The sequence below is a fragment of the uncultured Sunxiuqinia sp. genome (assembly GCF_947495665.1).
Lineage (GTDB): Bacteria > Bacteroidota > Bacteroidia > Bacteroidales > Prolixibacteraceae > Sunxiuqinia > Sunxiuqinia rutila.
This window is the reverse complement of record NZ_CANLZV010000019.1, coordinates 1-57,671: the sequence shown is the minus strand read 5'-3', so window position 1 is coordinate 57,671 and position 57,671 is coordinate 1. Positions and strand designations below refer to the sequence as shown.

Annotated in this window: 40 protein-coding genes and 1 tRNA gene (1 of these 41 running past the window's edge); 35 read left to right on the top strand and 6 right to left on the bottom strand. The window is 41.2% G+C overall.

Going from position 1 to position 57,671, the window contains the following annotated elements; all coding sequences use genetic code 11:
- From Q1A18_RS17320 to Q1A18_RS17295, 6 genes are all read left to right on the top strand, one after another.
- Positions 1 to 2,144: the 3' portion of an ABC transporter permease gene (locus Q1A18_RS17320; protein ID WP_299583659.1), read on the top strand. 199 nt of this gene lie to the left of the window's left edge; only the last 2,144 of its 2,343 coding nucleotides appear in the window; its start codon lies off the left edge, out of view; its stop codon occupies positions 2,142 to 2,144.
- A gap of 160 nt (positions 2,145 to 2,304) precedes the next feature.
- A complete protein-coding gene (locus tag Q1A18_RS17315) occupies positions 2,305 to 4,692 on the top strand; it encodes an ABC transporter permease (protein WP_299583656.1) in 2,388 nt (795 codons plus the stop codon).
- A 221-nt stretch (positions 4,693 to 4,913) separates the two neighbouring features.
- Positions 4,914 to 8,351: an isoleucine--tRNA ligase gene (gene ileS, locus Q1A18_RS17310; RefSeq protein WP_299583653.1), complete on the top strand. Its 3,438-nt coding sequence runs from the start codon at positions 4,914 to 4,916 to the stop codon at positions 8,349 to 8,351.
- A gap of 115 nt (positions 8,352 to 8,466) precedes the next feature.
- Positions 8,467 to 8,844 (top strand): TraR/DksA C4-type zinc finger protein, encoded by a 378-nt coding sequence (locus Q1A18_RS17305; RefSeq protein ID WP_299583650.1) that lies wholly within the window; start codon positions 8,467 to 8,469, stop codon positions 8,842 to 8,844.
- 77 nt (positions 8,845 to 8,921) lie between these two features.
- Complete coding sequence (locus tag Q1A18_RS17300) at positions 8,922 to 9,587, top strand: lipoprotein signal peptidase (protein ID WP_299583648.1); 666 nt, start codon at positions 8,922 to 8,924, stop codon at positions 9,585 to 9,587.
- Positions 9,588 to 9,677: 90 nt separating this feature from the next.
- Positions 9,678 to 9,751, top strand: a tRNA-Ile gene (locus tag Q1A18_RS17295).
- Between the two features lie 176 nt (positions 9,752 to 9,927).
- Here the strand turns inward: Q1A18_RS17295 and Q1A18_RS17290 are convergent.
- Complete coding sequence (locus Q1A18_RS17290; protein WP_299583644.1) at positions 9,928 to 11,565, bottom strand: glycosyltransferase family 39 protein; 1,638 nt, start codon at positions 11,563 to 11,565, stop codon at positions 9,928 to 9,930.
- Positions 11,566 to 12,811: 1,246 nt separating this feature from the next.
- Between Q1A18_RS17290 and Q1A18_RS17285 the strand changes: the two genes are divergently transcribed.
- From Q1A18_RS17285 to Q1A18_RS17245, 9 genes are all read left to right on the top strand, one after another.
- Positions 12,812 to 13,753 carry a glycosyltransferase family 2 protein gene (locus tag Q1A18_RS17285; protein WP_299583641.1) on the top strand — a complete coding sequence of 314 codons (942 nt, stop codon included), beginning with the start codon at positions 12,812 to 12,814 and terminating at the stop codon, positions 13,751 to 13,753.
- 61 nt (positions 13,754 to 13,814) lie between these two features.
- A complete protein-coding gene (locus Q1A18_RS17280) occupies positions 13,815 to 15,176 on the top strand; it encodes an oligosaccharide flippase family protein (protein WP_299583638.1) in 1,362 nt (453 codons plus the stop codon).
- 170 nt (positions 15,177 to 15,346) lie between these two features.
- Complete coding sequence (locus Q1A18_RS17275; protein WP_299583634.1) at positions 15,347 to 16,603, top strand: glycosyltransferase family 4 protein; 1,257 nt, start codon at positions 15,347 to 15,349, stop codon at positions 16,601 to 16,603.
- Positions 16,604 to 16,706: 103 nt separating this feature from the next.
- Positions 16,707 to 18,026: a hypothetical protein gene (locus Q1A18_RS17270; protein WP_299583631.1), complete on the top strand. Its 1,320-nt coding sequence runs from the start codon at positions 16,707 to 16,709 to the stop codon at positions 18,024 to 18,026.
- Between the two features lie 4 nt (positions 18,027 to 18,030).
- Positions 18,031 to 18,897 carry a glycosyltransferase family 2 protein gene (locus tag Q1A18_RS17265; RefSeq protein WP_299583628.1) on the top strand — a complete coding sequence of 289 codons (867 nt, stop codon included), beginning with the start codon at positions 18,031 to 18,033 and terminating at the stop codon, positions 18,895 to 18,897.
- Entirely contained in the window at positions 18,884 to 19,999 is a 1,116-nt protein-coding gene (locus Q1A18_RS17260; protein ID WP_299583625.1) for a glycosyltransferase, read from the top strand. Before Q1A18_RS17265 ends, Q1A18_RS17260 begins: the two co-directional genes overlap by 14 nt.
- Positions 20,000 to 20,086: 87 nt before the next feature.
- Positions 20,087 to 21,250, top strand: a complete 1,164-nt coding sequence (locus Q1A18_RS17255; RefSeq protein ID WP_299583622.1) for a polysaccharide pyruvyl transferase family protein — start codon at positions 20,087 to 20,089, stop codon at positions 21,248 to 21,250.
- Positions 21,247 to 22,485, top strand: coding sequence for a glycosyltransferase (locus Q1A18_RS17250; protein WP_299583619.1), 1,239 nt, complete (start codon positions 21,247 to 21,249; stop codon positions 22,483 to 22,485). Before Q1A18_RS17255 ends, Q1A18_RS17250 begins: the two co-directional genes overlap by 4 nt.
- A 67-nt stretch (positions 22,486 to 22,552) precedes the next feature.
- The gene (locus tag Q1A18_RS17245) at positions 22,553 to 23,332 is read left to right on the top strand and encodes a WecB/TagA/CpsF family glycosyltransferase (protein WP_299583616.1); all 780 of its coding nucleotides are present in this window, start codon (positions 22,553 to 22,555) and stop codon (positions 23,330 to 23,332) included.
- Between the two features lie 111 nt (positions 23,333 to 23,443).
- On the opposite strand, the gene Q1A18_RS17240 is transcribed toward Q1A18_RS17245, so the two are convergent.
- Entirely contained in the window at positions 23,444 to 28,744 is a 5,301-nt protein-coding gene (locus tag Q1A18_RS17240; RefSeq protein WP_299583613.1) for a cadherin domain-containing protein, read from the bottom strand.
- 1,501 nt (positions 28,745 to 30,245) lie between these two features.
- Between Q1A18_RS17240 and Q1A18_RS17235 the strand changes: the two genes are divergently transcribed.
- The 12 genes from Q1A18_RS17235 to Q1A18_RS17180 all read left to right on the top strand — a co-directional run bounded on the left by Q1A18_RS17235 (position 30,246) and on the right by Q1A18_RS17180 (position 44,175).
- A complete protein-coding gene (locus Q1A18_RS17235) occupies positions 30,246 to 30,773 on the top strand; it encodes a UpxY family transcription antiterminator (RefSeq protein WP_299583610.1) in 528 nt (175 codons plus the stop codon).
- Between the two features lie 287 nt (positions 30,774 to 31,060).
- Entirely contained in the window at positions 31,061 to 32,137 is a 1,077-nt protein-coding gene (locus tag Q1A18_RS17230) for an SDR family oxidoreductase (protein WP_299583607.1), read from the top strand.
- A gap of 187 nt (positions 32,138 to 32,324) precedes the next feature.
- Positions 32,325 to 33,167 (top strand): sugar phosphate nucleotidyltransferase, encoded by an 843-nt coding sequence (locus Q1A18_RS17225; RefSeq protein ID WP_299583605.1) that lies wholly within the window; start codon positions 32,325 to 32,327, stop codon positions 33,165 to 33,167.
- The gene (locus tag Q1A18_RS17220) at positions 33,154 to 33,795 is read left to right on the top strand and encodes a PIG-L deacetylase family protein (RefSeq protein WP_299583603.1); all 642 of its coding nucleotides are present in this window, start codon (positions 33,154 to 33,156) and stop codon (positions 33,793 to 33,795) included. The genes Q1A18_RS17225 and Q1A18_RS17220 overlap by 14 nt, the downstream gene beginning before the upstream one ends.
- Positions 33,796 to 33,894: 99 nt before the next feature.
- Positions 33,895 to 35,067, top strand: coding sequence for a class I SAM-dependent methyltransferase (locus Q1A18_RS17215; protein ID WP_299583600.1), 1,173 nt, complete (start codon positions 33,895 to 33,897; stop codon positions 35,065 to 35,067).
- A gap of 141 nt (positions 35,068 to 35,208) precedes the next feature.
- Positions 35,209 to 36,366 (top strand): GDP-mannose 4,6-dehydratase, encoded by a 1,158-nt coding sequence (gene gmd / locus Q1A18_RS17210; protein WP_299583597.1) that lies wholly within the window; start codon positions 35,209 to 35,211, stop codon positions 36,364 to 36,366.
- A gap of 166 nt (positions 36,367 to 36,532) precedes the next feature.
- Positions 36,533 to 37,684, top strand: a complete 1,152-nt coding sequence (locus Q1A18_RS17205) for a GDP-L-fucose synthase (protein WP_299583594.1) — start codon at positions 36,533 to 36,535, stop codon at positions 37,682 to 37,684.
- Positions 37,685 to 37,699: 15 nt separating this feature from the next.
- Positions 37,700 to 38,761 carry a mannose-1-phosphate guanylyltransferase gene (locus Q1A18_RS17200; protein WP_299583589.1) on the top strand — a complete coding sequence of 354 codons (1,062 nt, stop codon included), beginning with the start codon at positions 37,700 to 37,702 and terminating at the stop codon, positions 38,759 to 38,761.
- A 215-nt stretch (positions 38,762 to 38,976) separates the two neighbouring features.
- Positions 38,977 to 40,392: a sugar transferase gene (locus Q1A18_RS17195; protein WP_299583586.1), complete on the top strand. Its 1,416-nt coding sequence runs from the start codon at positions 38,977 to 38,979 to the stop codon at positions 40,390 to 40,392.
- A gap of 166 nt (positions 40,393 to 40,558) precedes the next feature.
- The gene (locus Q1A18_RS17190; protein WP_299583582.1) at positions 40,559 to 41,257 is read left to right on the top strand and encodes a polysaccharide biosynthesis/export family protein; all 699 of its coding nucleotides are present in this window, start codon (positions 40,559 to 40,561) and stop codon (positions 41,255 to 41,257) included.
- Positions 41,258 to 41,315: 58 nt separating this feature from the next.
- Positions 41,316 to 43,697, top strand: a complete 2,382-nt coding sequence (locus Q1A18_RS17185; protein ID WP_299583579.1) for a polysaccharide biosynthesis tyrosine autokinase — start codon at positions 41,316 to 41,318, stop codon at positions 43,695 to 43,697.
- A 130-nt stretch (positions 43,698 to 43,827) separates the two neighbouring features.
- Complete coding sequence (locus Q1A18_RS17180; RefSeq protein WP_299583576.1) at positions 43,828 to 44,175, top strand: BT0820 family HAD-type phosphatase; 348 nt, start codon at positions 43,828 to 43,830, stop codon at positions 44,173 to 44,175.
- A 134-nt stretch (positions 44,176 to 44,309) separates the two neighbouring features.
- Here the strand turns inward: Q1A18_RS17180 and Q1A18_RS17175 are convergent, their stop codons facing one another.
- On the bottom strand, positions 44,310 to 45,749 hold the full coding sequence (locus Q1A18_RS17175; RefSeq protein ID WP_299583573.1) for a membrane dipeptidase: 1,440 nt from the start codon (positions 45,747 to 45,749) through the stop codon (positions 44,310 to 44,312).
- A 342-nt stretch (positions 45,750 to 46,091) separates the two neighbouring features.
- Here Q1A18_RS17175 and Q1A18_RS17170 point away from each other — a divergent pair, with 342 nt between their 5' ends.
- Positions 46,092 to 46,865, top strand: coding sequence for a DUF1080 domain-containing protein (locus Q1A18_RS17170; RefSeq protein ID WP_299583570.1), 774 nt, complete (start codon positions 46,092 to 46,094; stop codon positions 46,863 to 46,865).
- 159 nt (positions 46,866 to 47,024) lie between these two features.
- Here Q1A18_RS17170 and Q1A18_RS17165 read toward each other — a convergent pair whose 3' ends face one another.
- Positions 47,025 to 48,506 carry a hypothetical protein gene (locus Q1A18_RS17165; protein WP_299583567.1) on the bottom strand — a complete coding sequence of 494 codons (1,482 nt, stop codon included), beginning with the start codon at positions 48,504 to 48,506 and terminating at the stop codon, positions 47,025 to 47,027.
- 12 nt (positions 48,507 to 48,518) lie between these two features.
- Positions 48,519 to 49,412: a hypothetical protein gene (locus Q1A18_RS17160; RefSeq protein WP_299583564.1), complete on the bottom strand. Its 894-nt coding sequence runs from the start codon at positions 49,410 to 49,412 to the stop codon at positions 48,519 to 48,521.
- Between the two features lie 214 nt (positions 49,413 to 49,626).
- On the opposite strand from Q1A18_RS17160, the gene Q1A18_RS17155 reads away from it, so the two are divergent.
- From Q1A18_RS17155 to Q1A18_RS17130, 6 genes are all read left to right on the top strand, one after another.
- Positions 49,627 to 50,040: a very short patch repair endonuclease gene (locus tag Q1A18_RS17155; RefSeq protein WP_299583561.1), complete on the top strand. Its 414-nt coding sequence runs from the start codon at positions 49,627 to 49,629 to the stop codon at positions 50,038 to 50,040.
- A gap of 148 nt (positions 50,041 to 50,188) precedes the next feature.
- Positions 50,189 to 50,416: a helix-turn-helix transcriptional regulator gene (locus Q1A18_RS17150; protein WP_299583558.1), complete on the top strand. Its 228-nt coding sequence runs from the start codon at positions 50,189 to 50,191 to the stop codon at positions 50,414 to 50,416.
- A complete protein-coding gene (gene dcm / locus Q1A18_RS17145) occupies positions 50,413 to 51,654 on the top strand; it encodes a DNA (cytosine-5-)-methyltransferase (protein WP_299583555.1) in 1,242 nt (413 codons plus the stop codon). The genes Q1A18_RS17150 and dcm overlap by 4 nt, the downstream gene beginning before the upstream one ends.
- Positions 51,638 to 53,761: an ATP-binding protein gene (locus Q1A18_RS17140; protein WP_299583552.1), complete on the top strand. Its 2,124-nt coding sequence runs from the start codon at positions 51,638 to 51,640 to the stop codon at positions 53,759 to 53,761. The genes dcm and Q1A18_RS17140 overlap by 17 nt, the downstream gene beginning before the upstream one ends.
- A 1-nt stretch (position 53,762) precedes the next feature.
- Positions 53,763 to 55,079, top strand: coding sequence for a hypothetical protein (locus Q1A18_RS17135; protein WP_299583549.1), 1,317 nt, complete (start codon positions 53,763 to 53,765; stop codon positions 55,077 to 55,079).
- A 1-nt stretch (position 55,080) separates the two neighbouring features.
- The gene (locus Q1A18_RS17130) at positions 55,081 to 55,848 is read left to right on the top strand and encodes an HNH endonuclease (protein WP_299583546.1); all 768 of its coding nucleotides are present in this window, start codon (positions 55,081 to 55,083) and stop codon (positions 55,846 to 55,848) included.
- Between the two features lie 813 nt (positions 55,849 to 56,661).
- On the opposite strand, the gene Q1A18_RS17125 is transcribed toward Q1A18_RS17130, so the two are convergent.
- A complete protein-coding gene (locus Q1A18_RS17125) occupies positions 56,662 to 57,018 on the bottom strand; it encodes a hypothetical protein (protein WP_299583543.1) in 357 nt (118 codons plus the stop codon).
- Positions 57,019 to 57,490: 472 nt separating this feature from the next.
- Here Q1A18_RS17125 and Q1A18_RS17120 point away from each other — a divergent pair.
- Positions 57,491 to 57,671: hypothetical protein (locus tag Q1A18_RS17120; RefSeq protein WP_299583540.1), on the top strand; the 181-nt coding region annotated here is incomplete at its 3' end.

Genomic DNA, 57,671 nt, shown 5'->3' with positions numbered 1-57,671 from the left:
AAAATGGGCATGAGCCAAATGTAGATATAGACTATGAACTTTATCCGGTTTTGAACACTAAATATCCGGATATTGAGATGGCATGTCCTGTTTATCAGAAAGAAATATGGCCTTTTTTATTTCATACAGAGAATACGTTTCTAAAAACACCACATTTTATCTGTACAACAAACGAATTTTTCGATCTGTTCTCTATTAAAGTACTTCAATGTTTGAGTGATGTTCCAATGCCTGATAAAAATTCGATTGTGCTTCCAGAGTCAACAGCAAAGAGACTATTTCCGGGTATTGATCCTCTTGGGAAGGTGGTAAGTGCTTTTAACAACAATAAATTAACAGTAACAGCAATAATTGAAGATTTGCCAGCTGAAAGTAGTTTTAGGGCCGATTTAATTTTAAATTCAGAGAATCTCAGCTATCGATTTGGTAATAGCCAACGAAATGGCAAGCGAGTTAAGCCAACCAACCATTTTATTTTACTGAAAGGAGATAGTAGCCCTGAAAAATTGGGCCAATCACTTAATAGCACATTGTCTGTCTATAATCCTAATGTAGGTCAAGTATCACTACAGCCTATAAAAAGTATGTACTTTACGACGGGTATATATGGTAACCGTAACAAAGTTGGCAATACAGCCTTAATTTATTTGTTTGCCGCAATCGGAGGGCTTATTCTGATCTTGTCCCTTGTCAACTATATACACTTCCTGTTGGCATCTCAGCTTGCATCAAAAACAAAAACAGGGATTAATCTTATTCACGGTGCCAGATTTAAGCATATCGTATCTTATTGCTTTATAGAATCATCGTTGTCGATAGGTATTGCTTTAATTGTTTCTATCTGTATAGTGTGGTTTGGATTACCAATGGTAAATAGTATCTCACAAACGTCACTGACCTTTACAGATTTGTATTCAAGCAAACTCATAATTTTCCTATTGTGCATGGTGTTGGGAATAATATGTCTGGTATCTTTTATTTCTGGATGGTCTAGTAGTAAAAATGGAATAAGTTATTTGCTGAAACGGAGGAAGATTGGGTACCGCAATAAGCTGAGTTCATTTCTTGCTGTGTTTCAGTTATCAATCTCAATTGTTTTAATTGTCTGTGCTATTGCTATTAATGGGCAATTAAAGATGCTACATGAAAAGTCACTAGGTTTTGATGCCGAACGTGTTGTTAAGTTGGAAGTACCTGGGGCATTTAAGGCACATGACGTATTGAAAAGTCAAGTTGAGGGTCTCTCATTCGTGCAAAACTGTTCTTGGAGTGATGGTGGCCCCGGCTATATAAATCTTGAAGGAACTGAGGAAAGTATTGGAAAAGCATTTAATGTTCTTGGTATTAGTGGAGATGAGGATTTTATATCAACGATGGGCATTTCTTGTGTGGAAGGAAGAAATTTTTTGCCTTCAGATCTGGAGAAAGCATGTCTGGTTAACCGAGCCACTTTGAAAGCCTTCGGATGTGATAATTTAGAGGAGCTTTTAAAGGTAAAGGACAAACTATTTTGGGGAATTACTATTGTTGGGGTGGTAAGTGATTTTAATACTGCTTCGTTACATTCTTCAATTGAACCAACTTGTCTAATCTATTCCAAAGAAAGTCGTTTTTTTCTAAATGTCAGACTTATGGAAGGAAGTGCTCTTGAGCAAATGAAGCAGCTCAAAAAATTATGGGGAACTATTATCCCGAATTATCCATTTGATCCTGTTTTTTACAATCAATATTTCAATTCACTTTATAAAAAGGAAGAGAAACAAGGAAAGGCAATAAGTTTCTTTTCGTTCATCACAATTTTTATCACCTGCTTGGGCTTGCTTGGGCAAATTATACAACATTCGGTAGCTATGACCAAAGAAATCGGCATCCGCAAAGTCAATGGGGCCACGATTATCGAAGTGATGGCGATGCTGAATAAAGACTTTGTCAAATGGGTGGCTATTGCTTTTGTTCTTGCCTGTCCCATTGCCTGGTATGCGATGAGTAAATGGCTTGAAAATTTCGCCTACAAAACCACCTTGAGTTGGTGGATCTTTGCGCTGGCAGGTTTGCTGGCCTTGGGAATTGCGCTGCTAACGGTTAGTTGGCAAAGCTGGCGGGCGGCAACGCGGAATCCGGTAGAAGCGCTGAGGTATGAGTAAGTAAATATCCACTTTGGGTTTTATTTTGAATGAGATCTGAAGTAAATTGACTGGTTGCAAGAAATAATGTTGGGAGTGAGGAATTTAGGAGTGAATTCTGTGAAGAAGGATAAAATGCTGAATGTAGATATAGTGTGAAAATGCTTTAATAATTTTACCTATGATTTGGTACAGCTTCAAATTATTTATCCGTAGGGTTTTGAGCGACAAAACCTTCTCGCTCATCAATGTTGTCGGACTGACAGTTGGGATTACGTCTTTTTTCGTTCTCTTTTTGCATGTGATGAATGAAAAAAGCTTTGATACCCACTTTGAGGGCTACCAGAATATTTATCGGGTTAGCTCCTCGCCTGTAGGGCAGGGATTTAAGGATTGGGCACGAAGCTTAGGCATGGTTCATAAAGCGGCAGCAACCCTACCCGAAATAGAAGTGGCCACTCAATTCTCGCATACGCCGGTTGGGACGATAACCATCGATGGGCAAGCCATTCAGCAAGAAGATGTTTTGTCGGTTGATCAGGCTTTTATGGATCTTTTTATGGTTGAAAGCGTCGTAGGAGATCTGACCGAAATCAATAAGCCCAACACTGCTTTTGTTTCAGAGGCCTTTGCTCAAAAGTATTTTCCTGATGAAAACCCCATTGGAAAGATTCTGGAGGTTGATGCCTTGCAATACATGCGTGATTTGGGGGCTTACGAAATACGGGGAGTAGTCCGGAATACGCATCCTAAAACACACTTCAATTATCATGTTCTGCTTTCGCAAAAAGGTGCACTTAGTGAGCGGTATGCCGCGTTGCCCGAACTAAAAATACACTGGACTTACAATTACATCAAACTGAAGGAGCATGCAGCGCCATCGACGGTGGTTGCAAAGTTGCTGGACTATTTTAATGCCAGTAGTTTGAAGGAGACACGAGGCCCGAAAGATTACCGGTTTGGATTGATCCCGCTTGCTGATATTCATCTGAAATCGGATTACCGGTTTGAGTTAAAGGAAAGTTCAAGCAAGATCAATATCGGTTTGTTTGTGCTTATCGCTAGCGTGATTTTGTTGACTTCGCTGTTGAACTTTATCAACCTGACTTTGGCTAAACTCATAAAACGTTCTAAAGAGCTGGGCTTGAAAAAATCGTTGGGGGCGAACGTCACTCAGCTCATCAGGCAGGTGTTGGTAGAGGTTTTTTTCTTTTGTGGCTTGTCCATGGTACTTGCTTTGATTTTGGCTGAAAGCATTCGTCCAGCCATTAATCGGATCTTCGATATTGATTTCCGAGTCTACTATTCTGAGCCGGTGGTTTATGTTGTCATGGGGCTGGTTGTTGCTCTTTGTTTGGGGTTAACAGCCATTTTCAGCTACTTCTTTTTATTGAAGAAAACATCAACCATTGATATTCTTTGGGAGAGAACGAATTTCTCGGGAAGTGTTGTTTTGAAATCCTTGCTGATTGGGCAGGTGTCTATTGTTATTTTGCTGCTCTGCGGTACGGTTTTAGTGAACAAGCAAATGAATTTTATTGCCAATCAGTCACTTGGTTTTGACCAGGAGAATGTGGTGGTGGTAAAGGTGAGCGATTTTTCAAAAGATCCGGCTGTTTTTGCCAGCGAACTGGAAAAGCTAAGTTCAGTCGCTGCTGTTGGATTTACCAGCCAGCATTTTGGATATCCTACGCAAAGTATAAATCTTGAAGGCCTGGGTATTGACGGCAGCGCTGAGTTTGTATTTGCGAACTACGACTATCTGAAAACCATGAATATTCAGTTGACTGAAAACTGGATCAACCCAGCTGCCGATACAGTACGGGGCATGGTAATTAATGAGCATTTGTACCATCGACTGATTGAAAGACACGGAAGCCTGGATGCGCTGCATGCTTATCAGCAAACCCAACCTTTGGAGGCCGATCAGGAACGGATAAGTTTCATTGGTGTTGCCAAAGATTTTAATTACAATTCAGTTCATCAGCCGATTGGCGATTTTGCTTTTTGGCTGGATGAATCAGCCAGGCGTGCACGGTTTACACATGTTCGGCTAAGCCCCGGAAACCTTCAAACGGCAATGAATGACGTGAAACAGGTTTGGCAGCAACTTTACCCGGAGCAGGAATTCAGTTACTTTTTTATGGATGAACAGATTGCTCAACAGTACAAAGCCGAAGTCATATTGAGTCGTATTCTGCTTAGCTTTTCCATCCTTGGTGTGCTGATTAGTATCATCGGGATCAGTGCACTTTCGCTATTTATTGCACAACAGCGGACCAAAGAAATCGGCATCCGTAAAGTGAACGGCGCCACAATCTTTGAAATCCTTACTTTGCTCAACAAAGACTTTATCAGGTGGGTCGCCATTGCTTTTGTAATTGCCTGCCCGATTGCCTGGTATGCCATGAGTAGGTGGCTGGAGAACTTTGCCTACAAGACCACCTTAAGCTGGTGGATTTTTGCCTTGGCCGGTTTGCTGGCTTTGGGCATTGCGCTGCTAACGGTTAGCTGGCAAAGCTGGCGGGCAGCGACACGGAACCCGGTAGAAGCCTTGCGGTATGAATAATTTGTCTGAATCTGGTTTTATGGGTTGAAAACATTAATCCTGAAAGTCCGGCAATGAAGCGCATCTTGATTCTGGCAATATATTGGCAGGACTGTCGATTAGCTTTCCTGAAAAATACAGCGAACAGGGTAATTCTTTAAAGAACAAGAACTAGGCTCCCTGAACGCAAAAAATTTCTATATTTGTACCTCTTAAAAAAAGAACGACAAAATAGGAATCCAATGAGTGATAAATTTCCTGTATACAAGCAGTTAGACCTTTCTCAGGTGAACAAGGATGTTCTGAAAAAGTGGGAAGAGGATGATACCTTTCATAAAAGTATAAGCACCCGCGAGGGGAACGAAACCTTTGTTTTTTATGAAGGGCCACCTTCTGCGAATGGAATGCCGGGAATTCATCACGTGATGGCACGGGCCATTAAAGACACTTTTTGCCGCTACAAAACCATGAAAGGCTTTCGGGTTCACCGCAAGGCCGGATGGGATACCCATGGCTTACCAGTGGAGCTGAGTGTTGAAAAATCATTGGGAATTACCAAAGAAGATATTGGGGGCAAAATTACGGTTGAAGAGTACAATGCTGCTTGCCGCCGCGAAGTGATGAAATACACCAAAGAGTGGGAAGAACTGACCCGCCAAATGGGGTATTGGGTGAACATGGATGATCCCTACATCACTTACGATAACCGCTACATTGAAACAGTTTGGTGGTTATTGCGCAAGCTTTTCGACAAAGGATTGTTGTACAAAGGATACACCATTCAGCCCTATTCGCCAGCTGCAGGTACTGGGTTGAGCTCGCACGAGCTGAACCAGCCGGGATGCTACCGCGATGTGAAAGACACTACAGCTGTGGCTCAGTTTGAAGTGATTCGAGACGAGAAGTCCGAGTTTTTATTTGAAGGAGTGGATACGCCTGTTTACTTTTTAGCATGGACGACAACTCCCTGGACGCTGCCTTCGAACACGGCACTTTGTGTGGGACCAAAAATTACCTACGTCAAAGTAAAATCGTTCAACCCCTATACCGGAGCTCCGGCCACAATGATTTTGGCGAAAGATTTGCTGAGCGCTCACTTCAACCCCAAGCATGCCGAGCTTGCCTTGGATGAGTACAAGCCGGGAGATAAGAAGATCCCGTTTGAAGTGGTTGCTGAATTTACCGGCGAAGAATTGGCCGGCGTAAACTACGAGCAGCTGATCAACTGGGTTCAGCCTAAAGGAGATGCTTTCCGCGTGATTACAGGTGATTTTGTGACTACGGAAGATGGTACCGGAATCGTGCACATTGCACCTACTTTTGGTGCCGACGATGACCGGGTAGCGAAGCAAAACGGCATTGTTCCCTTGTTTGTGGAAGATAAGGAAGGCAAAAATCAGCCGATGGTTGACCGCAAGGGGCGCTTCTTCCGGATCGAAGATTTGGAGCCGGGCTTTGTAAGCACCCAGGTGAATCAGGAAACCTATCCGGAATTCAGCGGGCGCTATGTCAAAAATGAATACGATGAGGTGCTGGATGAATCTTACTCAACAATTGATGTAGACATTTCAGTGATGTTGAAGAAGGAAAACAAAGCCTTCAAAATAGAAAAACACGAACACAGCTACCCGCACTGCTGGCGTACGGATAAGCCGGTGCTTTACTATCCGCTGGACAGCTGGTTTATTAAAACGACTGCAGTGAAAGATAAGCTGATTGCGTTGAACAATACCATCAACTGGAAACCAAAATCAACAGGTAGTGGTCGTTTTGGAAACTGGCTGGAGAACCTGGTAGACTGGAACCTGAGCCGTTCACGTTTCTGGGGAACACCGCTTCCAATCTGGCGTACGGAGGATGGCACGCAAACCAAATGCATTGGTTCGGTTGAAGAGTTGATGGCGGAAATTGAAAAAGCTGTTGCTGCCGGAATGATGGATAAGAATCCGTATGAAGGATTTGAAGCCGGAAACTTTGACGCAACCAACTACGATAAAATTGATTTGCACCGTCCCTATGTGGACGACATCTTTTTGGTGAGCGACGACGGACAGAAAATGTTCCGTGAGCCTGACCTGATTGATGTTTGGTTTGATTCGGGGGCAATGCCTTACGCACAGCGTCACTTCCCGTTTGAGAACAGTGATATTTTCAAAGATGTATTTCCTGCTGATTTCATTGCAGAAGGAGTGGATCAAACCCGTGGATGGTTCTTTACGCTGCATGCCATTGCAACCATGATTGATGAATCGGTTGCATTCAAAAATATTATTTCCAACGGACTGGTGCTCGACAAGGCCGGCAATAAAATGTCGAAACGTTTGGGCAACGCGGTTGATCCGTTCGAAACGATTGAAAAATATGGATCGGACCCATTGCGCTGGTACATGCTTACCAACGCACAGCCTTGGGATAACCTGAAGTTTGATGTGGGCGGAATTGATGAAGTACGACGCAAATTCTTCGGAACGCTCTACAATACTTATGGTTTCTTTGCTTTGTATGCCAACGTGGATGGATTCCGGTTTAAAGAGGCCGAAGTACCGGTGAGTGAACGTCCGGAGATTGATCGCTGGATTATTTCGTTGCTGAATTCGCTGGTGAAAGAAGTGGGCGAGAGCCTGGAAGCGTATGAGCCAACCCGTGCCGGACGCGCCATCTCCGAATTTGTTACCGAGAACTTAAGTAACTGGTTTGTACGCTTAAGCCGGAAACGTTACTGGGGGGGTGAATATGATCAGGATAAAATTTCAGCCTACCAAACCTTATACTCGTGTTTGGTGACTGTAGCAAAACTGGCGGCTCCAATTGCTCCGTTTTATGCTGACCAGCTTTATGCCGACCTGAATAAAATGACTGGGCTGGAACCAGATCAAAGTGTGCACTTGGCAGAGTTTCCAACAGCAAACGAAAGCCTGATTGACCGTGAGTTGGAGGAGAGAATGGCCATTGCACAAAAAGCTTCTTCCATGATTTTGGGTTTGCGCCGAAAGGAAAAACTAAAAGTGCGTCAGCCATTGGCTAAAATCATGGTTCCGGTGTTGAATGAGCATTTCAAGACGCAGTTTGAAGCGGTTGAAAGCATCATTCTTTCAGAAGTGAATGTGAAAGAGGTGGAGTACTTAACGGATACTTCCGGCATCATCAAAAAGAAAATTAAGCCCAACTTTAAAACACTGGGACCGAAATATGGCAAGATGATGAAACAAATTGCCGGTGCCGTTTCCAAATTTAGCCAGGACGAAATTGCTCTGCTTGAAAAATCCGGATCGTATGCCTTGGTGCTTGGTGATGAGACGATTAATTTGAGCACGGACGATGTTGAAATTCTGACTGAAGATATTCCGGGCTGGCTGGTTGCCACCGAAGGTGGTTTAACCATTGCTTTGGATATCAACCTGACTGATGATTTGAAGCAGGAGGGAATTGCTCGTGAATTTATTAACAAAATCCAGAATTTGCGGAAAGAAAGCAACTTTGAAGTAACGGATCGCATTGAAATTATTATCGAAAAACATGACTTTTTCAATGAATCGGTGCGTAATTTTAAAGAATATATCAGTGCGCAAACCCTGGCTGACAGTCTTGAACTAATCGATAACATTGGGGATACAGCAGTTTCTCGTGTAGAAATTGATCAGGATGTTGATGCTTTGATTCGTCTAAATAAAATAAGTTGAACCACTGATCGTTTAGTATGTTCTATGACCTGAGACAATTCAAAATATTTTTATAATTTAGGGTCGCAATTGATGATCACCTGATCTCCGTTGGGGATCCTAAAAATTTAAGGTTATGACAGAAAAAACGAGATATACAGATGCCGAATTGGCTGAATTCAAAGAGCTGATTCTGGGTAAGCTTGAAAAGGCTAAAGCGGATTACGAAATCTATAAGAATTCGATCACGCAGAGCGACGGTAACGATACGCAGGATACTTCGCCCACCTTTAAGGTGCTGGAAGAAGGAGCTGCCACACTGTCGAAGGAAGAAGCCGGGAAACTGGCCCAGCGCCAGTTGAAGTTTATTCAGCACTTGCAGGCAGCTTTGATCCGGATTGAGAACAAAACCTATGGGATTTGTCGTGAAACCGGAAAGCTGATTGCCAAAGAGCGGTTGCGCGCGGTTCCTCATGCTACATTGAGTATTGAGGCCAAGAACAGTCAAAAGTAGAACACTACAGATAGAAATTATAGAAATGATTGGAAGGAATTCGCTTCCAATCATTTTTTTATGAAGAAAGTGAAATCATGTCAAGATTAACGAAATCCTTACTTCTGGTTTTTTCGGTGCTTTTTGTCGATCAATTCGTCAAAGTGTTGGTTAAAACCAACATGTACCTCGGGCAAGAATTTTCAGTGATTGGTGATTGGTTCCTGATTCATTTTGTTGAAAACAACGGAATGGCTTTTGGAATCGAATTTGCCGGCGAGTATGGAAAAATCTTTTTGAGTTTATTTCGGATTGTAGCCGTAATCGGAATTGGCTGGTACTTGTTTAAACTCATCAAAAAGGAAGAAGTGCCAATGGGCTTTATTGCTTGCATTGCTTTAATTCTGGCTGGAGCTATTGGTAATATCATCGACAGTGCTGTTTATGGCTTGATTTTTAATGAAAGTTATGGGCAGGTTGCTCAGTTTCTGCCGGCCGAAGGCGGATACTCTTCTTTCCTGCATGGAAAGGTTGTTGATATGCTTTATTTCCCGCTGTTTTCAGGACGTTATCCTAGCTGGCTCCCGTTTATTGGAGGAAACGACTTTTTGTTTTTCAGGCCGGTATTCAATATTGCTGATTCAGCGATAACCATCGGAATATTCAGTATCCTCTTGTTTTATCGTCAGTTGTTTAGCAAGTTGGATGGTGCTGAACTTGAATCAGAAGAAGAGTCTGAAACTGCCAGTCAGCAAGAATCGTAGATAAGAGAAATATCGGTTTTTGCTTGTGTATTTTCAGCTAATGTTGTAAACTTGCAATCCGAATTTTACGCTTATCAACAAAAATATTTAGGGCCTATAGCTCAGTTGGTTAGAGCACCTGACTCATAATCAGGTGGTCCCTGGTTCAAGCCCAGGTGGGCCCACTTCATAATCAGAGAGTTACAAGAATTACTTGTAGCTCTTTTTTGTTTGCTATTCTGTTGAAATAGTATGGCAAAACAAAATGCGAGTCGTTTTAAGCTTCAGTGAAACTACAGACTTTAGCTTATGGGATGAGCTAATTTACTTTTAACATCAGACTCGTCTAATTTCTTTCTATTTACTTCTCCTTTAGCTGAACCAGGTAGCGGGGTTTTAGTTTGGAAGCCCGGGTTTTGGGATTGAGAAATTTAATAGGTAGCCTAGACATGCTGTTGTGCTGAAATACGCCAACTGTATCTACCACAATGTTCATCTTTGCCAACTGTTCCATGCCTTTAGGACCGGTATACAGCCAGTCGTTTGCAGGTGGATTGATCTTTTTGAAATCCTCAGGGGTAATGATGTATCGGCCATAGCTTTTGGAATACAAGAAGATTTCCCAATAGCGGCTTTCAGCGGTAAAAATATGTAGTTTCTCATTCGGGGCAGCTTGCTCGTTAAACATGGCACAAGCTTGAAAAGAGGATTGATACTGGCTTAGCTTAGGCAGTATGTGAACGTTTAGTGTAAATAATAATATTGAGTTGGCAAGCAAAAGATAAGTCAATTGTTTGTTTAGCCCGGGTTTCCAGCGAAGCACGTAAACGAATCCAGCGGTTAATAAACCAACTATGATCCAGATCCAGAGGTTGCGATTTGGGAAAACATAGCCTAAAAAAGCAGCAGTCAAAGCCAGAAGTAGAAAGGCCGAAATGAGGTGAATTGTGCCCAGTGCTTTCCGAAGTCTGATGAATTGTGGCTTCTCAAAGATCAGGTAAGCCCATCGGGCTGCAATTATTGTTAAAAGAGGCATAACTGCTAGTTCGTAGTGGGGATTCTTTGCCCTGGCAGTCGAAAGAATAAGTAGATAAATCAGGCTTCCGCCAAGCGTATAATATTCGTTTGTTGGGGTAATTTTAAGCTTCTGGGTTATCTTCTCCTTGATCTGAAGAAAGACTCCAACGAAAGTGAAAAAGGCCCAGGGGGCAATAACGTACAAACTTGTGTGGATGTAGAAGAAAGGATCGGTATTGCTACCGGCATAACTTCCACTGATGCGTCCGGCATTGTTAGTCCAGAAATAGAATTTAATGCCTTCCATGCCGAATTGCTGGTATAGCCCCCATAAAGCCGGGAGAATGGATAGAAGCAGGATGAAAAGGGCGATAATCGACCGGATATTGAGCAACATTTTAAGCTTGCGGGTAAATAATAGGTGCAAGCCAACTGCCGATCCAACAATGACAAGCGCAACTGGTCCTTTACTGAGAAGGGCTAATCCGAGAAAAATCGTGCCCAGATAGAATGCTGAGTTCTTATTGAATTTTATCCAGGCTGCATATTGCCAAATGGCCAAAATAACAGGAACAACCAACAGCGTATCGGTGTGAATATCATTGTGAAAATGAACGTATCCTAAGCAAGTTCCCCAAAAAAATGCAGCCAGCGTTCCGGTTCTTTTGTCGTATAATAGTTCGCCCAGTTTAAAGGTGCCGTAAATCCCGATTAAAGAAATGAGCAAGACGCTTAGTTTAAATGCAAAGACTGAAACTCCGGTGATCCGAAATACAGCGGCAGCAATCCAGAATAAAAGAGGTGGTTTTTGATCATAGGCATCGCCTCCAATGGTCAGGTTAATCCAGTCCTGGTTGTCGAGAATTTCACGACCTACCTGTGCGTACTTTGCGGCATTAATTACAATAGGAATAAACAATCCGGAGATATTGATCAGTAAATACAGGATGATAGCCAGCAAAAACCATTTCTCTTTTTTCATAAGTGTTGTCAACTTCTTTTAAGTACGTTTTGGTACGATCGAGTTAAAATGAACGATTTGGTGTTGTTTATAATCAAAAGTACTAATTTGCAACAGAACATTAGGCACCCTAGCAAGGGCGGTATTCAGAGCGCGAATATAATACTAAACAAATGGTTAAAATTGACAGCTCTCCGAATTCACAATTATTTTACGGATACGGATAGCGTGAGGTGTAAATCAGCTCGTTTGAGCTTCTTGATAATGAACATCATCAATTTGGGAGTCAGGATAAATATATGGCAATTATTTTTTTGAATATTTTTTCAAAACTCATAAAATGGCCTTTGTTAGACCCGATATGCTTACGTTGTTTTTTTCTCTTTGATGTTTTGAATCGATGCTTTGTAGATGAAAAAAGATGCTATCACGAAGGTTATCAGATATATTCAAGGATAATGTTCAGTTTGCCTGTGTTATTTGCGGCATTTGTAATAGTGAAGCGGCTTTTACGTGAAATTACCCATTGTTTTGAAGCAGATCTCAATCGATATTTGAAGGTGTGAGAAAAGTGCTAAAAATGCTCTTTTCAGAACATCAGATTGGGAGTCAGTTAGCGAAGCTGTATTGTTTTATGAAATATTGAAGAATCGCCATTTTACTCTTCTCTTTCTTATTTGGTTAGGGGAGTTACTGAATTAGGTTGATTTTTATGCGGCTCATAATAATACCAACTTCATAAGTTAATTGCAAAAAAACTTTCTCAAAATAGCTTTAAGACAACGAGGCACCAATTGAATTTTGGGAGGCAAGCGGCGAAGCTGTACCCTGTTCTGAAAAGGACTTTTCTTTTAGTATTATCAAGGGCTAAGGTTCTTTCTTATTTCAGTTGAATGATGGAATCCGATGGGCCAAAGCAAACAATCTATACCCCAAATTATATGCAGCCAGCAAAGCGTGTCGCCCTAAAGTTATTGAAAGTGCTGCACGAATTTGAATTGCAGTTTCTTCGTATTGGAGACTTCATCTTTAATAGAAAGAGTAAAACCAAAGAGCTCATGAGGGGGTGATAATTGTCAGATTGGTTCTCAGAAGGAAAGTCCAGATCTGGTTGATAAACGGGGATTTTTCTGTTGGGATGAAAGTCCCGTAATCTATTTTTCAAAAAGTTTTTGATTGTGGTATTCGATAATTTTCAGAACTCATAATTTTTTGCAGACGTAATAAACAGAGATTTCTTTAGACCAATAATTTAATACTATATCTTATGGATTACACAAATTTACTTACCATATCCATGCCTGTCTATGAGCGGAAGGATTTCTTTTTGGAAGCTTTGGATAGCGCCTTAAATCAAACGGTTAAGTGTAAGGTGATCGTAGTGGATAATTGTTCCTCGCATGATTATTTCGAGAAGGTCTGTAAAGAGAAGAATGTTTCTTATTATAGAAATGATCGAAATATTGGAATGGCGGGAAATTTTCACAGAGGCTTTGAGCTTGCTGATACTAAGTTCGTGATGAACCTTCAGGATGATGATCAAATATCACCAGTTTATGTAGAGTCGTTTTTAGAAGCTTATACAAAGCACCCAGACATTGATATTTATTTTACCGATTTTATTCGATTGACCGCCAGTGGCAGGTTACAGCATAAGCATATTTTGCCATTCGGTTATATGCAAAATGGACAAAAGATCATTGAATATGGGATAAAATATAAATTAGGTTTTCCCTATATGGCAAGTGCTATTAAACGAACAATTGTTAATGGCTTCGAAGGGAACCTGGATGGAAGCGGTTGTTATGACTGGGTTTGGATTTATTCGGAAGCAGATAAGTTTTCCTTCTTCGGGGATTCTCAACAGCTATATGTGTTTCGGGATCATGATAAGCAAGATACTAAGCGGAATATTATTAGGTATGCTATGACTCTGCCTTATATATATGACGAAATTTTGAGGGATAAAGTCTCTGATAAAGAGCTCAAGAGAGCTGCCAATCAAGCGGCTTTTTGGGAATTGGTTCGCTTGAAATCATTGGCGGATAAAGATATGGTTGATGATTTCATGGAGAAAGACACAATTTTTAGTCATTACCTTAGAAAAAAACTCAAAACTAGTGGAAAACTAAGGTTTATTTTTAGGATGCCCCAGGAAATGGTTCGATTAAACTACAGGGCCATTCGTAGGCTAAAGCTGGATGCTTAGCCTGAGTACTAACGCGATAAAAATGCTTCTGCGGAAGAGTCGTCTAAATTTCACATAAATAATGATTGTAAAGGAGTTACTTTCCAGACTTACCTTAAAAGGTGATAGCCGTGGATCAAAAGCAAAAAGACAAATATTATATTCCTTTCTGCTTCAGGGATTGAGTGTTTTGATTGGTTTGCTGTATATTCCACTTTTGTTGGACTATTTAACTCAAGAAAAGTATGGCATTTGGTTAACGTTGACTTCTATTCTGGGGTGGTTTAGTTTCTTTGATATTGGCTTGGGTAATGGTTTGAGAAACAAATTAGCAGAAGCGATAGCTCGCGATGATGTAGCGTTAGGTCAAAAGTATGTGAGTACGACGTATGCCTTGTTGATTGGTATTTTTGGTATTGTGTTGGTCTTGTTTCATGGGTGTAACTTCTTTTTAAACTGGAACTCAATATTGAATACACAAGGAATAGAAAGCGAGGAACTGTATGTATTGACATCCATTGTTTTTACGTTTTTCATTCTACGCTTTATTGTGCAACTGATTTCGGTCATTTATCTGGCAGATCAACTTCCCTCCATAACCAAACTCATGACGACTTCAGGGAACCTGTTGTCCTTTATGCTGGTTCTTTTTTTAACAACCTTTACGGCCCAAGGGAATTTGGTTCTTTTAGGAACGATCATTAGTGTTATCCCTGTAATTTTATTTGTTATTGTATCGTTCATTGCTTTCAATGGTCGCTATAAAGCCTTTCGACCACGAATCAGTAAAATCGACTTTAAACTAAGTAATGGATTAATGAACCTTGGGGCTAAATTCTTTTTCTTGCAGGTTACAGCAATTATTATTTTTTCAACATCCAATGTTTTTATAACTCAATTTTATGGCCCCGAAGAGGTGGTTGTATACAATATTGCCTATAAATATTTTCAAGTTCCTATCATGGTGTTTTCAATTGTCATGACACCTATTTGGTCTGCGGTTACTGATGCCTATACGAAATCAGATTTTTCCTGGTTGAAAAATACGCTTCGACAACTGAATATCCTTGCCCTTATTTTTGCATTGGGGGTTATTGTTATGGTTTTTATTAGTGACTGGGTTTATGAATTATGGGTTGGTGATCAAGTCAAAGTTCCTTTAAGTCTATCAGTTGTATTAGCTGTCTACACCATCATGTATCTGATGATGGCGCCGTATTCGCATTATATTAACGGAACCGGAAAAATAAAATTGACTATGACTTTGGCCTTTGCAGGAATACCTATCTATTTAATTCTGGTGTTTGTTTTTGGAGATCTCTTTACCAACAGTACCGGTATTGTTTTGGCAATTACTTTATCGAGTCTTTTAGGGCTTGTTATTCAACCCATGCAGACTTATAAAATATTAAATAAGAAGGCAACAGGCATTTGGAATAAATGACTCTCAAGAGCATTTCTTTCTGATTTTTTGTTTATCAGTATTATTGCTGGAATTCATTTAAAGGAGTTAAGATAACCTATTTGTTGAGAATGAGTAAGCAATTCTGCTACAATGATTAACGTTCGCCATAATCCCGCTTTTGTAGGACAAGAATACCTAAAATATATCACGTGAAATTACTTTGGATAACAAACTCACTTTTTCCGGAGGTTTATGAAAAACTGAATATGAAGAAACCGGTCACGGTAGGATGGGTTCATTCGGCAGCAAAAGCTTTATTGGCTCAAAATCCAAACATTGAATTAGCGGTTGCTTCTTTTCATCAGGAAAATGAAGTTCGTGAGCTACAGATAGGACGGATTTTGCATTTCTTGATGCCGGACGTCTTTCGGAAGAATCCACATGATCATAATAAAGACTATCTATGGCAAGCAGTGAGCGAGAAATTTGAGCCGGATGTTGTTCATATTCATGGATCTGAATATCCGCACTCCTATACTTATGTAAGGGCTTGTGGAGCTCAAAGAGTTGTCTTGTCAATTCAGGGGTTGGTAAGTGTTATTGAGCGTTATTATTATGGAAATATCAGTGAGAAAGATATTCTAAAAGCGGTGACACTGCGTGATTTGATTCGCTTTGATACGCTTTTTGCTCAACGAAGAAATATGAGTAAGAGAGGGAAGTATGAGCGAATGCTGATAGGAAAAGTGAATCATTTTATTGGACGGACTTCCTGGGACCGGGATCATATCTGGGCCATTAACCCAAATGCGAACTATCACTTTTGCAATGAAACATTGCGTCCGTCATTTTATCAAAAGCAGTGGTCTCTTGAAAGTTGTGATCTTCACAGTATTTTTATTAGTCAGGCCCATTACCCAATTAAAGGTTTTCACCAGCTCCTAAAAGCTCTGCCAATTGTTTTGCAGCATTTCCCAAACACCAAGGTCTACGTTGCAGGCAATAACTTTTTTACAAATAAGGGAATGCGGATCAGTGGATTTGGGAATTATATAAATCGCTTAATCCGAAAACTTAATTTGTCAGGTAAGATCACCTTTACTGGCTTGTTATCGGAAAGCGAAATGTGTCAACGTTTTCTTCGCTCCCACGTATTTGTTAGCGCTTCTGCTATAGAGAATAGTCCTAATGCCGTTGGAGAGGCCCAGTTATTAGGCGTGCCTTGTGTGGCTTCTTATGTTGGGGGAACTGCGGACTTGATTGAGCATGGGAAGACCGGTTTACTTTACCGTTTTGAGGAATATGAGATGTTAGCTTCTGCTATTTGTAAGATATTCTCTGATCAAGCCTTAGCTCAGGAACTATCAAGAAACGAAAAAATTGCTGCGAGAGAGCGACATCATGAAGTGAACAATGCGAATGAACTCAATGCTGTTTATGTGAGGATAGCCTCTGCGCAAAAATAGGTTTTTTTTATTGAAAGTTGTGCTTACCCCGATTAAAGTCAACGTTAGAGAACATGTTACTCCTTATTGAAGAGCTAGAGAGAGTTAATATAGAACAAAAGAAATGCTAGAGAAAAAGTTATCAAAACTCATACCCATATCAGGCTTAGTCATTGCCTTTTATTCGGTGCAACGTTATTCCTCTTTTCCGATAGGGAATACTTTTATTTGGTGGTCAATTCATATACTAATTTTGGTTCTTTTCTTTTTGGTTGTTAGGTATAGTACTTATAGCCGCGAAGAATTAACCGCCTTACGTTTTGTGAAGTGGTATTTGCTATGGAATGTTTTTAGTATTGTAAGGGGTGTTTTCGTTGCCGATATTTATTGGGATTATAAAGGCTTATTAAATATGGGTATGGCTTTGTTAATGCCCGTAGTTGCCTATTTAGCTTTTGATAAAAATAGGGTTCAAGATATCTTAGCTTTTTTCATCAGATATGCTTTGCCTTTGTCTGTGCTTGTTTTTCCTTTTTTGCCAGTAGGTGCCTGGGGCTGGTACCTGTTCCCGGTAGGTATGTTGATGCTGTTTTTTCCGGCATTATCCATTCGTGCTAAAATAATGGTTTTACTGATTACTTTGATTGCTGGCTTTGGTGACCTTGGAACAAGAAGTCATGTTCTAAAGTATAGTATGCCAGTGGTGCTTATTCTGTTTTTTTATACGATTCGTAATTTTTCGCTGTCGGTGAAAGTGATGAAAACAGCACAACGAATTATGATTATTATCCCTCTACTTTTCTTTGTATTAGCATTCACTGGGACCTTCGAAATTTTTAAAATGAACGAATACATAAGTGGCGAATATGTTGAAAAAAGAAAGAATACTGAAGGGGAGGAAGTTCAGGAAGATTTGAAAGCCGATACGCGCACGTTTCTGTATGTTGAAGTACTTCAGTCTGCTGAAAAATACAACTATTGGTTGATTGGGAGAAGTCCGGCCAGAGGTAATGAAACCTTTCATTTCGCTGATTTTGAGGAGGAGATTACCGGACGGCCGGAACGCTTGCGGAACGAGGTTGGAATTTTGAATACCTTCACTTGGACTGGAATTATTGGAGTCTTTCTCTTTTTTCTTGTTTTTTATCAAGCCTCGTTTTTGGCTGTTTGCCGATCAAACAACATTTACATTAAGCTGGTAGGACTCTTTGTCGCTTTTCGATGGGTGAATGCTTGGATAGAGGATTCCCAGGCTTTTGATATGAACAGCTTTGTAATATGGCTTATGGTGGGTATTTGTCTTTCTCCTTCCTTTCGTGCAATGAAGGATGCTGAAATAAAACTTTGGCTTTGGGGAATCTTCGAAAGAAAGTATTATCAGAAATACAAATATTATACACAGAGGGAGTTTCGTAGCTCTTCTCGGAAACTTGAATTAAACTAAATCAATGGAATATCGTTTTAAAACTGCTGTCTTATTAACCTGCCACAACCGACGTGAAAAAACATTGGGTTGCCTGACTTCATTGTATCATGCTTGTGCCCATGGAAATTTTGAGGTCGACGTTTACTTGGTTGACGATGGTTCAACTGATGGAACGGGAGATTCGGTAAAAAGACAGTTCCCAAAAGTGAATGTTATCCAGGGAGACGGTAACCTTTTTTGGAATCAGGGTATGCGGCTGGCTTGGAATACTGCTTGTGCAAATCAATCCTATGATTTTTACCTGTGGTTAAATGATGATGTCATACTTACAGAGTTTTCACTTAACGATTTGTTCGGGACGGAGCGAGAAGCTTTTGGCCTTATGGGTGAGCCAGTGATAGTTGTAGGCGCTTTTCATTCAGGCCCTGAAGAGCATGGATTTTCTTACGGAGGAAGAGATGAAACAGGACACCCCGTAAAACCGAACGGGCAAATACAAAAGTGTAAAATGATCAATGGAAATGCTGTTTTGATCCCTCAACCTGTTTTTGAACGATTAGGAAACCTATCGGCTGATTATACCCACGCCTTGGGAGATTTTGATTATTCATTGCGGGCTCATAAAGTTGGCATAGCTTGTTATACAACCCCAAGGTACATTGGTATTTGTCCCCGGAATAGTGGAACTCCTGCATGGTGTGATCCTCAGATCGCATTAGCTAAACGTATTCGTTTACTTCATTCGCCCAGGGGGCTTAATATTTCAGAATACTACAGATTTGTTCTTTATCATAAAGGATGGCTGAAAGCTTTTTTTTCAAAAATCAAAGTTTATTTTAGAGTCCTTTTTCCGAAATTATACATAAAGTTGAAACATGAAGAAAGATAAAGCGCTCTTATTCTTACCTTATTTGGCGCCATACCGCATCAATGCACTTAATGAAATTGGGAAGTATTATGATCTGACTGTTGTGTTTTTGTTGGAAAATACAATCAGCATAAAATATGACCAAAAGGTACTGCGCAGTATGCTTAAGGTAGATTATATTGTTCTAACTTCTGGATTTACTATTAAAAGTAGACAAATTCGATTTGGTATCTTAAAATTAATTAAGCGTCATAAGCCGAAAGTAATATTTAGTAATGAATATGGATTGACAAGTCTTCTTGTTTCGCTGTTTAAATACATGAAACTGTTTAATTATAAGCATATTTCTACCACCTCTGATAATCGGATAATGGCTGCTTCAACTCATTTGGTCAGGAGAATAGCCCGCTATTTCGTTTTAAAGTCATGTGAAGGATTAATCGTTTACAATCAAGAAACGAAGGATTGGTATCAGGATCATTACAGAAATTTAAAGGTAAGGATATGCCCAAATATTCAGAACCCTGATGATTTACTCAAAAATACTGAAAGGTATGAGGCTCTGGCTAAAAGCTATGTCGAACAGTATGGACTGCAAGGAAAGAAAGTTTACCTTTTTATTGGGCGTTTACATCCAATGAAAGCTCTTGATAAGTTGATCGCCAATTTTAAGAAAGTAAGGGAACCGAATGAAATTTTACTGTTAGTAGGAGATGGGCCGTTAAAAGAGGAATTGAAAAAACAGATTCAGGATTTAAACTTGGGAAATGACGTACTACTTCCAGGAAAATTTGAAGGTAATAAATTGTTTGCTTGGTACAAGGTGGCTGATCTATTTATTCTGGCAAGTAACCATGAGCCTTTTGGCGCGGTGATCAATGAATCGCTTATTCTCGGAACTCCAGTGCTTTGTAGTTCTGTGGCGGGTGCAACGTATTTTATTGAGGAGGGTATGAATGGATTAATCTTTGATCCGCACGATTCAGCTGATTTCATAGAAAAGTTCAGGTTGGCAAGAAATATCTTTAAAGATTTTAATTCAGCAGGGGCGAATTTGATGAAAATAGGCTTTGAAGAATCATTAGAAGTATATCAGTCACTTTATCAGGAGATAAAGCGATAAGGTCTAACTTGGCTGTCAATAATATTGGTTTTCGCAAGACAGTCTGTTTAAATATTTATTGTAAACGTTTCTTGAAGATTTTAGAGAATGACAAAAATAGGAATTATAACTGTTTCAAGGACGAATAACTATGGTGCAGAGTTACAGGCATTTGCACTTCAGAGAAAGCTTGTGAATATGGGTTTTGATGCTGAAATTATTGACTATCTGTATTTTAAACATCCCAAATACCGATGGAGCAAAGGAGCTAAACCAATTATACAGTTCAGTTTAAAGCATCGGGTTAAAGAATTTGTGTTGTATCGAATCGTTTCACCGGTATTTGACCTTTTCGGACCAGTGGTAAGCAGATCATTGAGGATTAGGAAGAGGAACTTTGAACTTTTTCATAAACGATTTACTTCCTTTTCTTCCACCTACAGAAGCTACAGGGAGCTGTATGAAGCGAAAATGGATTATGATATTTACATGGTTGGAAGTGATCAGGTATGGAATCCAGCAACTGGAACATCGCTAGAACCTTATTTTTTGACTTTTGCGTCATCTGAAAAGCGAAAGGTTTCTTATGCTTCAAGCTTCGGGGTTTCTGAAATTGAATCTGCATATAGGAAAGATTATGAGAGATTGATTAATAACCTAGATCTTATTTCGGTAAGGGAAGAGCAAGGTGTTGAATTGGTTGAAGAATTAGCAGATAGAGAATCGATTAGGGTCTTGGATCCAACCTTGCTATTAGATCGTAAAGAATGGTGTAAGTATGAATCTCCAATTCCTATTGAAGAGAAGAAAGTTATATTGATCTATCAACTATCTCCATCAGAAACTATTATTGAGTTAGCAAATCAATTGCATGAAAAAACCGGATTTCCGATAATTCGGATTTGTAAAGGCCCGCTCTTTCAAGAGAAAAATGAGAAGATTACTAACGTGCGGGATGCAGGACCTTCGGAATTTTTATTTTTATTCAACCGTGCAGCTTATGTGATTACGAATTCATTTCACGGAACTGCCTTTTCGGTCAACTTTGGAATACCTTTCTTCGTTGTTCTTTCTCGTAAGAAAAAGAACAATTCGCGGTTGGAAAGTTTTCTGGAGTTAGTTGGTCTTAAGAATCGTATTTTGTTTGAAGATAATACGCAGGAAGCTATACCGCTTTTGGAACCAATAGACTATGAGTTGGTTCATGAGAAGCTGAAAAATGAACAATCAAAGTCATTAGACTTTTTAACCAAATCAATAAGTGTGCAATGATTCGTGTTCTTATTAATGCATATGCTTGTTCTCCCAATATGGGCTCTGAACCAGGAATGGCATGGAACTGGATTATTAATCTGGCTCAATATTGTCAACTTCACGTCATTACAGAAGGAGAGTTTAAAGGGCAAATTGAAGAGGCTATGGAAAAGTTACCTGTTGCTCAAAATATTCGATTTTATTATAATCCATTGAGCCCAAATATTCGTGAAATGTGCTGGAATCAAGGGGATTGGCGATTTTACTATTATTATAGGAAATGGCAGAAACGTACCTTGAGCATTGCAAAGAGGATTATTGAAGAGGAATCGATAGATATTGTTCATCAATTGAACATGATTGGTTTTAGAGAACCAGGATTTTTATGGCAGCTTAACGGCCAGCCGTTTATATGGGGGCCAATAGATGCCAAAGAGCGCTTTCCTCTGAATTATCTTAATGGGACTGATTTTAGGACAGCCATGACGATTCGGTTAAAAAACAATTTCAATTATTTACAACTGAAAATATCGGGAAGAGTTAAGCAAGCTGTAGCACAGGCCAGTTATGTTGTTGCTGCGTCTACAGACTCTCAGGTTACCATTGAGAAATACTATGGCAAAAAGCCCATCTTGATCAATGAAACAGGATGTTATGTCAAGGAAAAATCAGAGTTTGTTGATAAAACAACGAAAGAAACGTTTGATATTTTATGGGTTGGTAAGTTTGATTTCAGAAAACAATTAGGCTTGGCTATTCAGATAATTGGTGCCTTAAAGAATCCAAGGGTTAAATTCCATATTATAGGAGATGATCAAAATATGGAGGGTGCACGCTATAAAAAAGTGGCAGAGAAGTTGAACGTAGAGGACGTGTGCATTTGGCATGGGAAAGTTCCTCATGAGCGGGTTCAGGAGATTATGAGATCCTGTGACTTGTTTCTGTTTACAAGTGTCGCAGAGGGAACTCCACACGTTGTTCTTGAGTCGATAGGAAATAACCTTCCGGTTGTATGTTTTGACACCTGTGGGCAGGGAGATGTTGTGAATGAAAATATAGGAATTAAAGTACCGTTGAGTCATCCCAGTCAGTCCGTTAATGATTTTGTTGAAAAGATAAGTTACCTAATTACGAATAGGAGAAAACTGACGGAATTGTCTGAAAATTGTTTTTTGAGGCAGCATGAATTATCCTGGGATAAGAAATCCAAACAAATGCTTTCGCTCTACCAAAAAGCAATAGCTAAAAATTAGCCTATTGAACATTACCCGACCTCTTACTGGGTTAGCATTATTTCATTAATCTTTTTTATTTTGTATCATGAAAACAGCTAGTTTTCCACTTCTGGGCTATCCGGTTTATTGTCAGGATTTATCAGCGATGCCCCAAAACCAGAAATTGATTATCAATACCTTAAACGGGCACTCCTATACTGTTGCTAAAAAAGACAAAATTTTTAGTCATGCTTTACGGACCTCTGATATTCTGTTACCGGACGGGATTAGTGTTGTTATGGGAGCTAAAATTCTGGAAGGGAAAAGGATTAAAAAGATTGCCGGCTACGATGTGTTTTTGCATTTATTGCATCTACTGGAGCAACAAAATGGCTCCTGTTTCTTTCTTGGAGCGATGCCTGATACGCTAAAAAGGATCAAGGAAAAATTAGAAACTGAATTTCCACATGTCCGGGTTGGAAGTTTCTCGCCTCCCTATAAGCCCGTTTTCTCAGAAGAAGATAGCCGGTTGATGTGCGAGCAGGTAAATCTGTTTTGTCCGGATGTTTTATTTGTGGGTATGACAGCCCCCAAACAGGAGAAGTGGGTGCATGAAAACAAGGAAAAGCTTGATGCCCGGATTACCTGCTCTATAGGTGCTGTTTTTGACTTTTATGCCGGGACATCGGAGCGACCTCCAAAGTGGATGATTGATATGAAGCTGGAGTGGCTGGGACGGCTGCTTAAAGAGCCTAAACGCATGTGGCGAAGGTATCTGCTGTCAACCCCGGTTTTTTTTATTGATGTGTTTCGGCATAAATATGGCCTTGCCAAAAATGGGGAGCAAAGCCAACTGCAGAATTACACTCCAAACCGACCGGCATAGTCAGTTCGGGAGTAAATCGCATAATATCTTAAAGAACAAGTCCCGATCCAAAACATGCTGGAGCGGGACTTGTATTAAAGATTCAAATCGAAATGTGGATTACACTCAAATCTACATGATAACGATCTTATCTTGAAATGTTTGTCTTTTTGAGACGAGTTTGATGATGTAAGTTCCCTTTCGCAGTTGAGAAAGGTTGAGCTTTTCTTCCATCGAACCGAAAGAAGCAGCAAGTAACTTTTTAATAACCAGGTTACCGGTCATGCTGAAAACAAATACTTCACAATCATCACCGGACAAATTCTCTGCTTTGATATTGATTTGTCCATCCGATGGATTTGGGTAAACAGAGGCTTTCAATGCATCAGCAGTTGGGTCAAGGTCGCCACCAATTCCGGAATCCATCTGAAGGTTATTCACAACGAAGTAGTTATCAAATGATTCCAATTCGTTGCCCGCGATGTCCAGAATGGGAGTAGCTCCCCTGCTGTAGCTTACAATAATTTCATCATCGTACTGGTAATCTGAATCAAGGTCCAGGTAAATTTCGTTGTTGTTAACAGTTATTTTCTGAACCGATCTGCCATCACTGAAAATGAAATCAGAATGGATTTGTTCGTTCTTCAGATTTTCTGACTTAATAGTCTCGCTATACGATAGAATGACCCGGTTGGGCTTGTTAGGATTCACTTCGCCTTTGACAATTTTTCCGTTTATAATGACTTGAATGGTGATATTCGCATTGGCTGTTAGTGGAATACTACCATTGTCGGTTACAACCACCAACAGGTTGATTGTTTCTGAAGTGGTTGCTTCAAAAGCATTGGCGATATAGATTTCACCGGTTTGTGGGTTTATCGCGAATATCCCTTCTTCGTTGCCGGATAAGATAGAGAACGTTAGCTGTTGCTCGGGATCCGGATCGGTAGCAATGATCTGGCCAATCAAGTCGCCCACTTTGTTATTTTTGCGCAGCTCAAAGCTTTGGTCATGAACCACCGGGCTTTGATTCAGCTGTACACCGGTAATCTGAATAGTTACCTGCGCAGTGGCTGAAAGCGGAGTTGAAGCATTATCCTTCACTTCAACGGTCAGAATGATGGTTTGATCACTTGTTGTTAAAATATCTGCCGCTGCAACTATCACACCACTGGTCTCATCAATGCTGAATAGTCCATTCGCATTTCCTTCAACAATACGATACGACAATTGCTGACCTTCATCGGGATCTGAAGCAAGAACTTCACCAATCAAATCATTTACTTTGATGTTTCCTTCAAGCTGAACATTAAGGTTCTGTGCTACCGGACTTTGGTTGATCGCTGCAATTTTCAGACTGATAATGGTGATGTTGGCCTGTGCTGACAACGAATTGCTTGCATCATCAGTAACCTGAACGATCAGTGAAAAGGTTTGATCACGGTCTTTTTCAATTGTGGTGTTGGCAAAAATTTCACCGGTTTTAGGATCAATTCTGAACAAGCCGGCTTCATTGCCTTGAACAATCGAATAGGTAAGCTGATCACCTGCATCAGGATCTGTTGCAATAACTTCTAAAATCAGGTCATTGCTTACGATGTCTGTTGGTATCTCTACCATTTGGTCATCAATAACCGGGCTGTGATTCAGCGAAATTCCAAGAATGTTAATTGTTGCGGTAACGTTGATCGCCAGTGGTTCGCTCGCATTGTCTTTCACTTCAATTCCCAGTACAATGGACTGATCTGTAGTTGTGAGGTAATCAACAGCAGCCAAGATTTCTCCGGTTGCCTGATTGATTGAAAATAAGCCAGCCTCATTTCCCTGTACGATACGATAGTTCAGTTGTTGACCTTCGTTGGGGTCAGAAGCAATGATTTTTCCAATCAAATCGTTGACCACTATATTTCCTTCCACATTAACCAAAAGGTTTTGGGCTACAGGAGCCTGATTGACTTGTGATGAATGAATAGTGATTGTTACACTTGCAGTGGCAGAAAGTGGCTCCGGATGATTATCGGTTACTTTCACCTCCAGGGTGTAAACTTGGTCTTCGCTTGCCGGAATATTTGCATTGGCAATAATCTCTCCGGTTGCCGGATCAATTGAAAATAACCCTTCCGCATTGCCGGCCGTAATGGCAAAGCTAAGCGTTTGTCCGTCATCCGGATCGCTTGCCTGAAGTTGCCCAATTATATCATTGGCATTTTTAGGCTCGTTAATTTCAAACGATTGAGATTGGATTACAGGCATCTGATTCAAGGCCGTGTTATTTCGGTTGTATAAGTCATTGACTTCATCGCCTGTTAATGCTGAATTGTAAATTCGGACTTCATCCATAAGTCCTTCATACAGCAAGGACGGATTTTCCTCATCTCTTCCAGCTCCCACCAATAAATTGTAGCCTTCGCCTGATTCGATTGTTCCCGTTGCATCTATTGAAAGTAAAACTTTGTCATCCAGGTAGAGTACTTTTTGGGTGCCATCATATGTGACGGTGACCAGGTGCCAATTGCCATCCCACAATTCGGCAACATCATTGATATTCATCCATGCGTTTGTTGTTCCGCTTGTTTTAAATGAGATGCTCTGTAAGCCAGGGTGAATGTACAGGGCGTATGAGTCAGTACTCGGGCCACCATGCATGATAACTCCCTGATAAATATTGGAGCTGGATTGAGGTAAAATCCAGGCGCTTAAGGTTAATTCGTCCTGAACGTTTGCACCAAAGCTGTTGCCCATGGTGATGTAGCCTGTTCCGGTGAGCTGTAACCCTCCTCCATTGATTCCATCGACTCTTAGTTCTTCATTGATAATTGTTCCATCGTTGGAATCATGCGAGTCAATGGCTATTTTTCCTGAAGCCTCTTCGAATAAGTATTCGGAGTAGGTTGGCGAAAGATCTGGTAACTGGATATTTACAGCTTGACTTTTTGAAGCTGAAACGTTGCCGGCAGCATCCTTGGCCCAGGCATATAGGGTATGTGAGCCAACTTCAGAAAGCGTATATGAAACCGGTGCAGACGCCAGCCATCCGCTAGCAGTGGCTGCAGGTGATGTTGCTGTTTCGGTAATCAGGAAGCCAGTTACAGCGGTATTGTCATTGGCCGTAAATTCAGAAACAGGCACTGTCAGTGTGCTGTAGCTTGCCGGAACAACAAATGATGCTATTGTCGGAGCTATTGCATCGGGAGCAGGGGCTATATCTTGTGCATTGATTTGAATGCTGACTTGAGCTCTTGCTGCCAGAGGAGTGGAAGCATTATCCATTACTTGAACAGTAAGCAAAATCGTTTGATCTACAGTGGCATTGATGTCGCTATTAGCCGTTAGCAGGCCGGTTGATGGATCAAGCGCAAACATGTTGCCTGCATTTCCATCGACAATTGTATAAGTCAATGTTTGATCCGTATCTGGGTCGGAGGCCATAATTTGCCCAATGGGCTCATTAGCCGCTTTTGATCCGTTGATCTCAAACGATTGATCCTGAATTACAGGAGTTTGATTGTCTTTTTCAGTTGCAGTTCCTTTTGTTCTAATAAGAATTTTAGATGTAAAAGGAGCTAAACTAATTGATCCTGAAACCTCATTCCCATCTAAATCCCTGTAAAGAGAAGAACCTAAACTAATGGCTTTGGTTTGTTTGGTGTCATTGTAGAACAACTCTTCAACTTCACCATCAGCAAGTGGAGAAAAATCTCCTGTTGAATTTGCATCTACACCTCTTAATCTTTTCCAATCGGCAAGAGTTTTATCACCTTGATATCTGAATACATTTTGACCATAGTGCCCTACGTATCGATTATTATCAAATAGCCCTGTCGCATTCTCTTCAAAAATCATACGTTGAAAAGCATTCTTAAACCAAATAAAAGAACCTTGTCTGGCAGTTGCGTAAAAGGTGTTGTTTGTTATGGTACTGTTTTCAACTTCATCCTGATTTAGCAAGAGCAGGGTTGCATCCATAATGGTATTGCCATCGACTGTTATTTTTCCATTCTGGTGTAAGTATATTGCACAGTTTGTGTTGCTTACGGTGTTGTCTTCAATGAGAATATCATGCGTATTGTTGTCCATATAGATACCGTAGGCTGTATGGCTTTCTCCAATAACATTTAATACAATGTTGCTCTTTATTTTTGTCCCGGCGGCACCTAGCTGACTATAGTCGTACCCATTGTATGTGTAGATCGCGCCTCCGTCATCTAAAATCTGACATGCACCATTAATGTAGTTATACTCTATGAGGTTATTCTCTCCACTGAATGATATTCCTACATAGCCCATATCCATCAAACGGTTGTATTTAACTGTATTGTTTGCCCCTTTGGATGCAATACCTCTTCCTGGACCTCCTTTTTCATTACCTGTTTCAGCTCCAAAATCATCTTCTGATAGGATCTCAAAAAGCTGATTATCGGTGATTGTTGAGTTTGACGAAGCAATATGCATTCCTTCATAGTATGAATTTCTAACCATGTTATTGGTGTAATTTCCATTCGAACCATTCATTACATATATTCCGCGGTTATGTGCATAAGAAACATCACAGTTATTCACTGTTAGGCTTATACCTCCGGTGGATAGTATCCCGTTGACTTTTTGTTGAAGGATGCTTAAGTCTTGTAGGGTTATATAGTTTTTATTATCAATGTAGATTCCGTTGTCAAGGGTGGAAACTTTTACCTGATGATTGGCAGGAGAGTCTCCGCTGGGGGTCCACAGATAAACTGTTTTCGTTGAAGCGTCATAATGCCATTCGCCGGGTTGTGTCAATAAACTTAAACTGTTTACCAGAACAAATCCATTTCCAACTTTTGTATTATAGGTTGGAGCAGCATTTAAGGTCAACGTTTGACCGGAAGAGGCCACAACCTCTTTTCCATCGACAAACCATGGGACTGTCTTAATTATAAGGTGCGAACCGCTGTAGTTTATGCTGGAGCTTAATGTGTTGGAGGTAAACTGCGTGGATCCACTTGTACTGCTAATTGTTGCCCATCCATGTTTCGGATATCTTGAGAATGGAATTTTTGACCCGTCAACAAACAATTGATTGACAGGACCATTAACTTTCGCTTTATAAATATTTCCTGAATGAACTGTCCATCCGGTTATTTCCTGAGAACCATAAATTTTTGGTTTCTCGCCAGTTCCATAGGCTCCATAGGTAATTGGGCTTCCGGCACTTCCTGATGTTGACGGTGTTAAAGTTCCGACCCATTCATCTCCTCTTTTGAATAATATTTGGTCTCCTGCACTTGGTCTAAAGCTGTTGACTTTAGCCAATGACTTCCAAGCTTGCCCGGCACTTGTGCCGGCATTGGAATCATTTCCTTCGCTGCTGCTTACGTAATAGCTATTTTGGGCTATTAGTGAAGCTGGTAATAATAGGAATATGATTAATATTAAGTCTCTCATCTCTCTCTTCATCTTTCCCTGGTTTAATATAATCTTATTCGATTAATTTTATTGATATTTCTGATAATTGTATATGAGTCAGTCCTGAATACAGGAATGTACTCATCATGAATAAATGCCTTCCCCTCCAATTCCGAATAACTGCATGGGGTTGGAGGTAGTGTCATAACTGATCCGTATTGGTCTCGACTTAAGTCCAATAGGAGCATCTTGTTGTTACCCTTAAAATAATGTTGATAAAGCTTTCCTTTGTGACTGGTAAGCTGGTTAGTTAAGAGTGTTTGACTATTCAAACATTTAATGCTTTGCTTGATTTTACTTTGTCTTGTCAAATGTCAATTTGATTTCTGTTAATATTAGTATCTGTCTCACACAAAATCCCGCTTCACGATAATATAAACACATTCAAATTTACGATTAGTATGATGCTGTAATATGCATGGTTGATGCATCTATAGGTTTCAGACTATTTTGTAAAAAAAGAGATTGAAGCAATTAAAGCTTCAGGCTCACTGCGCTAAATCATGATCAATTGGTTATTGAAGCATGCGGATTCCATGGAAGGCATGTGTCAAGTTCTTCCTTCCTCTTGCCATTAATAGCGATAGCTTTATGGGCAGGAGAAAAAAGGATTTAACATCATCAACCAAATTCGATTCTGACTTTTTTTGATAGTTAAATAGTGACAAGGCTTGAGGGAACAAGCCGAAAATTAAGGATAAATCTACATCTAGTGTTTTCAAGAGTCAATTTGATTACTGTTAATATTAATACCTATCTACACACAAATCCCACTTCACGATAATATAAACACGCTCAAATTTCAACTGCAATATTGGGGAAAAAAAGTAAAACGAAATAATGGACTTAACCATATCGCACAATTTACATCGAGTCTAAATAAGGTTTTTGAGGTTGATTTCCTTGGTTTTACAGGTAGTGTGGTAGCTTTTGTTGAGCTTTGGTTCATGAAAAAAAAATGACCATTTCTTTTCATGAATAAAAATGTTAAGAGGATCCTGGGGTTTATTGGCGGTTAGCCTCATATTGCTTCTTGTTACAAATTTGTCTTTTTGAATGGAATTAAAGTGGTTTCTATTTCGTAAAAGGGGATGTTTTTAGGTGTAAGGTGAAGTAGGTGAGTGAGATGTCTTTGTTTTGGAGAGGTCCTTTTTATAGCATCTCAAGCTTCTGAATAGGCGGGTTGATGCAGTTTTACGTGAAATTACCCATTGTTTTCTAGTCCTTGGCGTTGGATATTTGAAGAAACAATTCAATCAACCGTTTCTGAATTGATGACAGGACAAAAAACGGTTGGAGTGAATGTTTAGAAAAAACAGAAAACGGTCAGCCGTTTAGTTTTCATTGTTCGATAATTCAGCATTTTCCAAACAAATGTACCCAAAGAGAATGGGAGGCAAAGAGCGAAGCTGTATCAACCGTAGAAGTTTGTTGGCTGGAAAGGGAGGGAAAACAGCTGGATTTAGGAATTGAAAAAATAAAATTTGAAATTATGGTCCACATTAATTCTTCTTACAACTGGTATGCATTATACACTCGATCGAGGTATGAAAAGAAATTGCATAATGATCTTTTAATGCGAGGGGTGGAAACCTATCTGCCCTTGAAAACTGAAAAGCGAAAGTGGAGTGACCGGGTAAAAGTTGTTGAAGAACCTTTGTTGCGGGGCTATGTCTTTGTCAAAGTAAGTAATCGCGAGTACTTCGATGTGGTTAATAACCCCGGGGCAGTTTGCTATGTCTCGTTTAACGGCAAACCAGCAGCTATTCCTGAAAAACAGATACAAGACCTGAGGTTGTTTGTTGAGGCCTATAATGATAACCTGAACGTCACCAAGGATCGTATTGTTAAAGGCGATGTGGTTACGGTTAAAAGTGGCTTGCTTAAAGGTGTTCAAGGAGAAGTGATTGAAATTCGTGGAGCAAAACGAATTGTGCTTCGGTTCAGGAGTTTAGGCTATTGTGTCCACACAGATATTTCGATGGACGAAATTGAGTTTGCAAAAAAAGATAAGTTATAAAACATACAATGGTGAATAGTTGATGATTTCGTTGGAGAAAGGGACTTTTCCTTCGTTATTCAATCTTCCGGATTAATTCCTCACCTACTTACCTTTAATTGATTCAAAATTAGCTGGCTTTCGAGATCAAGCTGAAAATCTGAGCATTCGGAACAGAGGTTCCATGGATGATTTTGGCTTGTCAAAAACAGAAGTTTGCATTGGTTAATGTGAACTTTAACGCTTCTTTTATGCTTGAAAGGCAACACTTCAGATAGCTAAAATCGAAAATTAAAAACAGATTAGGTATGAAAATTTTAATTGTTGGTAACATGGGCTATGTTGGCCCTGGTGTGGTAAGCCTGCTTAGGCGAAAGTATCCCAATGCTGAGTTGATCGGTTTTGATATTGGGTATTTTGCCAGTTCTCTTACCAATGTGGCCTTTCAACCAGAAGTACGATTAAACAAACAGGTTTTTGGTGATGTAAGAGAGTTTCCTGTTGACGTATTGAACGGGGTAGATGCAGTTGTTTATCTGGCGGCTATTTCCAATGACCCAATGAGTGCAATTTATGAACAGATGACCATGGATATTAATTATCGCTCTTGTATTCAGATTGCCAAAAAGGCGCGGGAGTTGGGAGTTAAGTCTTTTGTTTATGCATCAAGCTGTAGTATGTATGGTGAAGCTGATGATTACCCAAAAACGGAAGCTGATACTCTGAAGCCTTTAACAGCTTATGCGCGGTCGAAGGTTGCTGCAGAAGTCGAGCTTGGACCACTGGCCAATAAGGATTTCACAATTACCTGCCTGCGTTTCGCCACTGCTTGTGGAAACAGCGATCGCTTACGGCTGGATCTGGTCTTGAATGATTTTGTTGCCGGAGCCATTATTTCAAAGGAAATCAATATTCTAAGTGATGGTACCCCCTGGCGTCCTCTGATTAATGTAAAAGATATGGCTTTGGCACTTGAGTGGGGAGTTCAGCGTAAAGCGTCGAATGGCGGTGATTTTTTAGCAGTGAATACCGGAACCAGTAGCTGGAACTATCAGGTTAAGGATCTGGCTTATGCTGTTAGCGAAATTGTACCGGGCTGTAAAGTTACGGTTAACCCGGATGCTGCTCCTGACAAACGCTCCTATAAAGTTAATTTCGACTTATATAAGAAACTGGCACCGAATCATCAGCCACGTTATGATCTCTATGCTACTATTCAAGGGCTGTATGACTCCATATCGGGCATGCGTCTGACTGACCCAAATTTTCGGGAATCGAAATTTATTCGCTTACAGGTTTTGGCAGGTCTTCAGAAAGAAGGTTACCTCAATGAAAACCTAAAATGGATTCCGGAACAACAGTATGAGATGGAGCCTGCTCATTAGCCTTTGATTTTAAAGGTAAAATGCTGACTTCAGCCACAGGCTGGCTTGTTCTGTTTTTCAATGTACGTAAACATGCAAAGATGAAAAAGAATAGACTTCTTGACTTAACGAGACTCTTGAATTTAAGGATTCAGATTATTAATTGCTAAGCTGATACGTGTATGAAATCATTTTACAAATTGAAATTATGAAAGTTGTATTATTCTGCGGTGGGATGGGGATTCGCTTGCGGGAGTATTCTGATCAAATCCCAAAACCGATGGTTCCAATAGGATATCGACCGGTTCTTTGGAATATAATGAAGTACTATGCAAGCTATGGACACAAAGATTTTATTTTGTGTTTAGGTTATAAAGCAGATGTTATTAAAAACTATTTCATCAACTACGATGAAACGATCTCCAATGACTTTGTATTTACCAAGGGGGGACGAAACATTGAGTTGCTGAATTCAGATATTAGTGATTGGAAAATTACGTTTGTCGACACGGGCCTGAATGCCAACATTGGAATGCGCCTGATGCAGGTGAAAGAGCACTTGAAAGGTGAAAAAATGTTTCTGGCCAACTACAGCGATGGTTTGACCGACATGCATCTTCCGGATATGATCGATTGGTTTTCCAAAAACCCGGATGAAACGGCGGCATTTATGGCTTATCAGCCTACCCAGAGTTTTCATATCGTTCAACGCCAGGATGATGGCGTGGTGACCAATATCAGTCATATCGGTTCCTCCGGTTTACACATCAATGCAGGCTTTTTTATTCTTCGGAATGAAATCTTCGACTATATGGAATATGGCGACGAACTGGTTGATGAACCCTTTAACCGGCTAATTGAAAAGAACAAACTGACCTCTTGGGAACATAAAGGTTTTTGGGCAAGCATGGATACCTTTAAAGATAAACGGGTGCTGGATGATATTTATGCACAGGGAAATGCACCTTGGGAAGTCTGGACAAAGATGGACAATCAGCCTAAAAAACGAACCCGGATGGAAAAAATATTTTTCAACTATGCTGCCATTTAAATTACAGAAAAAAGAGCCTCTTAATCTACTCTTATTGGGAGCGCATTGTGATGATATTGAGATTGGGGCAGGAGGAACCCTGCTAAAGCTTTTACAGGAATATCAGATTGGAAAAGTGAAGTGGGTGGTTTTTACTTCAGATAAAACCCGTAGACAGGAGGCCCTTGAAAGCGCCGGACAGTTTTTGTCCGGGGTGAAGGAAAAGGAAATCACGGTGCTTTCAAACCGGGATGGTTTTCTCCCCACCCAAACGGTTCAGGTTAAAGAACATTTTGAGGAGATAAAGAAGGCGTTTGTACCCGATCTTATTTTCACCCATTATCGCAATGACCGTCATCAGGATCATCGGCTGGTTAGCGACCTGACCTGGAATACCTGGCGCAATCATCTGATTCTGGAATATGAAATACCCAAGTATGATGGGGATTTGGGAATTCCCAATTTCTACGTGACACTTGAAGAAGACATCCTGAAAAAGCGAAACCAAATTTTGATGGATGCTTTCGTCTCGCAGCAATCCAAACATTGGTTTGATGAAAACACCTTCAGTGCCCTGCCTCGCTTAAGAGGCATGGAGTCAGCCAGCTTGTTTGCCGAGGCGTTTTACGCCCGCAAAGTTGTCCTCTAAACGAACTACAGGTAAAATATATTGACCATCCCCGTTTTCAGTGGCTTCGGATTCTGGTAGTCCAGCTGCTTTAAGGATGGCATTAAACATTTATTTTTTATGAAACATTTGAAATGTCCCAGCTGCCAAAGTCAGGAGCTGCATGATTTTTTTGTTGTGAAAAACGCGCCGGTACAAAGTCTGGTCACGATTAAATCCTACGATGAAGCGATTGCAATTCCCCGCAATGACATTACCCTGACTTTTTGCAACCAGTGTGGGTTTATCTTCAACAGTACTTTTGATACATCCATCGATTATTATACCGGAGGTTACGAGGATCAGCAGGGCTTTTCACCCACGTTTAAGGTTTTTATCACTGAACTGACCAACCGATTTATTGAAAAATATGATGTTCGTGAAAAGGATGTGATAGAAATTGGTTGTGGAAAGGGCGATTTTATCAACCTGATGTGCGAACTGGGAAATAACAGAGGCATTGGCATTGATCCGGCTTATGTGCCTGGTCGATCGCAGCCTGACCCCAAAGTTTCATTTATTAAAGAGTTTTATTCGAATGAGCATGGTGCTCTTCCCAATGACGTCATTACCTGTCGGCATACGCTGGAGCACATTCATGCAACCGATGAGTTCTTTAAAACCATTCGGGAGTCGATTCACGAAGGAGACGAGGTTACACTTCTTTTTGAAGTTCCTTGTATTGTTCGAATACTACAGGTCCAGGCCTTCTGGGATATTTTTAATGAGCATTGCTCCTATTTTAGTCCAGGGTCATTAGCCCGACTGTTCCGAAAAAATGGGTTTGAGATTTTGGATGAATACCTGGAGTACGATGACCAGTATCTTTTTGTGGAAGCCCGGCCTGTTTCAACAACTTCTGAACGGGTACATCCCATTGAGGAAAGTGTGGCCGAACTGAGAAAGATGGTTGATGACTTTGTCGTACAGATCAATGCACAGCTAAGCCAATGGCGCGAACGACTGCTGAAAATGAAAGAGCAGGGGAAAAAAGTGGTTGTGTGGGGAGGCGGCTCCAAATCTGTTGGTTTCCTGACCCAGTTTGATGACCTGAAGGTTATCAAGCATGTGGTTGATATCAATCCGCATATGCAGGGGAACTACATTCCGGGAATTGGTATTCAGTACCAGACACCGGATGACCTGAAGGCTATCCAGCCGGATGTGGTGATAATCATGAATGGTGTTTATAAAAATGAGATTGCGGCCATGCTGAATGAACGAGGCTTACAGCCCGAGCTTATTTGTTTGTAAAACGATAAGAAAGATTTTTAACGACCAAGTATTCTGAATAGACCTTTTCAGAATAAGCTAAGACCAAACATAGCACGTGAAGGATTCTTGTGAAGAGTAATCCGCATAAGAATAATTATTCATTTGGAAAAAAGAAAGAATATGTCAAAAGTTGCATTAATAACCGGGGTTACCGGACAGGATGGAGCGTACCTGTCGGAGTTTTTACTGAAGAAGGGATACATCGTTCATGGTGTAAAGCGTCGCTCATCTATGTTTAATACTGATCGGATTGATCACCTGTACCAGGATCCACATACAACCAACCGTAATTTCATTTTACATTATGGTGATTTAACCGATAGTATGAACCTGACGCGGATTATTCAGGAGGTTCAGCCTGACGAAATTTATAACCTGGCAGCAATGAGTCATGTCAAGGTGAGTTTCGACACGCCGGAATATACGGCCAATGCTGATGGTATTGGTACCTTAAGAATATTAGAGGCTGTTCGCCTGCTGTCCTTAAATAAAACACGAATTTATCAGGCATCAACGTCTGAGTTGTATGGACTGGTGCAGGAAATTCCTCAAACAGAACGAACTCCGTTCTACCCGCGAAGCCCGTATGCCGTAGCTAAAATGTATGCTTACTGGATTACGGTGAATTACCGCGAGGCTTACGGCATGCATGCCAGCAACGGAATCTTGTTTAATCATGAATCACCGATTCGGGGAGAGACTTTTGTTACCCGTAAAGTAACACGGGCCATTTCGAAAATTGCCTTGGGAATGCTCGATAAAGTTTACCTGGGTAATTTAAGTTCAAAGCGCGACTGGGGACATGCCAAAGACTATGTTCGTGCCATGTACCTTATTCTGCAACAGGATAAACCTGATGACTATGTCATTGCGACAGGAATTACAACGACGATTCGTGACTTCATTATTATGGCTTGCGAAGAAGTTGGTCTGGAAGTCGTATTTAAAGGGCAGGGAGTTGACGAAGTTGGTTACTTGGTTGGAGTTGATGAGGTCAAGTTTAAAGAACGGGTTGGAGAACAGTTTCTGGAAGATATCCGGATGCGGATTTTATCCGATGACAATGTGATTGTAAAGATAGATCCCATGTATTTCCGTCCTACTGAAGTTGATCTGTTAATTGGCGATCCGGCTAAGTCGCAGGAAGTGTTGGGTTGGAAACCCAAATATGATTTGAAAGGATTGATTGCTGACATGATGGTTTCGGATGTGAAGCTTTTTCAAAAAGAATCTTATCTCCGAAATGGAGGATACCGCATATTGAATTTCTTTGAATAAAGATAGTCCACGCTGAGTAAAAAAGCTGAAAGGATGAGCTGTATCTGCAGAGGCAGATGCAGGCTTTTCTTTCAGCGTCTCAACGTTAACCGACTACTAAACTATAGCTAAAGACATCCTGATACCTTACTTTTCTTCGTGTTCAGGATAAAACTTAAAGTGATTGATGAAGCGAAATAGCAAACTCTATATTGCCGGACACCGCGGGCTGGTTGGATCAGCTTTGCTGGAAAGATTGAAGGCAAAAGGCTACCACAATTTTGTTTTACGTTCTCATGCCGAATTGGATTTGACAAACCAACAGGCAGTGGCTTCTTTCTTTGAGGCAGAGAAACCGGAATATGTTTTTCTGGCTGCAGCAAAGGTTGGAGGGATTATGGCTAACAATACCTATCGGGGCGAGTTTATTTATGAGAACCTGATGATTCAGAATAACGTCGTTCATCAGGCTTATCTTCATGGAGTAAAAAAACTTCTGTTTCTTGGAAGCACATGTATTTACCCGCGTGAAGCTCCTCAGCCCATGAAGGAGAGCAGTCTTCTGACTTCAGTGCTTGAGTACACCAATGAGCCTTACGCTATTGCTAAAATTGCAGGTATCAAGCTTTGTGAAAACTACAACATGCAGTATGGAACCAATTTTATCTCGGTAATGCCGACCAACCTGTATGGACCCAATGACAATTTTGATCTTCAGCGTTCGCATGTATTGCCTGCTCTGGTTCGAAAACTGTTGCTGGGTAAATACCTGGAAGAAGATAATTGGGAGGCTATCCGGAAAGATTTAGAAAAACGACCTGTTCAGGGAAATGCTGGAGTTGGTTCGACTAAGGATCTGCAGGAGCTACTGAAGCGTTTTGGGATAAGCAGCACGTTGAGAGATGGAGAACCGAAGGTGTCAGTTGAGGTGTGGGGAAGTGGAAAACCCATGCGGGAGTTTCTGTGGAGTGAGGATATGGCCGATGCGTGCGTGTATATCATGGAAAACAATGATTTTAATGAAATTATAACAACAACCCCTGAGATTGCAGCCACCGGAGAGCTGCGCAATACCCATATTAACCTTGGAACAGGGGAGGAAATTAGTATTCGTCATCTTGCCCGGTTAATTCAAGCAGAAGTAAAGTTTCAGGGAGATCTGGTATTCAATACCAGTAAACCTGACGGTACCATGCGGAAGTTAACTGATCCTTCTAAACTTCATCAATTAGGCTGGAAACATCGGGTTTCAATTGAGGAAGGTATTTCGAAAGTTTGCCAATGGTATATGAGCGAAAATCAACTATGTCACACGGTTAATGAAAAAATTAAAACATAACATAAGAAGAGCGAAATGAAAAGCGACACCTTTGTAATCATTATGGCTGGAGGTATCGGAAGTCGGTTTTGGCCTGTAAGCACAGAGCGTAAGCCAAAGCAATTTCTGGATATGCTGGGGACCGGTAAAACACTCTTTCAACATACGATTGAAAGGTTTAGTGATATCTGTTCCGTGCGAAATATCTTTGTAGTTACTTCGGCCCAGTACATTGACATTGCCTTGGAGCAGGGACCTGAAATTCCGGAATCGAATGTTTTGGCCGAACCGGTTATGCGCAATACAGCACCTTGCATTGCCTATGCAAGTTATAAAATCAGAAAATTGAATCCGAATGCCAATATTATTGTCACGCCTTCCGATCATTTGATCGAGCAGAAGCAATTGTTTCAGCGTACCCTGCAAAAGGGGCTGAACTTTGTGAAAGACCGTGATGCTATATTGACGATCGGAATTCATCCGCACCGACCTGAAACCGGTTATGGTTATATCCAGATGGATCAATCGGAGAAGGAAATAGCCAAGGTAAAAGCATTCAAGGAAAAGCCGGACCTGGAGACTGCCAGATCCTACCTAAAGCATGGAGGATACCTGTGGAATGCTGGAATTTTTCTGTGGTCAGTAAAAACGATTGTTCAAGCCTTTGAAACCTATATGCCTGCGATGGCGCGTGTGTTTGAGAATGGAAGTGAAGTCTACTTTACCGACAAAGAGCAGCGTTTTATTGATCTGGTTTATCCTACTTTTGAGAATATCTCAATCGATTACAGCATGCTTGAAAAGGCGGATAATCTGTATGTGCAAAAAGCGCGTTTCGATTGGTCAGATCTGGGGACCTGGACCGCTCTTTGGGAAAAATCAACCCGAAGCTATACCGGAGATACTGTTTCTTCTGAAAATGCTTACCTCTACGAAACTTCGAACAACATCATTCATGTCCCTGAAGACAAAGTGGTTGTTGTTCAGGGCTTAAGTGAATACATTGTTGTTGAGTCCAACAACGTTCTGTTGATATGTAGTAAAGGCGAAGAGCAACGCATAAAGGCTTTTCGGCACAAGGCTTCCAATTCGAAGTAAACACAACTGAGTTGTTTTTTTACCGCCCCTCAAAACCGGATTTTAATTGCTACTTAAAAAGGAGTAAATTATGGTTTTATAGCCTGGCTACTCCTCTGTTCACAATAAGTTAGGTTTATGCTTCAATGAGTCACCTAACAATATACAGACCTTTCTTTTTTGACATGTAAAGAAGGTCTTTGTGCCTTAAATCATACGCTAAATATTTCACTATTATGCTCAAAGAACGTGAATATACACTGGAAAAAATCAGTATCGTCTTTCAGGTACTTATCACCCTGGTTTGTTTTACCGCGGTTTGGTGGTTTGGTCAGCTTTCTGACGAATACCGGGCTGAATCGATTCCTGAATTCAAGAACGTCCTGATCTTTATTGCGCTCCTTTGGTTTTTGTTGCTGGAGCAGTTCAAATTAGGAAAGATGAACCGTACAACGAGTTACCTGCAATTGTTTATTAGCTATTTCAAGCTAATTTCTATTGGGATAGCCATCTTGTTGGTTATTAATATCATCTCGGGCTACGAGGTGCTCAGTATTAAGAACTTGTTTTTGTTTAGTTTGCTCAACCTTGGGGTATTGACTGCCTACAAAAACTTCTTCTTTTTGATTATGCGTTTTTTCCGCCGACGTGGTTATAGCATCCGACAAATTCTGGTTATTGCAGACAAAGGTTCGGAAGATTATATCGAAAAAATTATTCGCACCAAAGATTGGGGATATAATATCCGGGGAATAATGACGGGGTGCAAAGGCTTGATTTCAACCTATCATGACCGGTTCAAGATTATTCCTGAGCGGAAAAATTTGAAAGAAGTACTGGATCGGGAGACAATTGACGAAGTAATCTATTGCAAGACTGATTATAACCATGACGAAATCAGTCGGTTTATTCTGGAATGTGCCGAGGTTGGGATTAGCTTCCATCATTATACCGGAATGATCTCGAAAGTTCATGGAAAACGAATAAGAAGGTCAAGCTTTTCATTGATCAACCAATTGCCTTTTGTAACCTATATGACCACGCCCGATAATTATGCAGGCCTAAAGTTGAAAAGTATTTTTGATTTCTTTTTCAGCTTGTTTGCACTCATTTTGGTATCGCCAATTCTTATTCTGATTGCGATAGCCATTAAGCTGGAAGATGGTGGTCCTGTGTTTTTTAAGCAGGAGCGGGTTGGGCTTAATGGACGTCGGTTTGGGTGTTACAAGTTTCGAACCATGGTTGCCAATGCGGAGGCCTTGAAAGCTTCGCTGATGGGACAGAACGAGCAGGATGGGCCGGTATTCAAAATTACTATGGATCCTCGGGTGACCCGGGTTGGACGCCTGCTTCGAAAAACATCGCTGGACGAACTGCCGCAGTTTTACAATGTGCTGCGTGGCGAGATGTCGGTGGTTGGTCCACGTCCCCCTATTCCTTCTGAAGTGGAAAAATACAAACGCTGGCAAATCCGGCGGTTAAGTATGAAGCCCGGCATTACCTGTATCTGGCAGGTTTCCGGTCGTAACGATATTCCTTTTGAAGAGTGGATGCGGTTAGATATGCAATACATTGACAACTGGTCACTCTGGCAGGATACCATTTTAATATTTAAAACTGTGAAAGTCATCTTACTTGGAACGGGCAAGTAAAAGCTTTCATTCTCCATGAAAATCAATCACTCAAAACAAATACTGGAAAACTAAAATTAACACGACAAATATGATACTTCAAGCTAAAAATAAGCGAAGTCTTTTGATGATCTTAGTCTTAACGGTGATACTGTCATCATGTGTTTCCAAACGAAACTCGTATTTCATGCGTGATTTCAAAGAGGAAATTTCTGCTGCAAAAGTGCAACAGGCCGATAAGGATTACACCATAAAGACCAATGACAACCTTTATATCAGTGTAAAAACCATTAACCAAGAAGTGAATGCCATGTTCACACAGAATGAGGCAGGAAGTCTGGGCGCTGGAAATATCTATAATTCGCAGTCAGGTCAGCATATTTACGGGTATCAGGTAGACAACCGGGGAGAGATATCGTTGCCAGTTATTGGCGCAGTGCATGTTGCCGGGCGTACCTTAAAAGAGGCCAAGGAGCAAATTCAGAAACGTTCAGATGAGTATCTGAAGGATGCTGATATCCAGGTGCGTTTGCTCAATTTTAAAGTGAGTGTGCTTGGTGAGGTAAGAGCTCCTGGAGTTTATTACAATTACAACAATACCTTGACGGTACTTGAAGCTATTGGAATGGCACAAGGTACAACCGACTATGCGAAAATTAAAGAAGTATTGGTGGTGCGTCGCGGCGAAACAGCGGTAAAGCCTTTTATGCTTAATCTTACGCAAAAGAACATTATGGCATCAGAGGCTTTCTACTTGCAGCCCAACGATGTTGTTTTCATTCGTCCTCAAAAGTTGAAGAATGTGAGACTGAACGCATCGTACTACACCATTGGATTATCCTCATTAACGACGATTATGCTGATTGTTAATTTCTTCTGGGGCTAGGGCAGAATGAATTAACCAGGCATGAGTTTTTTTAAATATTTAAGTAAAGATTTTGTCTATGAAAACGATGGAAGAATTCTCCAATTCATTGGAAAGGGAGGACATGCTTGCTGTAAAAAAGTTCATTCATAAACTGAAGCGAAACTGGTATTGGTTTATGTTTGTGGGCTTTATCGGAGCAGGTTTGGGGTATTTATTTACCCAAATAACCTCCCCGTCTTATCAGTTGCAAAGTTTGTTTCTGATTAAGGATAAAGAAAATAACCAACTCAAAATGGATCTGCCATTTGCCGGATCAATGGGAGGAAATATCAATCTGCAAAATCATATTGGAATTTTGACTTCTTATTCGATCAATCGCCGGGTTTTGGAAAATTTGGATTGGTCAACAAGTTGGTATCAGGAAATGATGTTTCGGGATAATGAGTTGTATGGCAATGAGCCTTTTGATGTTTTGTATGATCGTACTGCAACCAACTTGGAAGGAGTTCCCATTCATGTGCATATGCTGGATTCAACGAATTACGAGCTTGTCGTTGATGCCAAAACGTGGCTTTATGGGCGAGAAGTAGAAATTAAATTCAAGGATAGGGGAACTTACGGGGAACCTTTTTCAAATGACTATTTTAACTTCACCTTATATCCAAAGACAGCCAGTCGGGATGAACAATACTTTTTTACGTTTAACAACCTCGACCAGCTGGTGAAAGATTATAGGGGAAGACTGGTCATTGAAGAGTTGGTAGAAAAGGCCGATTTGATTAGTCTGACCCTTGAAGATAATGTTCCGGAAAAAGGAGCCGACTACCTGAATGAACTGAGTTCAGTGTATCTGGCGTATGAGTTGCGGGCCAAGAACCATACCTCCGAAACCACCGTGAATTTTATCGATTCGCAACTTAAAGATGTGATTGATACCTTGAAAGTGGCGGGCAATAACTTTACTTCTTTCCGGTCGCGGAACCAAATTGTTGACATGAGCCAGGAAGGAGGGATTATCGTGCAGAAGTTGGTAGATTTAGATACCGAACGGTCCATGATTCAGTCACATCTGGATTATTACCGGAATCTTCAGAAATATTTAAATGATACCGAGAAGATGAAGGAGGTGGTTGCTCCTTCGGTCGTTGGAATCGTGGATGAATCACTGAATAGCTTGGTCGTTCAACTTAGCGACTTATATCGTTCGCGGGAAGTTATTTCCTATACGGCTCAAGAGAAAAACCCCAAACTGATCTTGATTGGTAACCAGATTGACATGGTGAAAAGAAACCTTCAGGAAAATCTGAAGAACCTGATCAATAATGCCATTATTCAGGTGCAGGGATTGGATCGACGCATTGATAAAGTGAACCAACAGTTGACAGCCTACCCGAAAACGGAGCAGCAAATGATGAACATGCAGCGCATGTATGATTTGAATAATGAACTGTATACTTTCTTGCTGAAGAAGCGGGCAGAAGCAGCGATCACACATGCTTCCAATGTTTCGGATACGGAAGTACTGGATCAGGCCAGACCTGAGTTGGCGGTACGACTTGGACCGAATTTGATGATCAATGTGGCTGCCGGAATGTTTGGTGGTTTATTTGTGCCTTTTGTTGTGTTGATGTTGGGGACTTATTTCTACGACCGGATAAAATCAGCCGAGGATGTGGAAGAGTATAGTGATATTCCGGTGATTGGTAATATTGTGAATGCCAATGTAAGCAGCGAGTATTTGGCTGCTATTGACAACCCACGGTCGGCTATTGCGGAATCGTTCAGGGAATTGCGAACCAACCTGCAGTTCGTTGGACCGAGAAAAAAGGACGGGACAATCATCATTGGGGTAAACTCTGTAATTTCCGGTGAAGGAAAATCATTCACCTCGGCCAACCTGGCTTCCATGATTGCTTTGAATAATAAGAAAGTGCTTTTGGTGGATTGTGATTTACGCAAACCAAGCTTACACAACCGGCTTAAGTATAAAAATAAAGAAGGACTCAGTACGTATCTGACGGACTTTAGTTCGTTTGATGAAATCTTCCGGCAAACCCGTGTAGAGAACCTGCAGTTTATCTCCGCAGGACCGATTCCTCCCAATCCGTCGGAATTGCTTGAAAATGGCAAGTTTGAGGAATTGATTAACCGGTGTCGGGAGTTGTTCGATTACATTGTTTTCGACAATCCTCCTTTATCCATTGTGTCTGATGGAATCATTATCGGGCAAAAGGTGGACATCAACCTGTTTGTCATGCGGCAGGACTATAGCAAGAAAAATGAAATTAAATTCATAGATCATGTGCATAAAAAGAAATCCATGAAGAATGCCGGAATTATTCTGAATGATATCCACCTTTCTAAACATGCGCATGTTGGAGCATATGGAGCTGACTACAGCTATAAAAGAAAAAGTAGTTATTACTACTTTGATTCCAGCCCTAGTTACACTGGATGATTTCTTTACTTAAACAAAGACAAGGCAGCCTTCGGGGTGCCTTGTCTTACCCAGCAAATTCAAGAACAAACTATTTTAAAAGCCATCAAAAAGCATGGGCTTTCTAAAAGATAAAAGAAAAAGACAACTTATGATTATTGCGGTTGATTTTGACGGGACCATTGTAGAGCATCGGTTTCCGAAAATTGGGAAGGAGATCCCTTTTGCGACCTTAACCCTGAAAAAACTTCAGGAGAGAGGGCATCGGCTGATTCTGTGGACTTACCGACATGGTAAGCCTTTGGAAGAAGCGATTCAGTTTTGCGAATCGAAAGGGGTTCAGTTTTATGCTGTTAACAAAAACTTCCCGGAAGAAGAGTATGATGAGAATTTTTCGCGGAAGATAAATGCCGATATTTATATTGACGACCGTAACTTGGGCGGACTGCCGGAGTGGGGGATTATCTTTCAGATGATTAATAAAATAGCTGATAAATAACTTTTCTGGCAAGTTAGTCTTGGACCGGACTAATTTGCTTTTTTAAGAAGCCTGCATGAATAATGCAGGCTTTTTTTATGCTCCGATGGAATGCTCCTAACGGTTTAATCAAAGGCTGGTTCAAAAGCCAACACTTAAAAGTTCCTTTTCAGAAAATCATAAGCATTCTCTTTCATGAATCGGTCAACGATTTCCGAAGGCTTGATCCGGTTAAAGGCTGTTAGCGTTTTGGACTGCTCCGATTGGAGGAAGTTAAAGGCATGCTTTTCCAGGTAGCTGTCAAACAGCGGCATTTCGCCGGCAGTCCAAAAGCCGTTGAGTGGATTGATCATCCCGTCAAAATCGGTTCCGATACTCTGGATCCCCCAAGCAAACAGCCCATGGCGGTTAAGTACCTCTGCCATATGCTCAATCTGGTTCCAAATCAGCTTCGACTGATGAAACAACATTTTGCGTCGGTTGAGGAATGGCCCGGATTTTTTCAACTCGAGTTTGCTGGCCACACGTCGTTCATCAAACTGAATTCCGAAAATGCCGCCTGATTGGGCAATACGAACCAGCTCATCATCGTAGAAATTGATGGCGGTTCCCTGAAACTTGCCGTAGTTAAACAGGTCATCTTCCACCAGCTCCAGATGGGAGCGAAAGCCATTGACTGCGCCATGACTCACAATCAGCGGAATAATTTCATTGGGATGTTCCTGTTTCAGAAACTGGTAATATTCCTCGCGAGCCTGCACACTCATGTGCTTCAAGTCGATCAGCACCCGCCTGCCATCGGTGTTGTCCAGCAATTGACGCAGCACCTTCCAGCCTAAGTCGGTAAACCCGGTATTCATCCCTTCTTTTTGGTCACACAGTTTGCTTACCAGTCCGCTTAGGCTTGGGGCATGTCCGACCAGCTCATTGTTGAAATGATGAGTCAAACCCATGAAGAAGAGGCGGTGATCCCACTGCTTCACCTTTTTCACATTGGCGAGTACCTCGGCTGCATCTGCCGTTTTCCCCATTCGTTGAAGACCACAGTTAAACACATGGCCCCCTTCAATGGTCAGAATGACATAGATCGTATTTGTCTGGTCTTCAGAACCGGATTCAATTTCAGAAAAGTCGGATACGATCTTATACTGGTACCATGCTCCATCCAGTAGGATGCGGTGCCCGTCCAGCTGCTTGTAAAACTGGTATTCCATTTCCAGGTCGGTAAAGTAATTGGACATTTGCTGAACATGATCAATTCGTTTCCTGCCCATTCCAATAACCAGGTTGTTAATCAGATCGGCGGGGAGCGAGGTGCCTAGTTTGGTCATGACAAAGCCTTTCTCGAGGCCGCACAACGAAACGCAGACAACCTGAGCACCTCCCTTGGCCAGGGTGGTAAAATCGGCTTGCCGGAACTTGGTGAGTGTGGTGGTGATATTGGCCAGTTTGTCGAGGAATGACGGAGCATCGGCATGCCACAGGCTGTTTTGGCGGTTGCGATTGGGGCTGTTTTGCCCGGTCTGGCTGTTGAAACTCTTGCCCAAAGGCTTAATGGCGGGATGGGTGTGTAAATCGATAAAGAGTGCTTCCATAAGTTTGCTTGTTTTAAGGGTTACCGCTTTGCACGGAGCTGTGCCTGGGAGCTAAAGCAGACGATTGGTTGCCGGAAAGATTTTTGGTTGGTGATTTTACGTAGGCGCTTTTTGCGCAGGAACTTCAAGATAAGAAAAAGGAGCTTGAAAATCAAGCGATTCGCCTAAGGTGCGGGTTTTGTGAATCAAGGATTCGGCTGTTGTGTGTCGTGAATATGTCGCTTGTTTCAGGCAAGCCCTCTTTGGGAGAGGCCACCGCATTGTGTTTGCTTGCTCGAAAAGAAGGAGAATCTCCTAAGTTTTGGTAACTTGGGGAGCGCTAACCCCATTAAAACGAACAGGATGAAACGAACGATTCAATTTTTATTTTTTGCCTGGTGTCTGATCGCCACAACGACTTCGTGCAACGAACAGCCTGTAGGAGTGGGAGCTAAGGCTCCTGCTGATGCTCAGGTGCTTTTTGACGGCTCCCGCCAGATGCTGGATGAGCAGTGGACCTACTGGGAAGGACCGCGTTTGGCTGCCGAACTGCCCATTAAGTGGGAGATTGTGGATGATCCTGCCGGGACAGGCACGGCTGTTAACAGCAACGACCCGACGGCAGCAGGCGGACAATATGGAACGGCGGATATTGTAACGAAGCAGAAGTATAGGGATTTCCGGTTGCATGTGGAATTTCTCATTCAGCAAGAAAAAGGAAACAGCGGGGTGTACCTGCAAAACCGCTATGAAATTCAGGTGCTTGATGGCGATTCAACCCGACACGGGATGGGCACGGTGATTAATGAAACGGAATCGCCCTATTTTGCCTACAAGGGTGTTGGACAATGGAATGCCTACGATATTCAGTTTCGTGCGGCCCGCTTTGAAAATGGAGAACTCACCGAAAAACCCCTGGTAACGGTTTACTTCAACGGGCAAAAAGTGCACTCCAATGTTGCCATCAATAAAGTTTGGGGTGGTCCCTATTCCGGTCTTGACGGAGGGAACGACGATGGTTATGGCATTACCGATCGTCCGGGAGGAATCAAGCTGCAAGCTGAAGGACACCCGGTGCTTTACCGAAACATTTGGATTAAAGAGCTGGACCTGGCTGAACCCAATACGGATTTTTAGGATCCTGTAAGCAGAGGGCAGAGGGCAGAGGGCAGAGGGCAAAGAGCAGAGAGCAAAGAGTAGTTGACCGTATTTTCGAAAAAAAGGTGAAGGCCGTGGGATGCCGCGGCCTTCACCTTTTTGCGATTTTAAGGGGTCTCGGTTTAGCAAGTCCGCCTGCTATTTCTCTTCATCCAGGTTGAACTCTTCAACCGACCATTGCGTGTGTTGCCATTCTTCTGTTAGCCTGCGGATGGCAAACAGTTTATCTCCTGCCTGGTTGGAGAAAACATAGCCCACAAAGTGCTGTCCTGTCTGTTGCGCGTTGAGTACGCTTGTTGAAGGTTCCAAGGTACGCTTTAAGCCTAAGCCTTCGGAGTCGAAAACATGAATCACAGAAGGATGATAGTAGTCTGAACTTGTTGGCCAGGTGTCTGAGGTGGCAACAAAAAAGCGTTTGGTAGCATCGTTTTCATCCACATGGGAAACATTGGCGTAGGCCAGTTCTATTGTTCCATATTGGTTGAAGCCATCGATTGAATTGGTCACCTGAGTATTGTATTCGGGGATAAAAAACACATTGCCCCGATAATCAATAAATCGTTTGCCATCGTTGGTTGGCCAGATATTGATCAGGCCTTCATGCCAATAGGAGATGGTGTCATTAGGGATGCCTTCACTGATGTCGAACAAAAGCAAACCGGAAGGAGAAACGCGGGTTCGGGTTGCCAGTAGCCGGGGTTCTCCTTTAACTTTCTTAATGATTGTTTGTTCATCAAAGTGATGATAAAAAGCAAACTCTTTCGATATCAGCTCCGCTGTTTTGAGGTTAAGAACACGCATGCTCTTGTCATTTTCCCCTCCGGGAGATACATAGCATAAATCGTTGTCGCCATGAGCCAGGTCAAAAGGAATGCAGTCGAGCGTATAAGTTTGCAGCAGTTCCATGTTGTCGAGCTGAAAAGCCGAAACGAAGGCTACTGTGTATCCCACCAACAATTGATCATCTTGTGTTAGTTCCAGGCAGTTGGGGACCTTGCTTAGTGCAACAACCGACTGGCTTTCATCGCGCGTATTGTAAACCAGCAACTGATCCGGATTTTTGGTGGCAATAACGAGACGGTCACTGGGCTTATGGTAAACGGCATCAACCACTGTTCCATCGAAATAGAAGGTCTTACCTTGATTCACAATCGTGGAATCTTCTCCATTCCCGGGATTTTCACCGCCATTTCCAGGATCACCACCATTCCCTGTTGTATCCGGAACACTCGGATTCGTATCAAAATTACCATACCAGATATCCAGCTGGTAATAGGCTTTTTCTTTGATGCACAGGATGAGCGGAGCCGCGTAATAGCCCTCGACGGTTTGATAGCCCGGATCGATAAACCGGTAGGGCAGGCTTACACTGCCATCGCGGAAACTGCCTTGCAACTGATCAAAAGCCAGCCACTTCGGCTGCGACTGGATGTAAAACGCCTGGTTTCCTGCATCCGGAATGGTGAGGGTGATGGCACTGACGGGTTGATCAGCCGATAACATAAGCGGATCGGGGAAGGCGTATAGCGGCAGCTCGTTCTGCTTTAAGAAATCGTCGTTGCACGAGAGGGTAGCCAGGGCCAACCCCATGAAAATCAAATTGCGAAGTATCTTGTACATAGCTGTTCGGGTTTAAAAGTAAAAACGAAGTCCGGTAGAAACGTCCAGCGACGACAGGTTTTGTCTTTCCTCCTCTTCCAGCTTAACCGAGCTTTGGTTATAGCCGTCGTCCATCGTCACCTTGGTCAGGTTAGAGACAAACAGCCCGAGGTTGAGCCCCACCGAAACCCGGGGGGCCACAAAATATTCCAGCCCCATGTCGAGGGTAGCCCCAAAAGCCTTTCCGGTGAGCAGCATGCCGGAGTTTAATACCGACAACTCATCCCGGTAAAAAGCGATACCAGCCGAGAAAGAACCGTTCAGCCACCACTTCTGATTGGCCGAAAGCTGGTGGTTGCCAAACACCGAGGGGCCAATGTAGTGGGTGTAGATGGTTTCCTTCATCTGTCCGTGGTAAAGGTTCATGCCATCTTGCGGGTCGAAGGTGGCAAACACATCGGCCTGGGAGGTGTGGAACCGATAGTGGAGGCCAAAGGCCAGGTCCGAATCCAGAAAGAAGTGAACCTGGGCGCTGCTTTGCCAGCCCAGCAACAGCTGTTGGAAATAGTCGTCCGCCTGTTCGTTGGTTAGCCCTTGCTGCCGGGCGCCGTCACGAGCCGGGTCGGTATCGCCGGTGAGGTATGACAAACCGCCCGAAAGCGCAACCCGCCAGCGATGAAACTCCGGCTGAGCCTGCAGGCTAACCGGGGCCTTCTCGGCCTGAATGATCTGCTTGATCTCCGTTCGGTTTAAGCGGCCGTTGGTTTGAATGCCATTCTGATACACGGTAAAGCGAATGTATCGCGCTCCGCTGTTGGTAATGGTGCAGGGGATGGTGTCGTTATTCCAGGTTACAATCCGATCCTGGGCCTGGCCCGACCACACCAGCAGCAGGCATAGCAGAAAACCCATTAAAATACGTTTCATAGGATAAGGTGATAAGTTGTTCGTAATTAGTTGATCAAATATACATAAATGATCATAAGACAACTCTGATTTTTTGCTGTTTTGAGAAGAATATTTTGTGTGAATACCGGGAGTATCCGTTGCGCCTAAAGTTGTGATTAGCACCTCTGCCTGGCAAAGCCAATTACTGTAAGGCGAAAGGAAACAGGCGGAAAACTTTTGCTAATTTTAAGGCATGGATGTACATGATCCGAAAACGAGAAGTTACAATATGAGCCGGATTAAGGGGAAGAACACCAAACCTGAAATCGTGGTTCGGAAGTACCTCTTTGCTCGTGGTTTTCGCTATCGGCTGAATGTGAAAGACCTGCCAGGGAAACCGGATATTGTACTACCCAAGTATAAAACCGTCATTTTTGTAAACGGCTGCTTTTGGCATGGACACAAAGGATGTCGTTATTTTACCCTCCCAAAAACCAATACCGAATGGTGGCTCCGGAAAATTAAAAACACCCAAAAACGCGACAAGGAAAAAGAAATTGCGCTTAACGTCGCAGGCTGGAAAGTGATTACCGTTTGGGAATGTGAGTTGAAGTCTGATAAAAGGGAACAGACATTCCAACAATTAATTGTGGAGATCAAAGGCTAATTTGATCTTCCTGAAGCTACTATCCATTTCTGAAAGTTTTTATAATGTGTTGAAAAAAAAGCACGTGTGATTCATAGTCCGTTGCGCCTTACGGATTGTGACTCATAGTCCGTTGTGCAGTAGTCAACATAAAAATACATTTAGAGGCATGGATGCTAGACGAAAAATAGGTTTGCGTATCAGGGAATTAAGACTTCATAAAAAGCTTTCGCAAGAGCAGTTAGCATTGAAAGCAGAGATTGATCGAACCTATATAACAAGTGTCGAGAATGGAAGAAGAAACGTGTCTATCATCCTTATTGATAAGATTATTCGTGCCTTGGATACAACCTTTGAGGATTTTTTTAAAGGTTATGATAACGCAAAATCAAAATGAACTTTATAGATTTATTTGCAGGAGCTGGTGGCCTTTCTGAAGGTTTTATTCGTGCAGACTTTACTCCAATTGCTCACGTTGAAATGGATAAAGCAGCATGCAATACATTATTGACGAGGACTGCATATCATCACTTGAAAAATACGCCTGATTTTAAGAAATACCTGGCTTATATAAAAGGGGAAGGAGTTTCCAGAGAAGAACTTTACAGCTTGTTACCTAGGGAAAAAAGAGAATCAGTTATTAATTTGCCTATTGGAGATGAAACGAATGAGCAGATATTTAGTCAGATCGATAATTTGAAGGGAGACAGAATTGTTGATTTAATTATTGGAGGACCACCATGTCAGGCTTATTCGGTTGTTGGCCGTGCACCACTAAAACATAAGGAAAACGACGAACGAACAACTCTTTACATTCACTATGGAAGGTATCTAAAAAGATACAAACCCAAAATGTTTGTTTTTGAAAATGTTCCCGGAATTTTGACAGCTGCAGACGGACAATATTACAAAAACCTCAAGAAGTATTACCGGCAATTGGGATACACTGTGGAGGCCAGGATGTTAAATGCAAAAGACTTTGGGGTTATTCAAAATCGACGTCGGGTTATTATCATAGGATGGCAAAAAGATTTTCAATTTGAATATCCGGACTTTGAGACAAGTGACAATCAGTTTACCCGAAATGATATATTTAATGATTTGCCATTTATCAAACCGGGAGAAAAGGGACGTTTTCATGAATATGCCTCTCCCACGAACGAATATCTGGAGCTATCTGAAATCCGAAACGGAGTTGATTTTGTAACGCAGCATATTACCAGACCACACAACCCAAAAGATTTGGACATATACCGGCTTGCGATTGAACAACTGGAAGAAGGAGTCCGGATTAAGAATGACCAAATACCTGAATACATGAGAACTCAGGCTAACATTGAAGATTTTAAAGATCGGTTTAAAGTGGTCGCATTGGAACCCCATACCATGATTGCCCATATAGCAAAAGACGGACACCATTTCATACATCCAGACAAAAAACAATTACGGTCCATTTCTGTGAGAGAAGCCGCTCGCATACAGTCATTTCCTGATGACTATTATTTTGAAGGGATTAAAGAGAGTCAACCACGTACCGCTGCTTTTCGGCAAATAGGCAATGCCGTGCCACCTTTGATGGCCGAAAAGATTGCTCACGAACTTTGTAACTTATTAGAAAATGTCAGAATCATATAAAGCAAATTTTAAAGCACGTAGTCATATCCTAAGTTTATTAGGCGATGAGTTGATTGGAAGTGATAATCTTGCATTATTTGAATTAGTCAAAAATGCCTACGATGCAGATGCATCTCGAGCAGAAATTCGGTTTATTAATTTGGGGCAAGAAGATATTGCAATTGTCATTGAAGATGATGGAGTTGGGATGTCAAGGGAAGTCCTGGAAAATTCATGGCTCGAAATAGGGACTGATTTTAAAAGAGGTAAGAATAGAAAGATAAGCAATAAGTATAGTCGTGAATCATTGGGGGAAAAGGGGGTTGGTCGTTTAGCTGTGCATAAATTAGCAACAGATATAACCCTGGAAACACGTGATGAAGAAACTAATGAATCTTTTAGATTGAGTTTTAATTGGCCGAGTTTGATTGGCAAAGCAAAATACATTGAAGACACAGAAGTTACTCTGCGGCGTGAGAAGAATCTCAGCTTTCTCGGTGAAAAACATGGTACAAGGATAACATTAAATAACCTGAGAAAGAAGAAATGGGAAAGAGGTGATATTAGGACGATTTACAGAACAGTGAATACACTCATTAGCCCTTTTCAAACCGAAGATTCTTTTACTGTTAAATTAATGCTTGATGAGGAATATAATGAGTGGATTGAAGATATCTTTGATCCTCATAAGATATTAGGAACCAGTATATATGAATATGATTTCTATTTATCTGAGGACGGAACTTATAGTTGGGAATACAGCTTTAGGCCTCCCTTTAAATCTGATATGCTAAAAGGATATTCAATAAATAATTTCCAGGAAAACAAGAAAGACAAAATTCTTATAAAGCCCGAATCAAAAACAAAAAAGAAAATATATAGAGGAGAAGATCTAGAAAAAATAGGAAGGATAAAAGGCAAGTTTTATCTCTTTAATCAACGCCCAGAAATATTGAAGGTATTCAATAACACTAAAACCATTAAAGAATATCTGAATGAAAACCATGGAGTTCGAGTTTATAGGGATAAACTTAGGGTTTATAACTATGGAGAGCCTGGGAATGACTGGCTAAATCTTAATTTACTGAGAGCAAACAACCCAGGGAAAACTATTAGTAATAATAATATTATAGGATCGATTCAATTAGATCTGAAATCATCGCATGACTTTTTAAAAGAGAAAACAAACAGAGAAGGGTTTGACGAGAACGAAGTTTACCGTAAGCTTAAAGATATATGTTTAAGTATAATCAAACACTTCGCTATAACTATTCAGGATGATCGAGAGGCCCTCGAAGAACAGATTAAAAGCTTCAAACCTGTAAAGAAAGCAGGGTTTTCCGAAAGTATTAAGGAATTAAAATCAAAAGTAGAAGAGAAAAAGCTGTACAAGGAATTTAGGCACGTTATTTCGAGAATAGAAGATGATTACAATCAAATGAGAGAAGTAATGCTAAATTCTGGTTTGTCTGGTATGAACTTGAGTCTCGTTTTCCATGAATTGCAAAGGGAGGTCAAATCGATTAACCATGATATTGGAAAAACAGATATCGAAGATATTAGGGAAAGAATAAAGTTTCTATACAATTTAATTGAAGGGTTCTCTCCGATATTAAAGCAAAATCAATCTTCTGTTTTTAGTTGCAAGAAACTGTTAGGAACTCTCAAGAGTCATAATAGTGGGAGATTCAACTACCATGATATTATATTTTCTTGTCCCGTATTGACGGATGAGGCTCCTGATTTTAATGTCAACGGCCCAGATAATTTGATCTTCAGTGCTATAAATAATTTGATTGATAATTCTATTTACTGGTCTACAGTGAGATCTGAAAAGGACGAGTCTATTCCACCAGCTATACTTATTACCACTGATTTGGAGAAGTTTAGGGGACCAGCAATACTTGTTGCAGACAATGGTGATGGGTTCAAAATGGATACTGAAAATATAACAAAACCATTTTATACTCTTAAGCCAGGAGGAATAGGATTGGGACTTTACTTTACAAGCTTGGTAATGGAGTTATGTGGTGGAGAGGTTGTGTTTATGAATCCTGCAGATTTAGAAATCCCTAGTTCTTATAATGGGGCAGTGGTTGCATTAGTGTTTAATCCAGAAATTGATTAGAATGTTAGAAAATATTTCAAAGGTTTTAGTTGTGGATAACGAGCAACGCGAAATTGATAAGATTAATAGAGCCTTACGCGAGCTAAATATCCCTGCATACACAATATTATACTCACAAGCTAATCCTCCCGCTGAGCCATTTTCTGGTATAAGGTTAGTCTTTTTTGATATAAAGTTACAGGATGGTAATGATGTGACTAAGCAGACTATTACTTCGTTTGAGAATGCCCTTAGAGCATGTATTCATGCGGAAAATGGTCCATTTGTCTTGATTTTTTGGTCTTCCCACACAGATAAGGTCGAAGATATTAAGGCGCATATAGAGGAGCGTGCTGAAGATAGTATTCCAAAGCCACTGTTGGTTGACTGTATTGATAAAGTGACTACAGGAGATCCCGAAGATTTAAAAAGGGAAATAACTAGGGTGTTTGATAATGATATCATTGAGATTTTATTTGACTATGAGACAAAGATCTCAAAAGCAGTAGGGAAGTCTTTAGATACAATTTTTAATGTTGTATCCAATGGAGAAGATACTTGGGGGAATAGTGATAGGTTTAATGATAATTTTGACTTGGTATTCTCAAATATTGCTTTTCAAACTTTAGGCTTCGACAATGCTCGGAGTTATCCGCTTAATGCAATTAGGGATGGACTAAATCCAATCCTAATAAATGAGATTGGAAAAATGCAATTATCTCCTAAGTGGAATGACAAACTTCAAAAGCTCTTGGGATGCGACGGAAAGAGCAAATTCAATTATATAGATAGCTTGACGTTGGGCAGGCTCAATTCAATTTATCACTATGATTTTAATGGCGAGCATGGAGTTAAGAATGATAGGGGAGTGGTAGTTTGTTTAGGGGATTTAAGTGAGGACGAAACGATTTCCTATTTTGGAGCTTCCCAGAAAGAGATACTTCATTCTTTTTTACCGTTTGATTCAAGGAAGGCTAGGAAAGCAGAGAGAAGACAGATAAAGGATTCTGCTTCTTTGGTTTTGTTAGAGGTTAGCGCAGCTTGCGATTATGCCCAGGCAAATCCGAGAAATTATGTTTATATATTAGGGGTTTTAGTTCCGGAATTTGATTCTGATCTATTGACAACACAGGCTAGTTCAATTACACGTTTACCTACTTTCTTCTTTAACCAGAAATGTCACTATCTTTTCTTTAATTCTCGTTATGTTGTAAGCTTTCCAGATGTAAACTCAAAGTTGCTAGGAGATATTCTTTTTCGATTGAAAAATGAACTATTAAATAAAGTAATAACAGATCATACGAATTATCTAAGTAGATTAGGGATTATTCAATTTTAGCATGCCCCGCAACCCGAACTGGACAAGAGAAGAACATATTGTTGCATTCAACCTGTATTGCAAAATCCCGTTTACCAAAATAAACGAGAACTATCCTCCTGTTGTTGAGTTAGCCAATATCATCGGGAGAAAGAAAGGAGCTGTATCGTACAAACTGGCCAATTTTGCACGCCTTGATCCTGCCTTAAAGGCAAGGAATGTTTCAGGTCTAACTCATGGTGCAAAAGGTGAAGAAATTGTTTGGAATGAGTTTCACGGGAATTGGGATCAATTAGCTTTCGAAAGCGAGCAAATACTTGCCAGATACAAAGGAGTTACACTTGAGTCCGAAATTGATCTTTCAGACATACCTGAGTTAAAGGAAGGAAAAGAGCGGGAAGCAATTGTTAGAACACGAGTCAATCAGAGTTTTTTCCGCAAGACAATTTTAGCATCTTATAACCAAGCCTGCTGTATTACTGGAGTTCAATCTTCCGAATTATTAATTGCAAGTCATATTATACCATGGGCAGCCAATGAAAAGGAACGAATGAATCCACAAAACGGGCTTTGCCTGAATGCACTACACGACAAAGCTTTTGATAAGGGATTAATTACCGTCACACCGGACTATAGAGTGAAAATATCGGATCAGCTAAAAGCAAAACTCAATAATGAGTCAGAACAGTTCTTTCTGCCTTACGAAAATAACACAATAGTATTACCAAGTCGGTTCGCTCCAAATAAGGAGTTTCTTGAATATCATTCGAGGGAAATTTTTAAAAAATAGTAGCAGGAGCTAAACAATGCTATAGGCTAGAAATCTCCCACGCTATCTCAAAAGTCCAATCTCTTCACCTTTCCGAATTATAGAGAACCATTGATAAGGCAGTAGGCTCGGCGTTTGGATTGGTCTGTTGAGAGTTAAGAACACGTGGTTGAACTCACCCCAGAGTCCTGTTCAATCCTATCGGATTTCACCGACTCTTCCCCTCTCTTCCAGAAGCGAGGGGCAAAGCAAGCGTAGCGAGCTTGGGGAGAGTCTGTAAAATCCTCAACTTGGAGCGTGCTTGAATCGTTTATCAAATCGATTTTCTATTTATAATTTTTCATTTTAGCTTACCTACTCCTGAGAGCTAACGAGCTTGGGGAGAGTTCGATTTACTTCATCAATTCTGTCATTAAAAAATACCTAGTCCTTCTGTGTTCCTTGTTTGGCGGGGGTTTTGGAGATCACCCCTTTGGGGAATAGCTTCTCTTCCTTGTCGCAGGAAGACTATTCGTTATGGAATTACGACTATTCGCTATCGAATAGGCTTGCTGCTGTATGGAATAGTTACGATTCGACGTGTCAGAGGGATAATTCCACGTCGCGCCATCGATATTCTCTATGGAATAGGTTTTGTGACTTCGGGAATATCTATTATTCGATTGGGCAGCAAGCCTCTGCGCTACTGCCGGAAGTATATTCCCTTCGGCAGCATTAAGCTGCTCAATGGCATTACACCTAAGGGTTAAAGAAGGAATGAACTGATCTGAAGGAAGGATTGATGGAGGTAGGGACGGAAAAGCCCGCCTCATTGCTGAACCGGGCTTCCAGATCTTAGAATTCAGTAGGGCTGTTTTTTGCCTTGCCCCTACCACTTTTCCGAAGCTTTTTGATTTCGAGAACCAGGTTGTCGTTTTTGCCGAGCAATCCGGAAATCAAATCTACGGTAGCTGAGCCATTGATGTACACCGTATCCAGGGTTTCATTGGCTAGTTTGGTGGCATCTTTAGCAGCAGCCGCAGCTTCGGTTTGTTTTCCCTCGGCATCGTCGGCAGTGGTTAGTTCTGCCTTAAGCTGCTCGATCTTTGCGACCGGGTCAAAGCCAGCATCCGTAAGTTTCTGCGTGTTTTGCTCCATAATCACAATGAGTTGGGAGACAAAGTCACGCTTTTTACTTTCGTTTAAACTCATAACTTTGAGAGTTAATAGTTGATTTAATTCAATCTGTTGGGCCGCCTGAAGCTTTGCACGGCAAGGGTGGCCCTTTTTTATGCATCGGTGGTTAAGCCGGTGTGCCTGCTTCCGCGGAAGCCGGTGTGCTGGTCGTGAATAATCTTCAGGGAGTGATCCGGGGGCGGTACATAATGTTCGATGGATTCTTCTCCGCTAATTTCTTTAGAAACCTGATCGGTTCGGGTCTTTTGTTTGATATTCAGGATGAATTGTTTTTAGTGATTGTCGTATTCCTGAACTAAAACGAATAACAAGTTAACACTATTGAACTTAAGAAGCAAAAAAGAGTTAACAAAAAATTGAAGATTGCTGCGGGAGAATGACGGGAAACTGGAAGAAGGAGGACGGAGGTCGGAAACCGGAGAAGGGAGCCCGGCCCGGGAAAGGCGTGAATGATTTCTGGCGGGAATTTGGGTTAAAAGAGGGTTCAATGAAAAAATTAGTTGTAAGGGGTATCACTGGTAAACTCACCCCAGAGTCATGTTCAATCCTGTCGGATTTCACCGACTCTTCCCCTCTCTTCCAGAAGAGAGGGGCAAAGCGAGTGCAACGAGCTTGGGGAGAGTATAGAATATCAGTAACTTGGAGCGTGTTTGAATCGTTTATCAAAT

What these genes read in the sequence shown, in the direction of transcription:
- Q1A18_RS17315 (WP_299583656.1), top strand. Translation starts at nt 2,305, where the DNA reads ATGATTTGGTACAGCTTCAAATTATTTATCCGTAGGGTTTTGAGCGAC.
- ileS (WP_299583653.1), top strand. Translation starts at nt 4,914, where the DNA reads ATGAGTGATAAATTTCCTGTATACAAGCAGTTAGACCTTTCTCAGGTG.
- Q1A18_RS17305 (WP_299583650.1), top strand. Translation starts at nt 8,467, where the DNA reads ATGACAGAAAAAACGAGATATACAGATGCCGAATTGGCTGAATTCAAA.
- Q1A18_RS17300 (WP_299583648.1), top strand. Translation starts at nt 8,922, where the DNA reads ATGTCAAGATTAACGAAATCCTTACTTCTGGTTTTTTCGGTGCTTTTT.
- Q1A18_RS17290 (WP_299583644.1), bottom strand. Translation starts at nt 11,565, where the DNA reads ATGAAAAAAGAGAAATGGTTTTTGCTGGCTATCATCCTGTATTTACTG.
- Q1A18_RS17285 (WP_299583641.1), top strand. Translation starts at nt 12,812, where the DNA reads ATGGATTACACAAATTTACTTACCATATCCATGCCTGTCTATGAGCGG.
- Q1A18_RS17280 (WP_299583638.1), top strand. Translation starts at nt 13,815, where the DNA reads ATGATTGTAAAGGAGTTACTTTCCAGACTTACCTTAAAAGGTGATAGC.
- Q1A18_RS17270 (WP_299583631.1), top strand. Translation starts at nt 16,707, where the DNA reads ATGCTAGAGAAAAAGTTATCAAAACTCATACCCATATCAGGCTTAGTC.
- Q1A18_RS17265 (WP_299583628.1), top strand. Translation starts at nt 18,031, where the DNA reads ATGGAATATCGTTTTAAAACTGCTGTCTTATTAACCTGCCACAACCGA.
- Q1A18_RS17260 (WP_299583625.1), top strand. Translation starts at nt 18,884, where the DNA reads ATGAAGAAAGATAAAGCGCTCTTATTCTTACCTTATTTGGCGCCATAC.
- Q1A18_RS17255 (WP_299583622.1), top strand. Translation starts at nt 20,087, where the DNA reads ATGACAAAAATAGGAATTATAACTGTTTCAAGGACGAATAACTATGGT.
- Q1A18_RS17250 (WP_299583619.1), top strand. Translation starts at nt 21,247, where the DNA reads ATGATTCGTGTTCTTATTAATGCATATGCTTGTTCTCCCAATATGGGC.
- Q1A18_RS17245 (WP_299583616.1), top strand. Translation starts at nt 22,553, where the DNA reads ATGAAAACAGCTAGTTTTCCACTTCTGGGCTATCCGGTTTATTGTCAG.
- Q1A18_RS17240 (WP_299583613.1), bottom strand. Translation starts at nt 28,744, where the DNA reads ATGAAGAGAGAGATGAGAGACTTAATATTAATCATATTCCTATTATTA.
- Q1A18_RS17235 (WP_299583610.1), top strand. Translation starts at nt 30,246, where the DNA reads ATGGTCCACATTAATTCTTCTTACAACTGGTATGCATTATACACTCGA.
- Q1A18_RS17230 (WP_299583607.1), top strand. Translation starts at nt 31,061, where the DNA reads ATGAAAATTTTAATTGTTGGTAACATGGGCTATGTTGGCCCTGGTGTG.
- Q1A18_RS17225 (WP_299583605.1), top strand. Translation starts at nt 32,325, where the DNA reads ATGAAAGTTGTATTATTCTGCGGTGGGATGGGGATTCGCTTGCGGGAG.
- Q1A18_RS17220 (WP_299583603.1), top strand. Translation starts at nt 33,154, where the DNA reads ATGCTGCCATTTAAATTACAGAAAAAAGAGCCTCTTAATCTACTCTTA.
- Q1A18_RS17215 (WP_299583600.1), top strand. Translation starts at nt 33,895, where the DNA reads ATGAAACATTTGAAATGTCCCAGCTGCCAAAGTCAGGAGCTGCATGAT.
- gmd (WP_299583597.1), top strand. Translation starts at nt 35,209, where the DNA reads ATGTCAAAAGTTGCATTAATAACCGGGGTTACCGGACAGGATGGAGCG.
- Q1A18_RS17205 (WP_299583594.1), top strand. Translation starts at nt 36,533, where the DNA reads ATGAAGCGAAATAGCAAACTCTATATTGCCGGACACCGCGGGCTGGTT.
- Q1A18_RS17200 (WP_299583589.1), top strand. Translation starts at nt 37,700, where the DNA reads ATGAAAAGCGACACCTTTGTAATCATTATGGCTGGAGGTATCGGAAGT.
- Q1A18_RS17195 (WP_299583586.1), top strand. Translation starts at nt 38,977, where the DNA reads ATGCTCAAAGAACGTGAATATACACTGGAAAAAATCAGTATCGTCTTT.
- Q1A18_RS17190 (WP_299583582.1), top strand. Translation starts at nt 40,559, where the DNA reads ATGCGTGATTTCAAAGAGGAAATTTCTGCTGCAAAAGTGCAACAGGCC.
- Q1A18_RS17185 (WP_299583579.1), top strand. Translation starts at nt 41,316, where the DNA reads ATGAAAACGATGGAAGAATTCTCCAATTCATTGGAAAGGGAGGACATG.
- Q1A18_RS17180 (WP_299583576.1), top strand. Translation starts at nt 43,828, where the DNA reads ATGATTATTGCGGTTGATTTTGACGGGACCATTGTAGAGCATCGGTTT.
- Q1A18_RS17175 (WP_299583573.1), bottom strand. Translation starts at nt 45,749, where the DNA reads ATGGAAGCACTCTTTATCGATTTACACACCCATCCCGCCATTAAGCCT.
- Q1A18_RS17170 (WP_299583570.1), top strand. Translation starts at nt 46,092, where the DNA reads ATGAAACGAACGATTCAATTTTTATTTTTTGCCTGGTGTCTGATCGCC.
- Q1A18_RS17165 (WP_299583567.1), bottom strand. Translation starts at nt 48,506, where the DNA reads ATGTACAAGATACTTCGCAATTTGATTTTCATGGGGTTGGCCCTGGCT.
- Q1A18_RS17160 (WP_299583564.1), bottom strand. Translation starts at nt 49,412, where the DNA reads ATGAAACGTATTTTAATGGGTTTTCTGCTATGCCTGCTGCTGGTGTGG.
- Q1A18_RS17155 (WP_299583561.1), top strand. Translation starts at nt 49,627, where the DNA reads ATGGATGTACATGATCCGAAAACGAGAAGTTACAATATGAGCCGGATT.
- Q1A18_RS17150 (WP_299583558.1), top strand. Translation starts at nt 50,189, where the DNA reads ATGGATGCTAGACGAAAAATAGGTTTGCGTATCAGGGAATTAAGACTT.
- dcm (WP_299583555.1), top strand. Translation starts at nt 50,413, where the DNA reads ATGAACTTTATAGATTTATTTGCAGGAGCTGGTGGCCTTTCTGAAGGT.
- Q1A18_RS17140 (WP_299583552.1), top strand. Translation starts at nt 51,638, where the DNA reads ATGTCAGAATCATATAAAGCAAATTTTAAAGCACGTAGTCATATCCTA.
- Q1A18_RS17135 (WP_299583549.1), top strand. Translation starts at nt 53,763, where the DNA reads ATGTTAGAAAATATTTCAAAGGTTTTAGTTGTGGATAACGAGCAACGC.
- Q1A18_RS17130 (WP_299583546.1), top strand. Translation starts at nt 55,081, where the DNA reads ATGCCCCGCAACCCGAACTGGACAAGAGAAGAACATATTGTTGCATTC.
- Q1A18_RS17125 (WP_299583543.1), bottom strand. Translation starts at nt 57,018, where the DNA reads ATGAGTTTAAACGAAAGTAAAAAGCGTGACTTTGTCTCCCAACTCATT.